Raw genomic sequence first — 57,671 nt, 5'->3', positions numbered from 1 at the left:
AGGACAGACAACCGGCAACACTTCACGCTACGGTTCACCGGCAACGCCGCTGCGTATACCGCCTGCCACGTCTATCCGACGACACCAAACATTCCTGGTAGCAAAGGTCTGGATGGTGCTAACTGCTACAACGGGGGCAACGCCACCTACTTCAAACTCAACTGATGCAGGCGGCGGTCGCTCGACGCTTGCGACATTCGCGCCGCCATCGCAATGCGGCCGGTTACCTGACACAACACGGGGCGGGCTTTCGCCCACCCCGTGTTACGGTTCCTGTTTGCCATCCGCCCTGCCCTACGGCGGCGCGCGCAGCAGATCTGCCTGCGTTACTGCGCAGGCGTGCCCAACTGCACTTGCGCCTTGCCCACCGGGTTACGCGGGTCGCTGCCGCCGCTGAGCATGTTACTGCGCTTGTCCCATTCCACCGTTTGCAGGTTGCCCCACACATGGCTGGAGCCGCGGCCGCCTTCGGCGGTGTCGCCGGGCAGTTTGAGTGCATGCCCCATCGCTTGCAGGCCCTTGGCGGTCTGCGCCGAAAACGCGTCGGTCTCGGCCTCGATGACGTCCGGCAGCCACTGGTGGTGATAGCGCGGCAATGCGCTGACCGCTTGCGCATCCAGGCCGGCGTCGTACCCCAGGATACCGAGCAGCACCATGGTGATGATGCGGCTACCGCCCGGGGTGCCGAGCACGATCGCCTTGTCGGCCGACTCCATGAAGGTCGGCGTCATCGAGCTGAGCATGCGCTTGCCCGGCTTCGGCGCGTTGGCAGCGTAGCCCATCACGCCGAACGCATTGGGGGTGCCAGGCTTGAGCGCGAAGTCGTCCATCTCGTTGTTGAGCAGCACACCGGTGCCCTTGGGAATCAGGCCCGAGCCATACAGCAGGTTCACCGTCTGCGTGGCGCCGACGCGGTTGCCTTCGCCGTCGATGATGGAAAAGTGCGTGGTCTCGTCGTCTTCCAGCGGCGTGGGGTTGCCCGACAGCAGATCGCTGGGCGTGGCCTTGTCCGGATTGATGGTGGCACGCAGGCCTTGCGCATAGTCCTTGCTGGTCAGCACCCGCTGCGGTACGTCCACAAAGTCGGGGTCGCCCAGGAAGAAGGTGCGGTCGCGGTAAGCGCGGCGCATCGACTCCACCACCAGATGGGTGCGATGCACGTCATCGAGTTTGTTCAAATCCCAGCCTTCCAGAATCTGCAGCATCGCCGCCAGCGCGATGCCACCGGACGACGGCGGCGGCGCCGTGGTGATGGTCCAGCCACGGTAATCGAACTGAATCGGCGTGCGCTCCTTGACCCGATACCCTGCCAGCTCGGCCGCGGTCCACTGGCCACCGGCCTGCTTCACGCCAGCCAGCAGCTTCTTGGCCGTTTCGCCCTTGTAGAACCCGTCGAACCCCTTGTCGCCGAGCAGCTGCAGCGTATGCGCCAGCTCCGGCTGCCTGAAGATTTCGCCTTCGGCAATGGGTTTGCCACCACGCAGATACACCTCGCGCGTCCCGGGGTAGCGCTCCATCACCGCGCGCCGCGAGACATACCCCTTGGCCATGCGCGCGTAGACGGGGAAACCCTCCGTCGCGATACGGATCGATGGCGCCAGCGACTGCTTCAGCGGCAACCGGCCGTGTTTGGCAGCCAGTTCCACCAGTGCCGCGGGCAGGCCCGGGATGCCGGCCGACCATGGGCCGTTGATCGAGCGGTCGCGGTCCAACTCGCCTTTCTTGTCGAGAAATTGCGCTTCGGTGGCCGACTCGGGCGCGGTTTCGCGCGCGTCCAGCATTACGTCCTTGCCGGTCTTGGCGTCGTGCAGCAGGAAGAAACCACCACCACCCAGCCCCGAGCTGATCGGCTCGACCACCGCCAGCGTGGACGACACTGCCACCGCGGCATCGAAGGCATTGCCCCCTTCGCGCAGGATCTGCAGACCGGCGTCGGTGGCCAGGGCATGGCCGCTGGCAATCGCCGCACCGGGCGGATGCGTGGCAACCGGTGCCGTCGTGGAAGCCGCCGGCCTGGCGGCATCGGCGCACCAGGCGGCAGGCGCCAGCACCAAGGCCAGCAACAGCAGGCCAGGCGCGGAGAAAGGTCGGGACAAAATGCTCACGGGGCGGGAGGCTCCTGTTCGTACAGTTCGGGATGATCGCGCTGCAACTGCATCAGCTTGGCCAGCAATTGATCATGGGTTTCCGGAATGTCTGGATCCGGATCGATGCATTCGACCGGGCACACCACCACGCATTGCGCTTCGTCGAAATGGCCCACGCACTCGGTGCACCGTGCCGGGTCGATGACGTAGATGGTTTCGCCCATCGAGATGGCCTGATTCGGGCACGCCGGCTCGCAGACGTCGCAGTTGACGCAGAGCTCGTTGATTTTCAGAGACATATCGGCACTACGATGGGGCGCGGCACAGCGCGCTGCAATCGCAAGCGCTGGAACGCAATGTACCGCTGCGGCCTGGCGCACATGGCGTGCAGCGGCAGATGGACAACGCCGTGGGCGCTGTCGGATGCCGGCCTGACACGGCCGGCTCCGGTGGAGTGCGAACTCAGCAGCATGGCGCGTTTCCACGCCGCGGCCGGATGCGCCCTCCCGCGCATCCGGCCTGGTACGGCATTACTTGGCTTCAACGAAGATGTATTCCGCGCCCTTGGGCTGGACGATGGTCTGCACGCGCGCGTTGTCGGCCGCGTTGCCGATGAACAGCACGCGCACACCCTTCATCGAGTCCGGGGCCACGTCCTTGAACGCTGCATCGATCAGGTCGGCCATCTTGCTGGACGCCGACGAACCGAAGGCCAGCATGTTGCCCGGCTGCACGCCACGGGCGAGCGCGGTCTTGACGCTTTCCAGCTGACGCTCGTAGCTGCCGGCAAACTCGGCATCGGACTCCGGCGGCAAGTAGTACAGGAACGGGCTGTTGGTGGTGGTGCCCAGATTCTGGCCGACCACTTCCTGCAGGTACTTCTTCCAACCGGCGTTGTCGTCCTTGGCCGGTGCGGTCAACGCAGCCGGAGCGGCGGCAGCGGTCGGTGCCGGCGCTTCCTTCTTGCAGGCGGTGACCGCCAGAGCGGCGATCGAAGCGAGCGCCAGAGCGCGCATGGTGTGTTTCATGAAATTCCTCCCTTTGAAATGCGTGTGGTGATGTGACTGCAACTGATCAGGCCTGCGCGCGGGATTGCCGCACCTGCCGCAAGGCTTCGACAACCGATGCCGGCACGAAGCCGGAGACGTCCCCGCCCAGCCGCGCGATTTCGCGCACCAGCGAGGACGAGATGAAGCTGTACTGCTCGGCCGGTGTGAGAAACAGCGTTTCCACCTCCGGGATCAGATGGCGGTTCATGCTGGCCATCTGGAATTCGTATTCGAAGTCGGACACCGCGCGCAGTCCGCGCAGCAGCACGCCGGCGCCCATCTCGCGCACAAAGTGCGCCAGCAAGGTATCGAAGCCGCGCACTTCCACATTGGTATGCGCCGCCAGCGCTTCCTGGGCCAGTGTCACGCGGCGCTCCAGCGACAGCGCCGGGCCCTTGGAAGGGCTGTACGCCACGCCCACCACCACGCGCTCGAACAACGGCGCGGCGCGGTTCACCAGGTCGATATGACCGTTGGTGATCGGGTCGAAGGTACCGGGATAGACCGCAGTGCGGCTATTGGCAACGCTCATACGGAGACTACCGTGGTCGGATCGCTCTTCAGTGTAGCAGCGGCCCGGCGGTACAGCGCATAGCGCACTTCACGGGTGGCACCCTCGCGGTGCAGATGCCAGCCGGCCGGCAGCAGCGGCGCAGCGGCGGGCGCTTCCAGATACAGCCAGGCATCGGCGGCCACATGCGCCGGCAGGCGCTCCAGCACTGCGGGCCATAGGCCGGCAGCAAATGGCGGGTCGACAAAGACGATGTCGGCCAGCGCTGCGGGCGCACGCTCCAGCCAGCGCATTGCGTCTTCCTGCAGCACCTCGACCTGCGTGGAGGCGTCCAGACGGCTCACGTGCTCGCGCAGCCGCTGCACCAGGCCGGAGTCGCGCTCGATCAGGGTGGCATGCGCTGCCCCACGCGACACCGCCTCCAGCCCCAGCGCGCCGGAGCCCGCGAACAGATCCAGCACGCGCGCGCCGGACAGGCGCGGCATCAACCAGTTGAACACCGTTTCGCGCACGCGGTCGCTGCTGGGGCGCAGGCCGGGCAAGGTGGGCACCGCCAGCCGCGTATTGCGCCAGCGCCCGCCAACGATGCGCACCTGCCCTTCCGCGGCCCGCGGGGCCGGCCGTTGCGGGCGGCTCATCGCCAGGCCCCTGATGGCAAGCGGGGGCAACATCGCAGTAGCGCAGTTGGCAACATGGCTTCAAGCAAGACGAATGGCCGGTCATGATACCGCCGCCATTGTCGTCGTCGCCCTGCCCCGCGCCGACAGCGGCACGCGAGATATTCGCTCGGGCCCGCCTTGAAAAATCGGCAGACGGCCGCATTCCCCAGGCCATCGGCCGCGTTGCGGCCTGGACCACCACGGAGCACGACCCCAATGACCGTTGAAACCGACAAGCAGACGCTGGGCTTCCAGACCGAGGTCAAGCAGCTGCTGCAGCTGATGATCCATTCGTTGTACTCGAACAAGGAAATCTTCCTGCGCGAGCTGGTGTCCAATGCTGCCGACGCCGCCGACAAGCTGCGCTTCGAAGCCTTGGTCAAGCCCGAGCTGCTGGAAGGCGGCAGCGAGCTGCGCATCCGCGTCGACTACGACAAGGACGCGCGCACCGTCACCATCGACGACAACGGCATCGGCATGAGCCGCGAGGATGCGGTCTCGCATCTGGGCACCATCGCCAAGTCCGGCACCGCCGACTTCCTCAAGCATTTGAGCGGCGACCAGAAGAAGGACGCCAACCTGATCGGTCAGTTCGGCGTGGGCTTCTACAGCGCCTTCATCGTCGCCGACCAGGTCGATGTGTACTCGCGTCGCGCCGGCCTCCCGGCCAGTGAAGGCGTGCATTGGTCATCGCGCGGCGAAGGCGAATTCGAAATCGCCAGCATCGACAAGCCCGAGCGCGGTACGCGCATCGTGCTGCAGCTGAAGGAAGGCGAAGACAACTTCGCCGATGGCTGGACGCTGCGCGGCATCCTCAAGAAATACTCCGACCACATCGGCCTGCCGATCGAAATGCGCAAGGAGCATTACGGCGAAGACGCCGACAAGCCCGCCGAGCCGGAGTGGGAATCGGTCAACCGCGCCAGCGCACTGTGGACGCGCCCCAAGTCCGAGATCAAGGACGAGGAGTACCAGGAGTTCTACAAGCACGTCGCGCACGACGCGGGCAACCCGCTGGCGTGGAGCCATAACAAGGTCGAGGGCAAGCTGGAATACACCTCGCTGCTGTTCGTGCCCGGACGCGCCCCGTTCGACCTGTATCACCGCGATTCGGCCAAGGGCCTGAAGCTGTACGTGCAGCGCGTCTTCATCATGGACCAGGCCGAGCAGTTCCTGCCGCTGTACCTGCGTTTCATCAAGGGCGTGGTGGATTCGTCGGACCTGTCGCTCAACGTCTCGCGCGAGATCCTGCAATCCGGCCCGGTGGTCGATTCGATGAAGTCGGCGCTGACCAAGCGCTCGCTGGACATGCTGGAGAAACTCGCCAAGGACAAGCCGGACGACTACGCCACGTTCTGGCGCAACTTCGGCCAGGCATTGAAGGAAGGTCCGGCCGAGGATTATGCCAACCGCGAGAAGATCGCCGGCCTGCTGCGCTTCTCCTCCACGCATGACACCACCGGCGCGCAGAGCGTGGGACTGGCCGATTACGTGAGTCGTCTGGCCGAGGGCCAGGACAAGCTCTACTACCTCACCGGCGAAAGCTACGCGCAGATCAAGGACAGCCCGCATCTGGAGGTGTTCCGCAAGAAGGGCATCGAAGTGCTGCTGCTCACCGACCGCATCGACGAATGGCTGATGAGCTACCTCACCGAATTCGACGGCAAGTCGTTCGTGGATGTGGCACGCGGCGACCTGGACCTGGGCAAGCTGGATTCGGAAGAAGACAAGAAGGCGCAGGAAGAAGTCGCCAAATCCAAGGAAGGCCTGGCTTCGCGCATCAAGGCTGCGCTGGGCGACGATGTGGCCGAAGTGCGCGTCTCGCACCGTTTGACCGACTCCCCCGCGATTTTGGCGATCGGCCAAGGCGACCTGGGTTTGCAGATGCGTCAACTGCTGGAAGCCAGCGGCCAGGCGGTGCCGGAAAGCAAGCCGGTATTCGAATTCAACCCGGCCCATCCGCTGATCGAAAAGCTCGATGCGGAACAGGACATGGACCGGTTCGGCGATTTGAGCCGGGTGTTGTTCGACCAGGCTGCATTGGCGGCGGGCGATAGTCTCAAGGATCCGGCTGGGTATGTGCGGCGGTTGAATAAGTTGTTGTTGGAGTTGTCGGCTTAAGGCTTACGAAGCATTTGCGATACACCAAGACCGGCGCATGCGCCGGTCTTTTTTTATGTCTATGCTGGATGATGGAAGATGCCTCACCTGCGTCGCAGATCACTTACCGAGTCGAACGTCATCATCGGAGAGTTGAACGCGTATTAGCCGCCACCGTGGGGCAGCAGGCAGCCACCTGCACTCGCGACGTGGCCAGTCACAAAACAATTGAAATGACCTGACTCCTGCAATGCAACAAGGCAGAACTGCAATGATGAACCATCGCTTCCTATTTGCACTGCTCGCCGCTTCGGCGGCCTCATCTCCGGCATGGAGTTCGGATATCGGCGAACCAGCAACTTGGCAATCACCGCGATCCGCTGAACTCAATCGAACCGGCGACTTGCCGAAATTGACCGAAGCATTGATCGCCAAGTTCGATCCCGATGGCAACATCGTCCCACCAACCGTCAGCGAAGCGCAATTCATCGATCTTGATGACGATGGCACGTTGGAGCTTGTTGCGCTGGTCGACTATTCGGGACGACAGTTTTTCAGCACGATGATTATCATCACGACCGTCAATGCAAAGCCGGTCGTGGTGACATACCGCAGCAACGGCGCCAACATGGAGCACCTGGGCGAGCGCATCATTACAGAACCTGAAAACCCGAATAAATTGATTGTCGCAGACCGTTTCATCGAGGAATACAAAGGGTCGACCGCAAGCGCCAAAGAACAGCGACTTCTGGAACTCAGATCAGCCACGCTGCAGGATGTCAGCATGCACTATCCCAGCTACTACCTCACCAAGCATCTGCCCGCACTGGAAAAACAGGCCCGCATGTCTGCTCCAGTCCATCATGCAGACGACGCCGGGCTTGGCTCGATGACTGCCGACGAGAATAAGCGCGTGCTCAGACAGGAGAGAGAACGGGCTCGGGAACAGTCGCTAGGCACGTGATGCCTTGGTTCCACCCGTACCTGGATTTGTGGCGCTCCCATTGGAGTACCCCTAGCTGCCGCAGCGTAGTTGTATCGATTGGCTCGTCCACATCCCGCACCACGCAGATCGGCTGTCGATGGGATGGCTCGCTCTCATCGTGGATCGTAAGCTCGGGTCGGCGCACTACTCACGCCGACTCCAACACCCAGCACCCGAACGCCGGGCCGGCCGAATAGCCGGTCTCCGGCTCGATGCGGATCTGCAGGGTGGTACGGCCGGCGAGTACTGCAGGCAAGGCGTAATCCACATCGACGAAGTCCAGCCCACGATTGCCGTCCAGGCGTTCGTTGGCGATGAGTTCGCCGTCGGCGAGGATGCGGAAGCGGCGGCGGGTTTCGTCGCCCCAGTAACGCAGGCGCAGGATGCGGGCCTGGGCCGTGTTACGCAGCGTAAAGGCGATGAAACCGCCGGTGCGGGCGTCGCGGCCGGCGCGGCGGCGGTAGCTCAGTGCGTAGGAGCTGTCGCTGGTGAGGGCGTGCGCCTTTTCCGATGCTTCCTCGCCCAGGGCGATGCGATCCAGTGCACGCGCGTCGAGTGCGCGTTGCGCCGCGTCCGCTGCCGCCTGCTCGGCCTGGCGTTGTTGCCAGGCGGAGGCGTCGCGGTGCTCCAGGTAGACGGCGCTGCGGCGATCGAACTGGGCGTAGAACGGGGAAAACTGCCATTGCTGGGCGCCATCGGCATAGGCGTAGTGGCCGTGGGCCGGCAGCGGCCGCAGGCGTTGCAGGACGTCATCGCCACCGATCAGCACCGGGGTCTTGTTGCTCCACGGCGTTGCGGCGTCGCCGAGGTCGGCTGCCAACACCAGCGGGCCGCGCATGATCGCGACCCATGCCGGATCGTCGGGTGTGGGTTCCAGGCGCAGCGGCATCTCCAGCTGCAGCGACACGGTGTCGCCAGCTTTCCACAGCCGTTCGATGCGCAGGTAGCCCTCTACCGGCTGTGTTGTTTGCAGCTGCCCGTTGACCTGCAGCGTGTGCGCGCCGGCCCAGCCGGGCACGCGCAAGGCGAGCGTGCGCGTTTCCGCAGGCGCGGCGTCGATGCGTAGCGTCACCTGACCTTGTTCGGGAAGCGCGCTGCGCAAGCTCAGCGCAAAACCCGCTGCATCGCGCACGCTGGAGGGCACATACAGATTGACGTAAACGCCCTGCCCGTCTTCCCAGTAGATCGAGTCGCCGAACTGCGCGTGCGCCTCCATGCCGCTGCCGACGCAGCACCAGAAATCGTCGAACGGTGTGGACCAGCCGCGTGCTTCGCCGGCCAACAGCGGTGTCATGTAGGTGAACATGCCGGTGCGCGGATGTTGCTGCGCCATCACGTGGTTGAGCAGCGTGCGTTCGTAATAGTCGAAATACGCAGCCTGCGGCCCCCATTGGTACAGATGCCGGGTGAGCTTGAGCATGTTGTAGCTGGCGCAGTGCTCGCAGGTCTGCTCGGTGAGGAACTTCGAGATGCTGTCTGGCTGCTGGAAGTACTCGCGGTCGCCGTTGCCACCGATCACATAGGTGTGATGGTTGGTGACCGTGTGCCAGAAGAAGCGCGCTGCCGCGCCGGATGCTGCATCGCCGGTGACCTCGTATTCGCGCGCCAGGCCGATCAGTTTGGGGATATTGGTGTTGGAATGCTGGTGCACCAATTCGTCGCGTTGGGCGACCAGTGGGTCGACCACGGCGTGATGATGCAGGCGCTGCGCCAGCGCCAACCACTGCGCATCGCCGGTTTGCACATGCAACTCGACGAACGATTCGTTGAGGCCGCCGAATTCGCAGGACAGCACCTTCTGCAGCTGCGCATCGTCCAGCGCCGCGAAGATGCCCTGCAGATAACCGGCCAGCCCCACCGCGACCTGCAACGCCTGTGCATTGTCGCAGTGCGCATGCACGTCCAGCAGGCCGGCAAACAGCTTGTGCCATGTATACAGCGGCGCCCAACTGCCGTTGAGATAGAACGGCGCCGGGTCGATCTTGCCGCGCTTGAGTTCATCGAAGACCGCACGCCCGCTTTCGATCTTGCCTGCCGCGTTCTTGCGGGTGAAGCCGGCCACATAACCATCGCCTGCATGCGCCTGGCAACGCGCCAGTTCGCTCACCAGATACGCGGCACGCGTGGCGCATTGCGCATCACCGGTTTGCGCATGCATCAATGCCAACGCACTGAGATAGTGGCCCAGCGTGTGCCCGGCGATGGTGTCCGCTTCCCAGCCGCCATAGGCAGACGCCTTGGGGTCGAGGCCGGCGTACAGCACGAAGTTGTGCAATAGCCGGTCCGGCTGCAGCCGCATCAGGTAGCGGCGATTGGTGTGCAGCGCATCCAGGAACAACGAGGGCGTCAGGCGGACCTGGGCGAGCGGCACCGCGCGCATGCGGCCAGGCTGGGCGGCACTGGCATCGGCGGGGAAGCGCAGCAAGCCCGCGGCCACCGCCAGGCTGCTCCAGGCCAGAAAACGCCGCCGCGACAGGGTCAAGGCGCGGTCGGTGATGCGCTCGGTGCTGGATGGCTCTGTCATGGGGTCAGCTTAGCTCCTGCCGCTGCTTGCGGACTGCGCGCGCCGTTACAGCACAGGCCGACAATCGCGCTGCAGGGCATCTGGACGACATGGTCTGCTGCTGCCCGGCCGGTTCGGGCAGCAGCCGTGTTCCGCGACAGCGGCGTCGACATGGCCGCACTCAAAATTTCACCGTTGCACGCGCCCAATAGAAGCGACCGAGCAGATCGTAGGTGGCCACGTCGGTGTTCGCATTGCCCACGTTGTTGGAGTAATACAGCGGCGGCTGCTTGTTGGCGATGTTGTCCACGCCCACTTCAAAGCGCGTATGCCACGGCTCCACGTTGTAGCCGAGCTGCAGGTTGTTGTAGACGTACGCACCGATGTTGCGCACCACCGTCGGCGTGCTGGAATCGGCCGACAGGCTCTGGTCCGGATCCGAATTGCCGATGGCCGTATGGCCTACATAGCGGATGCGCCAGGTCGCACTCCAGTCATCCAGCGCCCAGCTCACCGTGCCCAATGCGCGCCAGCGCGGAAAATTGCCGTAGGCCTGGGTGTAACGGCCCACGTTGTGGATGGTGACCGAGCTGGGATCGGTGGTGTCGGGCAATACGTCGTAACGGGTGAGATAGGTGCCGTTGAGGCCGGCGGTGACATTCCCCCAGGCCATTGCGGGCAAGCGGTAGGTCAGGTTGAAGTCCATGCCCTTGGCCCACAGTTTGCCCAGGTTGACTGTGGGCTCGGCGATGTAATTGATGGTGCCGTTGCCATTGCGATGGATCAGCGCACAGAACGAACTGGCCGAGTTGGCGAAGCACTGATTGAGCACGGTCTGCGCGGATACCGTGGTGATGGTGTCTTCCAGATCGATGCGCCACCAGTCCGCACTCAGCGACAGCCCGTCGATCCATTGCGGGTCGTACACGAACCCGACGTCGTAGGACTTGCCGGTCTCAGGCTTGAGCTGGTAGCCCGCCACTGCCGCACCCGATGCCTTGCCCGACACCTGCCCGTCCGATTGTTGGTAGCTGCCATCGGTGGGTACGTTGGCGCAGGCCACCGTGTTGCCGCCGGTGTAGCCATTGCACGGGTCGTTGACGGTTGCCGAATCGCCGGTCACACCGGTGTAGAGCTCGTTGATATTCGGTGCGCGAAACACCTGCGAGACGGTACCGCGTAGCAGCAGGTTTTCGATGGGACGGTATTCCAGCGACAGTTTGCTATTGGTCTTGCTGCCCACCGAGCTGTAATCGGAAAAACGCGTGCCCACGGTGATGTTCAGCGCATTGATGCCGGGCAGATCCTTGAGCAGTGGGAACAGCGCTTCGGCATAGGCTTCCTTGACATCGAAACTGCCGCTCAAGGTGGACGAGCAGAATTCGATCACTCCGCACAGGCCGTTCTCATCGCCGGTCCATCGTGGGTCCGAGGTGGTGGTAGAACGTTCCTTGCGATACGAAATACCGGCTGCAAGGCTGGCCGAACCGGCCGGCAGTTCGAACAGCGTACCGTTGGCATTGGCCTCGAATTGCTTGACCGTGTACACGCTGGTGACAATGGGATTGACAACCATGCCCTGCAACGTGGCCAGGTTGGCGCTGTCGTTGAGGTTGAAGAAGTTCAGCGGCGTGCAGCCTGCAATCGCCGCGCCCGCGCTGCCGCACTTGACCGTGCCATCGCTGTCCAGGAACGACGGGCCGATGGCCTGATTGAACGCGGCATAGTCGAGAAAGCCGTTATTGATCGACTTCTGCTTGACCTTGCCGTAGTTGAAGGTGGCATCCCATTGCCAGGAGCTGTCGCCGAAACGGCCGCGCAGGCCCGGGCTGATCTGAAAGTTGTAGGTGTTGTATTGATAACTGCGGTTGCCCAGCACCGTGGCACGCGTATTGAGGTCGTTGTAGGAGGTGCCGGTGGTGCGATCGGTGCCGAAATTGACGCTGAACGGGTTGTAGTAGCTCTGTGCCGACACCAGGATGTTGTCGCCATTGGAGAAGATCGGAATCGGCGCAATGATCGAAGCCGATTCGGTTTTACTGAACCAGGTGTTGACATAGCCCTCGACGCTGTCGCTGAAGCGAAACGTGCCCAGCAGGAAGGCATTGGTGCGCTTTTGCGGCGTCTGCAGCAGGTTGAACGGCTGGTAGTTGTAGGAGTCGGCGCTGGCGTTGTAACAATGGAAATCACCTGGGCCCGCACGGCCGTTGACGCCGCCATTGAGCGTGACGCGCGCGCAGCCGTTGTCCTGCCGAAGCTGATTGGATTGATCCGAGCCATCGTTGAAGTTGACCGTACCCGTAGGGGTGGCAGACGAGCCCTGCTTCACCGGCACGCCATCGGTCAGTGCCAGCGCATCCTTCGAATAGTCGCGCGCACCGGCCGAGACCGGGTCGATGTTGTGATACGACAGCCCACCGATCAGGCTGCCGCGCTCCCAGGTCTTGCCAGCGGTGAGGGCGAAGTTGCGGCGGTTGCCATCGCGCTCGCTGCTGGTACCGAAGTCGCTGCTGAACTGCACGCCGTCGAAGCGAGAGCGCAGGATGAAGTTGACCACGCCACCGATGGCATCGGAGCCGTACACCGCCGAGGCGCCATCGCTGAGCACTTCGATGCGCTCGATCATGCTGGACGGAATGGCGTTGACGTCGTTGTAGGCCAGGCGGATGCCATTGACCAACACCAGCGTGCGTTTGTCGCCCAGGCCACGCAGCGAGATCGCCGAAGCGCCAGTACCGCCGCCGTTGTTGGTATAGGGGTTGGTGGCGTTGCCGGCGATCGATGGCAGTTCCTGCAACAGATCGCCAACGGTCGCTTTGCCGGTGGCAGCGATCTGTTCCTGGCTGACCGTGACCACCGGGTTGGCGGTTTCGGTATCCACGCGACGCAAACGCGAGCCGGTGACGACCACACTGTCCAGGGTCTGCGTTGCATCGCCGCCGGTGGCCTGCTGCGCAGACGCCGGCGCAATCGCACCGGCCGACAGCGCCAGCAACAACGCGGTGGTGAGCATGCTCGGTAACGGCCGCATGGTTGCGCCAGTGGTGCGGGAGAAAGGCAACGGCAACATCGGCATGCAGGGCTCCTGGGTGGTACGACAGACAAACGATGGGCAACGCACGCCCGTGCCGGCATACAGCAGCGCAGGTGGACGTAGATGGCAGACGCATGCTCCAGGGGACCGCTGGCAACGGCCGTGGTGCAGACACACAGACAACCTGCGACACAGGCGAGCGAACGATCGCGCAGCAACGCGGTTGTCAGGCACGATGTGCGTTTCGCACTGGATGCGCCCATGCGCTCCAGTTTCAGCAGTTGGTCACAATGTGCCTGTGCGTAGACGCTACGTCTTGTCGCATTTGGCGACAGCGCATGCGGAAAACAGCATGTTTCGCAACTGAACGATCATGCGTCGATGGCTTGACCGCGCTCGAGCCCGCACGCGTGCGCACTGCTGTGTGGCGATTAGGGATGCAGATGAAGACGGGAAGGATCGGGGCATCGTCCTCGATGCGCCGCGCAGGCGATCAGGTCAAAGCACGTGACCCGCAGCGCACATCACGGCGCCGGTGCGGCTGGCGCCGCTGCGGTGCGATTCCAGTCCGGCGTTGGCGTTTGCTGCATCCAGCGCGCGAAAAAATCCAGCAGACGGCGCCTGCCGTAATCGCCACCGGCACCGTGGTCGCCGCCGGGCACGACCAGCAGATCGAAATCCTTGCCGGCCTTGATCAAGCGGTCGGCGACCTGGAAGGTGCTGGCCGGGTCCACATTCATGTCCATGTCGCCAGTGACCAGCAACAGATGCCCCTGCAGCCGCGCGGCGTTCTCTACGTTCGACGATTCGGCGTACCACGGGCCTACCGGCCAGCCCATCCACTGTTCGTTCCACCAGATCTTGTCCATGCGGTTGTCGTGACAACCGGAATTGGCCACACCCGCCACATAGAACTCTGGATGAAACAGCAGCGCCCCCAAGGCGTTCTGCCCGCCTGCCGAGGTGCCGTACACACCGACACCGCCGTCGATGTCATACCACGGGTAGTGCGCGGCGGCCGCCTTGTGCCAGGCGATACGATCGGGCAACCCGGCGTCCTTGAGATTGCGCCAGGCCACATCGTGGAAGGCGCGCGAGCGGTTGTTGGTGCCCATGCCATCGATGGATGCCACCGCGAACCCCAGCCCGGTGAGTGATGGCGTGACGGTGGTAAAACGCTTGGGGACGAACGCGCCCTGCGGACCGGCATAGATGTCTTCGATGACCCGGTAGTGCTGCTGCGGATCGAGCTGCTGCGGGCGATAGATGACGCCCCAGATCTCGGTCTTGCCATCGCGCCCGGCGGTATGGAACGGCAGCGGTGCTTGCCACCCTGCCGCCAGCAAGCGGCTCAGGTCGGTGCGCTCCACGGTGCGTGCCAGGCTGCCATCTGCGCTGCGCCGCAGCTCCAGTACCGGGCCCAGATCCACACGCGAATACAGGTCCAGCATCCATGTTCCATCCGGCGAGTAGCGCACCTCATGATCGGCAGCCAGCGGCGTCAGTGCGGTGAGCCCGCTGCCATCCAGGCCGATGCGATAGGCGTGGCGGTAGTACGGGTCCTCGCCGGGCTGCATGCCGGAGGCAGTGAAGTACACCTGCCCTGCGGCTTCGTCGATACGATCGAGCTTGCGCACCACCCACTCGCCACGGGTGATCTGACGGATCACCTTACCGCTGCGACCGTCGTACAGATAGAGCTGCTCCCAGCCATCGCGCTCGGACGCCCACACGATCTGCGCGCCATCGTCCAGATCTTGGCGTGCGTGCTTGCCGCCGTTTTCATGCTCGCCGCTGAGCTCGGAGTATTCGATGAAGGTGGGTGATGTTTCGTCGATCAGCGTGCGCGCGGCGGCCGTGCGTGCGTCTACTTCGATCACCCGGTACAGCTGGTGGCCGCGTGCGTTGTATTCAAAGGTGAGCCCGCGGCTGTCCTTCCACCAGACCATCTGGCTCAAGGTAAAGGCATTGGGCAGCAAGGTCATCGCTACCGGATGCGCAGCGTGCGTGGCGACGTCGAACAACACCGGTTGCATCACCGGCAATACATCGCCCGGCTTGGGGTAGACCTGCTGATGCAACTTCGGCTGCACCTGATCGGCTGGCGCCGATTCGATGTAATACACCCTGCGCGGCGGTGGCGCCTTGACCCGATACGCCGCCAGATGCTGCGAATCCGGCGACCACACCACGCTGTCGAGTGCGTAGTAATCCTCGGCGCTGCCATCGTGGCTGAGCACGCTGTGCTCGTGACTGCCGACCGGCGCGATGACCAGATTGGCCTGCTCCACCCAGGCCCGCCAACGGCCATCCGGCGATAGTTTGGCCTGGCGTTCGCCCTGCTCGAGCGGCAGGCGCATGTCCATCGATTCGGCCGGCACGTCGCGTTCGGGCACATGCGTGCAGCGATAGCGCAGCAGATCGCATTGCCAGCCCAGCCTCGCCAACTGGAAGCTCAGGCGCTGCTGTTCCAGGGTGGGCACCTCAAGTTGCAGTCGCGCTGCGTCGACCGCCTTGGCACCGGCCTGCGTCAATGCTGCGGCCAACCGCGCGTGATCGAAGGCCAATGTGTTGCGGCCGCTGGCCGCCTCCACCAGGCGGTATTCGATGGCCGGCGCCTGGTGACTGCGCGCCACCCCACGCCGATACAGAAAATGTCCTGCATCCACCCACACTGGTGCCGCGGGCTGCCGGTCCACCAGCGAGGCGTAATGATCGGACAAGCCCAGTGCCTGCGTGTATTGCGCAGGCGTGGGCGCGGCCACAGGCGCTGCAGTCACTGACAGGATCGGCATGAGCGCGAGAGACACGCACCACGCTGCGATGGTGCGCAAGCGCATGGCGGGGATGTGCGGCACCTGCGACCTCATGGAATGAGTGGAACGACAGCTTGGCATTGATGGACGATGGCCGAGCCCGTGACTGCAATCGCTGCGACAGACACAAGCGATGTACGTTGCGGCAGCTCGCTAGGGAGTCACGGTGCGCTGGCTACCTGCATCCGAACCTTTGCTGGCTATGTGGTGTGGAGTGCGTCAGGGCGGTTGAAAAAACGGGTGCGCGTTCGCGACGCACGTGCGTACGTGCGTGCGTGCGGTCTATGAAATCCGAATCGTCATACACCGCCAGTGCACTCCGCTGCCTGCGTACCGTCAGCATCCGTGCCACTGCCGCACGCTGCGCTGTGTCAGCGGCTTCACGGCGCATCGCAACGCTTGCTGTCGGCGGCAGTGGCAGCTGGCAGGCGTTGTGGCTGTGGTGCCAGCACTTCCCATTCCTGTACCGCCAGCGCAGCGTAGCTGGCCGCGTTGCCGGAGGCATCCATCACCACGCGCACGCAGCGCGTTGTCACCGGCGCGAACGACACCGCTTCATCGTGATCGGTGCGCGTGCCATACCCATCGCTGGGCTGCACCGGCTGCCATCGCCCAGCGTGCCGGTATTCCAGATGCCAGCGCGCTGGCGGCGCCACGCCGACGTCGGCACCCGCAGGGTGATCGGCCCAGAACACGATGCGCGTGCGATCCACGGTGATCGGTTGCGCCCAGCTGTATTGCAGCCATTGCTGCGGTGGATTGTTGTCCGTCCAGCTGGCCCACATCTCCGGCGGCAATGGATTGGCTTTGACGATGCCGTCGTTGAGCGCGGCGATCCAGTACTGCACCGGGATATCCGGACCATTGGACGCGGTTGCGTAGGCCGATGGCGCTTGATTGCGCATGGGCGGCACCGGCGGCATGGGGCGCCGCGTCGGCACGACGGTGCGGATGCTGGCCGGTTGGGTGCTGTCGTCCCATTCCAGCCGGTCGATGGCCACACTGCGGCGGAAATGTCCGCCGCCCTGCGCGTCTGCAGTGTGGTACACCAGATACCACTGCCGTTGAAATTCAACGATGCCCGGATGCGAGGTGGTGGAGGACACCGGCGGCAACACGATGCCGCGGTACGTCCACGGGCCCAGCGGGGTTGGCGCGCTCGCATAGGCAATGCATGCGTGATACAGCGTGGGCGTGCATGGCGAAAGACGACCGGCGTTGTTGGCCGCGTACGCCAGGTAGTAGGTGCCGTTGCGCTTGAACAGCCAGGGCGCTTCGAAATAGCCGTCCAGCGTGTCCACCAGGACCGGCGTCCCCTTGAAGGTGACCATGTCGCGCTGCAGCTCCACGCCGTACAACGCGCCGAAGGTGCCCCAGTACAGATACACCCGTCCGTCATCGTCGACCATCACGGTCGGGTCGATGTTCTGGATGTCGTTGCGCCCCGGCACCGACTGCGAGACCACCGGACCTTGCGGATGTGCATCGGTCCACGGGCCGAGTGGACTATCGGCCACCGCCACGCCGATCGCGAAAGGATCGTCGTTGGGCGAATCGCGCTGCTGCACCGGCGCATACAGGTAATAGCGCCCATCCGGGCCCTGCACGATCTGGGACGCGTAGGCATACCGCTTGTCTGCCCAGGCAAAGACATGCTGGGGCCGAAGAAAATCGGGGTAGTGGGTCCACTCACCGCTGCCCGGATCGCTGCTGACGAACAGTTGCCAGCCAGGCATGACGAAGGCATTGAGATTGGGAGCAGCGGTATCGCGACCGGCAATGATGTACAGCTTGCCGTCGGCCACCAGTGGCGCAGGGTCGGCGGAATATGCGCTGCCGTCGGCGAGGATGGGATTACCGGATGAGTGCAGCTGCGTTCCCTGCGGCGGCTGCATGGCACAGGCCGGAGCGCTGGCCAGCAACACCCCGCAGGCCAGCACCAGCAAGCGTGAGAACGTTCGCATCATGGTGTCACCTCCTTGATCTGCAACACCAGGGGCACCGACACTTTCTGGGTGGGTGCACGCCCTTGCGCGGTGCCGGTGAGCTGGATCTGCCCAGGCTGTGCGTAACGCGCGGCTGGCAAGGTGGGCCATTGCACCGGCACGCGTTCACGCGAGCCGTCGTTGTATTGCACCGTGACAAAGCCCGGTAGCGTCGGTGCATGCCCGACCACCGCAGTCACCGTCGGCAATGGCTGCACGGTGTTGATCTGCCCGGGCGGGGTTGCGCGTACCCAGACGGTGGCCTTGACGGGAATCGCGCCTTCGACCAGGCCTTGCAGTTCCACCGCACCTTCGCGGCCCAGGCGGCTGGCGGCCAGCTCGGACCACTGCACCGCCACCGGCAGCACGCTGCCATCGGCAAAGAACGCGGTGATCTCCTGCGGCAGCGTCGGCATCTGCCCGGGGGCCGCGCGTAGATCGATCGTCTCCATCTGTTTGGGCAACTCAGATAGCGCCTGCCATTCGTCCACGCCAATGGCGGCGTGCCCGTCGGCCGTGGTCTGGGTCGTCAACACCACGCGCAGCCCGGTGGTCACCACCGGCGCAAAGCTGGCGGTGCTCGCCGCGCCGGTGGCCGCCGCCGCAATCGGATACCCGCTCTTGCTGACGATGTCCTGCCAACGTCCGTCCTGCAGCATCTGCAACTTCCAGCCGGCAGGCGCGGCCACCCCGCCGTTGGGCTGGTCGTTCCACAGGTAGAGCGCACTGGACGATAGACGCACCGGACGCGGCCACTGATATTGCAACCACACCGTTGCGGGCTGGTCGAGCCCATAGCTGCCCCAGCGCAGGCTGCCACTGGGAAAACTGCCCGGCTGTGGAATGAAACCATCGTTCAAGGCCTGCACGCGGTACTGCATGCCGGTGAGTTGCGCACTGACGCTGGCCATGGCCTGCAACGCAATGCTCTGCAGTGGGCGAGAGGCCGGTGCGTTGACCTGCACATCGGCATGCCCCATCAGTGCCCCATCGTTGGCAACCAGACGCAAGGTGTACTGCCCGGCACGGGTGAAACGCACCGACGTCTGCAGCGCAGCCGCATCGGCAAACACCGCATCGCCGCCTTCCGGTGCCTGCTGCACGCGCCAGCGGGCCTGCAGCGTGCCATTGGGCAAGCCGTCATCGCCGACGCGCGCCTGCACCACCATCGCGCCATCGGCACCCGGCGTGTCCAACTGCCATGCCTGCACCTGCGGCGGCGCATTGCCCGCAAACGCCGGCGCCGGCAAGCCGCTGTCGAACAGCTGGATTTCCTTGATGCCGGTGCGCGCCGTGCCAGCATGGGTCACCACCACGCGCAGCGCTGCGGTATGGATCGCCGGAAAGCGCACCCGATTGCGATTGCCTTCTGCCATCGTGGCATCGCGCACCTGCCCGGGAACGTTCTTCCACGCCCCGCTGATGTCCTGATATTGCACGGCGTAGATCCACGGTGCTGCGTAGCCAGGCTGCGTTCCGGACGGAAAGCCGTTCTGATCACCGCCCGGCGACGAGCTGCGATAGAAGTACAGCACCACTTGATCCAACGTCCGCATGCCGCCCAGGTCCAGTGCGATCCAGTCGCTGGCCGACGGCGAGCCTGCGGTCCCCCAGAACGGCGTACTGGCAGTACTGCCATCTACTGCCGCCGTTGCCGGCAACCCCGCTGCAGCAAAACTGGCGCTGACACGTGCACCCTGTGCCAGGTTGCGGCTATGCGCGGGCGGCAGTGCCACATCCACACCAGCGTTGGCCAGGATCTGCGCGATCCGCGTGCCGGCAGCGAACGACACCTGCGTGATCGAGGCCACTGTTGCAGGATGGGCTTGGAGCACTTGCGCGGCGCCATTGCCATTGACCGCATCCGGCGCGGCGCTGACCTGTCCGCTGGTCGGGTCGTAGATCACGTGTGCCAGCCGATCCACGCGGAATGCCAGGCGGCCATCCAGATAGACGCTATAGCCCTTCGGGATGCGCCCGCCGTAGTGGCTGCCATCACGATCCCAGACGATGCTCAGATTGCGGTCGCGATAGCGTAGATTGTCGGCGGCAAAATGATCCCAGCCGATATCGATCGGATACAACTCGATCTTACCGTCGCTGCGCGGGCGAAAGCCCATCGCATCCTCGATCATGGTGAAGTTGGTCGCGCCCAGCTGGGTGTGGTGGATCCACGAGCGGTAACCGATCTTGCCGCCACGGCTGGCACTGCCCTTGGCCCAGAATTCGTTCTGATCCGGATAGCGGTTGTCGCCATTGATATAGGGCGCCCAGGCGTTCCAGTACAGCAATTTGCGATAGCTCTGCGCGTTCAAATACGGACTGGGGTAATCGCGCAGTGCCGAGCCGAACAAACGGAATGCCACGGTCGCATTGATGGTGGAAAAATTATTACTGCCCACATCCGAGCCGCTGCCGCGCGCCTGCATGTCCACCTGGTTGGCGGTGTAGAACGGAAACAGCGGGTACTGCGCTGCATCGGCGAACAGCCGCAATGCACGCACATACTTGGGGTCGTAGTCGGCATCGCCCTGCTTGGGCATCAAACCGACGCTGAAGGGATAGTAGTTGTTGGTTTCCTTCCAATCGACCGCCAGCCGAGGGCCGCTGGCTTGGCGATGCTTGAGCAGGTCGCCATACAGGCCGACCGAATCGGGGGTGCCACTGTGATCCTGCCACAACACCTCCAGCGTGGCCTTGCGGATGCGGCGCGCAGTGGCCTGCATGCGCTGCGCAGTGGCGGTATCGCCGGCGAGCGTTGCGGCCTGCGCTGCCGCCTGCGCGTTGGCGTAGACGTAGGCACTCTCGGTGCGGTCCATGCGGATCTGGCCATGCTGGTCGGCCCAATCGAACGACACCGCATCGGCATCGTTACCCGTCATCGCCGCCCAGTCGTATTCGATCAAGCCGTTGTGATTGAGATCGTAGGCGGCCAGCACGCCGTCCACGTCACCACTGCCATAGCGTGCCAGCTTGCCCGCCAGCGCCACCGGCCCGCCGTGGATCTGCATCGACCGCCATGCGGCGGCAGTGATGTATTGCGCGTAGGAATTGGACCAGTTCTCCGGCGAGCCGGGGTTGTCGGTGTACTTGCCGCCGCCGGCGGTTTCGCCCGCGCTGAGCCAGGTGCCATAGGCGTACAGCGGATTACGCAGGTATTTCAGATCGTCCAGGAACATCCCGGCGGTCAACACGATGGCATTGTCGTAGCCAAGCACGCCCTCGATGGCCACCGGAAACTGGTAGTCGTTGCCGGGGACGTTGGCATCGAGAAAGTTGAAGCGCAGCACCCACCAGCGATAGAACAGGCTCTTGCTGATGTTCTCGTTGGGCGTATCCAGGTACGGCAGGTTGTCCACCCACCAGTGGTTGTAGCTGGCCACGTGCTGCTGGTAGGCCTGCTGCGGTGTCTGCGCGGCAATGCGCGTGTACTCGGCGCGCGCTTCGGGCAACTCGCGGGTGAGCATGCCGAGCTGCAGCTTGATTGCCACGGTTTCGCCGCTCGCGGGGATGTCGATCTCGCGAACCAGGCGTTGCCCCTCGACATGGAATCCATCGCCGGAAAGACGCGGGAAGACCGTCGTGATGTGGTTATAGGCGTCGAATGCGCCGGTCAGCTCATTGCCATCGGCGTGCTGGGCAATCGGGGACACGGCTTGCAGCGATACCGTGTGCGCCGCCCCATCCAGACTGGACAGCACGACGCTGGCCACCGCCACGTTCTGCTCGGTGATGTACTTGACCAGCCGCATGCGCACGCCCACGCCGGCATCTTCGAACACCGTTGTGAAATAACTCGGTGTCTGCCGCCGCTGCTGCGAACGCTCCTTCCATTGGACATGTCGCTTGCCCAGCGTGGCGTAGATGCGGAACATCGCGTCGTAGTCGGTGGCATGCCAATACGCCACCTGCCCCACGAATCCCGGCGCATCAGGCTCGTGATACGTCAGATATGCGGCGCGACCACGGGTAAACAGCCAGTCGTTCCGATCCTCGAAGCCGCCGCCGGTCCCCTCGCGCACCAGCATGCGGTCGATCCAGAAATCATTGCCCGGCGCCTGCCCTGCCCCATGCGCAACATCGGCAGCGTAGATCCTCGCCAGCTGCCCGCCCGGTGCAAACGGCACGGCGCTGTCGGGCATCGGATGGTCCAGGCCGCGAAACAGCGGCTCGCCGATCATTGCGTTGGGCTGAGCGATCGGCGCTTCCTGTGCGGCTGCAAGTGGCCAACCAAGCATGATGCATGTCCACAACAGCGCTGCAGCGCCGGTGCGCCGGGTCACGCGCAACCAGCGCCGGTGCCGAGCCAGGAACGACTTCCAGCGTAAATCCCTCATGCATCCATCCCTTTAGCGTGCAAAACAGTGCGATCGATGCGGCGGCTGGCGCGCATCGGACAATAGACGGCTGCACTACTCCCCACTGCATCGCAACCGTTGTACTGCAGCCCGCCTCACCATAGTTGTTTGCGCTGGCAACACCTGCGTCAACACGAAGTGCAGCGATGCAAAGCGAACATCTCCGCGTCCCCCTCACATCCGCCCGACGACTGCTCGCTCTGTTTTGCTAGCCGCGTCTAAAACTCCACTCGTAGCCGGCCCCAGAAATACCGCCCCAGCGTGTCGTACGTGCTCGCTTCGGTATTGGCCGCATTGGAGTAGCTGTAGAAGCGCGGCGGCTTACGGTCGCCCAGATTGTCGACACCCACCGCCACCGTGCTGTGCAGCGATGCAATCTTCCGGCTCAACGAGGCGTCGTGATACACCACCGAGCCGATCCGGAAATAGGCGCAACTGCCATCGGCATTGGTGTCGGCGCAGAAATTTTCGTACTGGCTACCGTTGACGGTGCGCCCCAGGTAGCGGGTGCTCCAACTCGCATGCCACGGGCCTTTGTCCCAGGCCAGATTAGCGACCGCGCGCCAGCGCGGCATGTTGCCCCAACTGGAATTTTCGCCAACGTAGTTATGCGCATCGCCCGCAAAGCGATAGCTGGAAAAGAACGTGGCATCCAGCCCCGCCGCAAACGCGCCCCAGGCGGTCTCGGCCAGCGTGTAATGAACGCCGGCGTCGTAGCCGCGAATATCGACCTTGCCGCTGTTGTACGCGAACGGCACCGACACGCGCGTCAACTGGCCCGCGGCGTCGCGTTGAATCAGCGGGCAGAACGCAGCTTCACTGCCATCAAAGCAATCGCTGACGACCTGCTGATAGCCGACACCGCTCAGCATGTCGTCCAGCACGACTCGCCAACTGTCCACGTTGAGCGATAACCCACGTACCTGATCCGGGTCGTAGACCAAGCCAACGTTGTAGGAACGGCCACGCTCGGGCTTGAGCTTGAAGCCCACGTTATTGGCGCCGGAAGTCACCACGTTGAACTGCGCGGTGTTGGTGAAGCTGCCATCGTTGGGCACATTCGCGCAGGCCGGGTTTGGCGCACCGGTGAAGCCCGTGCACGGGTCCTGAAAATCGCCGGTATTGTCGATCACAGCGTTGTAGGGCGAGCCATACAAATCGCCCAAGGCCGGCGCCCGGAAGACCTGCGAGCCGGTCGCGCGCACCAATAGATTCGCAATTGGCCGCCATTCGATCGCGACCTTGCTGTTGGTGGTGTTGCCCCAGGCGTCGTACTTGGAATAGCGCGATCCGAGATTCAGGTTCAACACGTTGGCCAAGGGCGCGTCCTTCAGCAGCGGCACCAGCAGTTCTGCATAGGCTTCTCTCACCGACTCGTCGCGCCCCTGTTTGAGGATGCAGCCATCGTTGTAGTCGCAATTGCCATCGGCATCGGCGGCAGCCACCGCGCTGCTGGTGCCCTGGGCGAACTTGTTGGTGCGATAGACCAGGCCGACTGCCGCCTGCACCGCGCCGGCTGGCAGTTTGAACAGGTCGCCATTGGCGCTGATATCGACAAAGCGCATCTGGCTCTTGTCGATCAGATCCACCGCCAACTGGGTGCCTCGCAATGCGGCGATGGTGGCCGGATCGTTGGGATTGAAGACGTTGATCGGCGTGCAGCCGGCAATCACCGCACCGGGCGCGCCGCACTTGACCACTCCATCGCTGTCCAGGAACGACGCGCCAACCGCGTTATTCAATTTGGATGTCACCGAGAACCCGTTACGTACCAAGGTATCCTTGTAGTTCGCATAGCCTGCCGCCGCATCCCACTGCCAGCTGCTATCGGCGACGCGCCCACGCAGGCCGGCAACGATGTTGGTCTGGAACATGGTGGAGGTGTAGACGCGCGTATTGGCCTGCGGGGAGCGCACATAGTAGGCGTCCAGTTGATCGCCGAACGGGTTGTAGTCGTTGTCCACGGCGTCCGGCATTTCCAGGCCGTAGGCATCCAGGCGCGAGACCGTTTTGCTGCGCGTCCAGAAGACATCCACATAGGCCTGTACCGCCGGGGTCACGTCGAAACTGCCGTGCAGCGAAGCGTTGGTGCGTACGATTGGGGTGATCAGGTACTGCGTGTCGTAGACGTTGTAGCTGTCGGTGGCGCGATTGTAGGGGCGGAAAGCATCTTCGCCGACCGGACCAGGCGCCACGCCGCTCACCGGCGTCAGCACGCGCCCATCGGTCAGGAAGGCCCGGGTATTGGCGCCGCGGATCTCGCTGACATGCCCATCAAGATATTCCACCGCCTTGGCGGCATAACCGCGGTCGCGATTGAACACCGGGTTCATCGAGTTACGACCAAGCCCCAGGATCAGCCCACCACGGTCCCAGGTCTTGCCCCATTCCAGCCCGAGCGTGCGCCGGTTGGCATCGCCATGCGTGCTCTGCGCGTAGTCCACGGTGGCGGCAACGCCATCGTATTTGTCCTTGAGAATGACATTGACCACGCCACCGATCGCATCGGAGCCGTACACCGACGACGCACCGTCGGTGAGCACTTCCACCCGCTCCACCATCGCCGCGGGGATTGCATTGACGTCCACGCCCGGTGCCGATGCCACACTACTGGCAGGTCCAGCCATGCGATGGCCGTTGACCAGCACCAGCGTACGCTCGGGCCCAAGATTGCGTAGCGACACCAGCGCACGGCCGTGACTGAAGCCGGAATTGAGCGACGGCCCGGCCTGGAAGCCGGCCATCATCGGCAAGCGCTGCAGCAGTTGCCCCAGTGTGCTCTGCCCGCTGTCTTCGATGCGCTGGCGGTCGATCACCACCACCGGGCTGGCGGTTTCGGCATCGACGCGGCGCAGATGGGTGCCGGTGACATTGATTTGATCCAACGTCTGGGTGGCATCGTCTGCGCCATCGCTAGGCTGCTGCGCCGCGGCCGGCAACGAGGTGACGGCTAGCGCGAACATCAGCGCGTTAGCGAGCACGGTGATCTGCAAGGCAAGGCGCTTAGAAGCAACAGCAGTGCGGCTGGGCGACATCGGAAATCCTTGTGCTGACACAGGCAATGGCCCACCTGCATGCACGGCCGACCGGGGCTGGCACAGCGCACAGATGGGAGATCGATCACGACAGAGACTGCAGCGGCGGCCTGCCGTCTCAACGGCAGGTGTCTACGAATGCAAGGACGGCAACTGAAACGACACTGCTCTCCCCTGAGAGCGCGTGCCTTGGCATATACGCGTTGCGTTAGAAAAATCTTGCGGCAACACCGCCGCGCCGTCTTGACGAATTTAGTCGAACCACATGCGGAAAATCGCGTGCTTGCGCCTGTTTCCAGGTATGCCTGCATTGCCTGAGCACCGACACGTCGACACAGCCATCCGATGTGCCCTGGTCTCTTGTGAACAACCACAGCGCGTGCACGCACACGGCGCTGTGGCGCGCGATAGCTGCAGCTCCATCGCAGCAGCTCGCCGGGTGATCATCGCACCGCTGGGCTCACACGTACCAAGCCTGCACCTTCACCAATGCAGCAGCGCCGGGCAAGGCCACGCGATCTGCATGCGGGCCTTGCGGTCGCACCGGCGTGCCATCCACCAGCACGCGTTGCAGGCGCGTGCCTGCGGGTACACGCAGGGTGAGCCAGGTGCGTTTGGGTGCGCGCTCCGGCAACTGCACATCGGCACTGATGCAACGCGCCGCAGCATCGTTGCGCAAGGTTAGCGTGACCGTCCCCCAGCGCGTTGGCGCAGCGGTGATGCCCACGGGCGCACCGCTGCCCAGCCATGCGCGCGGTACCGCACGGGCAAGAAACAACTGCTCACCTGCGCTGTCGTCGCTGACCAACATCCAGCGCAGCAGCAGCGGGATGGTCATCTGCGCGGGCATGCAAAACAACGGCATGCCACCGGTGATGCCGCTGACCTCGCCGGCCGTCCAGCTGCCGCGCGTGTGCACCTGATAGCGGTGCGCGTAGACGAACAGCAGATATTCTTCGATGCGATCCAGCCGTAGCAGTTGTTGCGCATAGCCATAGGAAATGAAACCGAGCAGATCGCGGCTGCCCGGCTCCGGCGGCGCGATATTGGCAACCACGCCAATGCTGGTGCCGCCATGGCCGCGCACGCAATCGATCACCAGGTTGGCCAGATCGTCCGGCAACACATCGGCCTGCAGCAGCTCGGCATACGCACGGTGCGGCCATTGCTGTTCGCTGGGCTTTTCCTGCAGCAGCGATTGGCGGAAGGTCAGTTTGGTGCCGGGCAACGGCCCCACATACGCCGGCGAGAGATCGCGACGCACATTGGCCCGCAGGCTGGCCTGCAGTCTTGCACGCAGTTGCGTCGCGCGGCGCTGCCACAGGGTCGCCTGGCCCGTGTCGCCACCGAGCGTGCTCCACACCTGTGCGATGTCTTCCCAGCCGCGGATGGCCAACGCGCTATTGGCGTAATACGGCTTCCACCACAGCGATGGATCGGGAAATAGGCAGGCATCGGATTCGTTCCAACCGTGCAGCAGGCCATGGCCCTGTGCGGTGCGCGGCAATGCCAATGCCTGGTCGTGCAAGACGCATAACACCTGCGCGGTGGCGGCGATCTTGGGCAGCAAGCGACGCAGCCGTGGCGCATCGCCGGTGTAACGCAGATAACGCGCCAGCAACGACAAGGTCAGCCCGAATTGCCCCACTTCCGGCCCGCGCATATTCGGCAAGCCATCGTCCTGCACGAACGCATCGAAGTAATTGTCCAGCACCGCCGCAGCTTGTGCGAAACGCCCCCACTCCAGATTGGCGTAAAACGCGCTGGTAAACGTGTCCTGGAAACCATCGTATTCGTTGCCGTAGTAGTCGCGCTCCACCGCGCCGTACTTCGGGTAGTCGCCACCGGGGCGCACTACCAGCTCGCGCACGAACGCGAACTGGGCCATGTCATTCCAGCTCGCATCGGGCAATTGCGCCTGCACCGTGCCGTCCAATGCCTGCTGCCAATACGCAGCGAAATCGATCAACGCCGCATAGAACTGCTCGGCAGTGGCCGCCGTACGCACGTCGCCGAATGCGGGATAGCTGTGCGTGTAGTGCACTGCCACGATCTGCCCGCCGCGGACCTGCATCGTGCGGTGCCAGGTCTGCACAACAAAGCGGTCGCTGGCACGCACATCGGCAAACACCAGCACGTCGTACCAGGCATCGGCCTCGCCCTCGCGGCGCATCACCTTGCGCACCGCCGGCATCCAGCCACCCAACATGCCTTCTTCGCGCCGTTTGATCAGCGCCTCCTCGCCAAGTTCGGTGAAGGCATGTTCCGGCCGCGAAGTGCGACTGCGGCCGTTGGGCAGGATCGGCATGGTGTCCAGGCTTTCGCGCGTGCCGACGAAAGTGGTCCACGGCCAGCGGCCACCATTGTCCTTGGGATCGAGCAGCGAGGCTGGCGGTGGCGCCACGTCACGCACCTGCGCCTCGTCCGGGTCGCCATCGCGCAGCAAGCGATCGGCAAGCAGGTCGGCATCGGCCATCGCCACCTGGGCCAGCGGCAGCCCGAAGTATGGCTTGCCCTCGGCTGGATAGGCCGGCTCGGTGCGCTTGTCCAGCCGCAGCATGCCGCTGTCGCTCCACAACGTGAGCTGGCCCTGCGCGTCGTCCAGATGCTCGTAGACCGTCCAGTGCTGCTGCAGGTGAGTGAAGCTGCACAGCGTACTGCCGACATGCGCTGCCGAAGGCAGCGGCTCTAGGCGGGGAAGTGCGTGCGCGGGCAGCGCCGTTGCAGCGGCGGCAGTGGCCGGCATTACCAGTGCGGCACCGGCACCAACAGCCGCACTGGCCGCCATACCCTGACGCAGAAAGGTTCTACGGTCCATCGGTGCGCCCTCGAATGATCGTTGCCCATCGTGCACGCCTTCACGCGGCACGTCTTGTGACAGCGGTCAGACACCCGTGCGGAAATCTGCACATCGCCACGGCGCGTGGACGGCTTGCCGTTGTGCTCGCAGCAGCCCTGGATGCGCAAGACCGCCAGCACTCCACACCACGCGGCGCGCTGTCGCAGGATCTGAGGCGCACGCGCGCGATGCTGGCCTTGTTGCATCACTGCCGTGACGTGCCACCGACCAATGGCGCACCACTCAATGCGTCAGCGCTTCGCATTTTAGTCCATCGCACGTGGCACCGGCCGCATCCATCACCAGCGCTTGGCATTGAATGCAAAATGGCGTGCGGCTGGCAGCGATACGTGCTGCAGTGTTCGTGCAGCATGCGACGGCCACCGTTCGATCTGCACCAACCACCTCGGCTCACCCATCTCGATGGAGATCTCCCCGCATGCACACGATCCTCGCTGGCAGTGAGCGCCACACCGCACTCTCGACCATCGAGGCCGGACAACCGCCGCAGGACGAACGACTGCGTGTCCTACTCGCGGTGCGCATGCCGGCGTTGAATGCCGCTGCCGATATGCTGCTGCAACTGCAGCCCAATACGCTGCCGGTTGCATTGACGCGCGCGGAGTTCAGCGAACGCTTCGCCGCCAGCGCGGCAGATCTGCAGGCCGTTGCCGACTTTGCCGCCAGTTATGGCCTAGCGGTCGAACGTTCGCATGCAGACAGCGGCACCGTCATTCTTGAAGGCACCGTGCAGCAGTGCGAAGCCGCGTTCCAGGTCAGCCTGCGCGACTACGTACACGGCACAGTGCGCTATCGCGGCCGCACCGGCCCGGTGTCGATGCCGCAGGCATTAACCGGCATCGTCACCGCCGTGCTGGGGCTGGACGCGCGCCCGCAGGCGCAGACGCTGCCAAGCGCGCCTGACGCAACCGCGACGCGGCAGCCCGCGCCGGCAGCGCCGGAGGGTAGCCCGATCATGCAGTACACGCCGCCGCAGCTGGCGCAACTATATGGTTTTCCCGAGCACGACGGTCACGGGCAGTGCATCGGCATCGTCGTGCTGGGTGGCGGCTATGCACGCGAGCAGATGGCCGCCTATTTCGCGCAGCTGCGCGTCCCCATGCCGACGCTGGTGGATGTGCTGTTGCCCGGTGCCACCAACACCGTCAGTTGTGGCCATGCAAATGCCGATGTCGAAGCGCAGATGGATATCCAGATCGCCGGGACACTCGTTCCGGGCGCCAAACTTGTGGTGTATTTCGCGCCCAACACCGACAACGGCTTTCTGGAAGCGATCAACGCCGCTATCCACGACACCGAGCATTCCCCGGGAATCATCGCCATCAGCTGGGGCTTCACCGAATCGCAATGGACGCCGCAATCGCGCCAGGCCTACGACTGTGCGTTTCAGGCCGCCGCATTGATGGGCATCACCGTGTGCATTGCCGCTGGCGACGATGGCGCCAGCGACGGGCAGCCAGGATTGAACGTCTGCTTTCCCGCATCCAGCCCGTTCGTGCTCGCCTGCGGCGGCACTCGACTACAGCTGACGGCGGACAGCGCAAACGAGCAGGCATGGACGAACGGCGGCGGCGGAGAAAGCAGGTTCTTTGCACGCCCGGCCTGGCAGAAGGATCTGCGTCTCACCGATGCACAGCACCAGTCACGCCAGCTGCGCATGCGCGGCGTCCCCGATGTGGCGGCCAACGCCGATGCACAGACCGGTTACTACCTGTCGATCAACGGGCAGCCTGCCGTGATGGGCGGCACCAGCGCCGCTGCACCGTTATGGGCGGCCTTGCTGGCGCGCATCTACGGCGCAAACCGCTGCAACCCCACTTCGTGTTACCGCGCCTGTACGGCCAACCTGAGGCGTTCCGGGACATCGTCGCCGGTGACAACGCCGGTTTCCGCGCATCCACCGGCTGGGATGCCAACACTGGGTTGGGCGTGCCCGACGGCACACGCTTGACCGATGCGCTGCGCCCGGACTGAGAACGACGCAGGGGTGCGTGCAGACAGCCGTCGCGGCAATCTGTATTGAGAGCGAGAACACCGATTCGCTGCTTGCTCTGCAACCTCTGCGCACCAATCAATTCGACGGATCCTTGCAGCCAGGCAGCAGACAGACGTCGCCTGGTGCAGATATCAAACCGATGGCCGCACAACGGGTACAACCGATCGACAACGGCCGTCGTCCACTCCGAACGTCTTAGCTCAACACATCCAACAAGCGACCCAACATCTCGTCGGAGCGCCGTAGCGCAGTGGCGTTGGCCTGGAAATCGTTGCGTGCCGATAGACCTTCGACCAGATCGGTGACGGGCACAGATGGATCGGCGCTGGCATCGACCACGCTGGCCGACACGCCGCCGTTGGCCTGCGTGCTGGCCGCGACAGACTGACGTGGGCTGCCGTCCACCGGCTGGCGGGCCACATTGCTGGCTGCCACCTGCTGACGCAAGGCGGCGACCTGCATTCCGGAACTGGCGATGCTGCTGATGCTCATGGTGGCTCCGGTGTGGCGGTGAGTGGATGTGAACAAGGCCCAAGCCATTGCAGATAACAGGCGGAAGTCGGCAACACGATCAGCAAGGCTCAGTAAGTCCCTACCCGCACCCGCAGCACCACAGGCACGTTACCGTCCGCATCCACACGCCCGAAGTTGAGCCCGTAGTCGGTCTGGTCGCCGTTGAGCTGCCTTTTTACCTGCCAGCGCCCATCGACATACCGCCCCTGCTCCACCCGCAACAGTTGTCCATGACGGGTATCGGCCGCGTCGCGGAAAAATTCAATGCGTGCAGCCATACCGGTCACCAGAAACTCCTCCGGCCCCAGTTGGGCCACCAGCAGCCGGCCTGCGTGGTCGTCGTTGCCGGGCAGAATGGGCGGCGCATCGCCCCACATGGGCGCGCCGAACGACACCCTGGCTTCCCACTCGCCGAAGCGCAGCGTGCGTTGCGCCACGCCGGGTTGTTCGGCCAGCGCCTGCAAGCGGCCATCGAAGGCGGCCTGCGCAATGATCCGCTGCATGGGCGCGAGCAACGTGAAATTGGCCACATGCGCTGCAATTGCGGCGCGGTTGGCCTCGCTGTCCTGGTTGCCGTCCACGCCGAACACCGAAAACCCGACACCGCCCTGCCCCAGTACGTGGAACAGATACGGCGCGGTGGCCGCTTCGAAGCCGGTTTCCGACACCCAGGCAGGGTTGTCGGGGCGCGCGTACTGGCCGATGACCTTGGTGTATTCGGTGTAATCGTTGGTGTAGATATCGGTGCCGATGAAGTCGATCGAGGGCGTGGCAGCGCGCCACAGCGCGAACATGTTCACCGTCGCACCGCCGGACGGATAGTCCAGCCCCGGGTAGCTCTTGCCCTTGTAGCGCAGCCAGGTGTTGACGTAGAGCGGCAGCGGATAGGCGCGCTTGCCGGCGGCAGCCACCTGTTCGATATACGCCGCCGTTGCGTGCGCATTGAAGGCTTCGGCCGCGTCGGTGCCAAACACCTGCTGCCAGCTCCCCTGCGGTTTGCCAAGCGCGCGTGCGATTTCGACAGGCACCGGTTGCGCGAACGCCGCCTCACCGGCCGGGCCGTGATCGCGCACAGTACCGATCGCACCCGGCTCGTTTTCTACCTGCACCAGAATTACAGTGTGGCGGTCGCCATCCACCTTGCGCAGGTGCTGCATCAATGCAGTGAACGCGCGCGCATCGGCCTGCATGTTGGCGGCCACATGGGGCGACAACACATCCACCGGCTCACCGTTGGCGTCGCGCATGCGCGGGTACGTCGCTTCGTCACGCTTGATCCATTCCGGCACGTAATGCATCTGGCCGTTCTTCCAGCTGCCGAACCACAGCAAGGCCACACGCAGGCCGCGTTTGCGGGCGCCGGCAATCAGCGCGTCTACATTGGTGGTATCGAAGCGACCCTGCACCGGTTCGAACTGCTCCCAATACACCGGTGCTTCCACCGTATTGGCATGCAGCGCCACCACATCGTCCAGCGCGTGCGGCAACACCGCCGGCCACGCGCTGGAGTTGTGCAGCTGCGCAGCCAGGATCGTATATGGCGCACCATCGACGAACAGCGCATGGCGACCGTCTTTGGTGGCCAAGCGCGGCAGTTCTTCTGCCGTGGCGAGCAGCGGCATGCTGACCGCAAGCAACGCCAGCGACCATAGCAGACCAGCCCCCCGGTTGCGCCGCGATGCCCTGAATCGAAGAGAAAAACGCATCATTGCGCCTCCGATGGCAGCCAATTCCAGTGCGGCGTGGGTTCGTTGCGCAGATGGCGCACGAAGAAGTCGTACTGGCGGCGTTGCACGTAATCGATCGGGCCACTGGAGCGGCCTACCGAATGCTCGCCACCTGGCACGTTGAGCAGATCGAACTCTTTGCCGGCTTTGATCAAGGCATCGACGACTTGTGCGGTGGACGCTGGATCCACATTGCTGTCCTGCTCGCCGACGATCATTAGCAGATCGCCCTGCAGCTTGCTCGCATTGACCACACCGGACGCGTCCGCATAGCTCGCATCCACCGGCCAGCCCATCCACTGCTCGTTCCAGCTGATCTTGTCCATGCGGTTGTCGTAGCAGCCAGCGAAGGCCACGCCCACCTTGTAAAACTCTGGATGACGTTCGAGTGCCCCAAGCGTGCTCTGGCCGCCCGCCGACGCGCCGTAGATGCCGACGCGGCTGATGTCATAGGACGGATCTTTGGCCGCCAGTGCACGATGCCAGGCGATGCGATCGTCAAAACCGGAATCGCCAAGATTCTTCCACGCCACATCGTGAAACGCCTTGGAGCGATTGGCGGTGCCCATGCCGTCGATCATCACCACGATGAAGCCCAGATCGGCCTGCGCCTGCATGCCGATCTGCTTGTCGCCGCCGGAGTGATAACCGAACGGCCAGAACGTCTTGGGCACGAAGGAATCATGCGGCCCGGCGTAGATGTTTTCGATCACCGGGTAGCGTTTGCGCGGGTCGTAATCACGCGGTCGTACCACCATGCCCCAGATGTCGGTGGTGCCGTCGCGCCCCTTGGCCACGAAGGTCTCCGGCGCGCGCCAGCCGGCGGCCTGCAGCCTGTCGATAGTGCCGCGCTCCACGGTGTGCAGCAGTTGTCCATCGATGGCGTGCAGCTCCATCACCGGCGGCAGGTCCGGACGCGAGTAAACGTCGACGTAGTGCAGGCCGTCGTCGGCAATCGCGACATCGTGGTCGGCATCGGCATGGGTCAGGCGAGTCAACCGGTGGCCGTCAAAATCCACGTTGTAGAGCTGTCGGTCGTATGGGTCTTTACCGGCATCCATGCCGCTGGCAGTGAACCAGATGCGGCGCTGCGTATCGTCCACGCGCAGCACATCGCGCACCACCCACGGCCCGCGGGTGAGCTGGCGTTGCACCTTGCCGCTGCGCCCATCGAACAGGTACAGGTGCCGCCAGCCGTCACGTTCGGAAATCCACAGCACCTGATCGCCGCGCCCATCGACATCGTGGCGAAAGCTGCGGTCGGCATACACGAAGGTGCGCGCGTCTTCGCCGACCGCCACGTGCGCGCGCGCGGTGCGGACATCCACTGCGATCACACGCATGCGTTGAAAGCCGCGTTGCACATATTCAAACGCCACAGTGCGGCCATCGCTGCGCCATTGCAGCGGCGATAGCGAATACGGGTTGGCGAACAACGCCGTGTCCACATCGCGCCGTGTGCCGTCCAGCGCGAACAGCACCGGCCGCTCTACATCCACCGCATCGCCCGGCTTGGGATAGAGCTGGGTGTGCACGACCGGCTGCCCGCCACCGGCAGGCGCGGCCTCCACCCGAGTGACGCGGCGGGCCAGTCCGGGACGCACGCGGTATACCGCCAACTGCTGCGAATCCGGCGACCAGGCAACACTTTCCAGGTCGAAGTAATCATCTGCACGGCCGTCGCTACTGAGCCGTGTCACCCGACCATCGGCGACACGACGCAGCATCAGGTTCCAGCCATCGGCCAGCACCTCCCAGGTGGCATCTGGCGAACGACGCGGCGTGGTGTCGGCCGGCACTAGCGGGTCGCGCACCACCCCGAAACCGCGTGGACGTGCTTGTGACTGCGGCCGTGCATCGGGCGCGCAGTGATAGGTGATCAGCGTGCAGCGCCAAGCCGCGTCTTCGAGTGCGAAGACAATCGCGCCATCGCTGCGCTCGCCCTCTTTCGAGAACGAAAACCGCTCGAACGGCAGCCGCAGCGGCGCATAGGCTTTTCCGGTTGCCGCACGCAAGCCCTGGGCCACGCGCGCCTGATCGAACGCCGGCTGCTTCTGTCGCGTGGCCACATCGACGCTGACGAATGCGAAGCCGCCCGGCACCGTCTTGCGGTAGTAGAACCTGCCGTCGTCCTGCCATTGCGCCGGCCAGGCGACGCTCTCGGTTAGCGTGATCCACTGCTCGCGTAGACCCAGCGAGCGTTGATAGTCGGCAACGCTGGGCGCAGCCTGCACCGCACCCGACACCACCATCACGCACGCGGCCAACACACGCCACCCACACACACCCACTGCGCTGCGGCGCGCATCACTCACCATCGTCCTCCTCCAACGCCAGCTCCTCGCTACGCAAACCGCTGCGCGCACCCCAGTGATAGATGAAGAACGCAATCACTGCCACGCTCAGCGTATCGAACGGATGCCCGATCCAGCCGTGTCCACCGAACGTGCCGGCCCACGACACCAGCATCACCAGCACGAAGAACACGATCAGCCACAACGATGCACGCACTTGCCGCAACAAGCGCGTGCGCCCCTCGCGCGAGGGCAAGCGATACAGTACGTACAGCGCGAACGCGAGCACCTGCAAGCCAAGCAGCCACGACAAGGTCGGCCAGGTGGACCAGTACACAATCAGCGCCGCCACCATAAATGACAGCGGCCCCAACACCATCAAGCCACGCACGAAAAACGGGCGTGGCAAGTCCGGCGCACTACGGCGCAAGGCCGCCACCGTGACCGGCGCCACGGCATAGCTCAGCACCAAGGCCGCCGACACCACGCCGATCAAGGTTTCCCACGAGGGAAACGGCAGCGTCCAGAAAATCGACAAGCCCAGGCTCAACCACAATGCCGGACGCGGGATGCCCGACACCGGATCTACCCGCGTCAGCACCGGCAAGAACCCGCCGCTGCGCGCCCAGCCGTACACCACACGCGGCGTGGCATTCATGTAGATATTGCCGGTACCGCTGGGCGACACCATCGCATCGCAGATCACCAGCGCCGCCAGCCACGCCATGCCCAACGCCAACGCGATGTCGTGGTACGGCAGCGAGAAGGCCTTGTCGATGCCCGCCCAGCCTTGTGCGAGCTGCGCGGCCGGAATGCTGCCCAGAAACGCCAGCTGCAGCAGCACGTAAATCACCGTGGACAGCGCCACGGACAGGATCAGCGCAATCGGAATATTGCGCTGTGGATCGCGCACTTCGCTGGCCACCGATACGATCGGGGTCAGCCCCAGGTACGCGAAGATGATGCCGCCGGCCGAGATCGCCGCTTCCACGCCCGCCATGCCCGAGGGTGCGAACCCATGCACGCTCAGATTGCCTGCATTGAACTGCTTCATCAGCAGCACGATCACCAGAACCGGCACCAGAAACTTGAAAATGCTGACGATGTTGTTCGCCAGGGCAAACGTCTTGACGCTGAAATAGTTGAGCAGGAAAAACAGCACCAGCAATGCCAGCTGCGCCAGCCAGCCCCAGATGCTGGGATGCGTACTATCTGGTTGACTCAGCCACGGCAACCATGCTGCTGCGTATTGCCGCGCGGCTTCCACTTCGATCGCAATCAAACTGGAAAACGCGATCAGCGTGATGAAGCCGGTCAGCGACCCGAGCAAGGCGCCATGCGAATACTCCGGGTAGCGCACCACCCCGCCCGCCCGCGGCAACGCCGCGCCGAGTTCGCAATACACCAGCCCGAGCAGCAGCACCGCGATGCCCCCCAAAATCCACGACACGATGCCGGCCGGTCCTGCGATCGAGGACACGTGGCTGGCCGAAAACAACCACCCGGAGCCGAAGATCGAACCCAGCCCGATAAAGGTCAGGTCGGTCAGGCTAAGCCGCTTGTGGAACTTGCCTTGCGTGGTCGTAGCGTGTGTGGTCATCCGTCGCCCCGAAGTGTGGAAAGCGCAGTTACTGCAGTAACGCGACGCCGTGCGCGCACGCGTCAGTCGCTGGAAGCCGCTTTCGCCTCTACCGATGTATCTGCAGCATCATCCTTTGGATACGGCGACACGCCACCATCGGCGATGAAGCGGTCGATACGTGCTTCCAGCACCGGCAACGGCACCGAACCGGTCTGCAGCACCGCATCGTGGAAGTTGCGCAGGTCGAACTTCTCGCCGAGTGCAGCTTCTGCCTTGTGGCGGAGCTCCAGCATCTTCAACTCGCCCAGGTAATACGACAGCGCCTGCCCCGGCCAGGCGATATAGCGGTCCACTTCGGTGGTCACTTCGTGCTCGCTCAAGGCGGTGTTGTCGCGCAGGTAGGCCTGCGCCTGCTCGCGCGTCCAGCCCTTGTGGTGGATGCCGGTGTCGATCACCAGGCGGCAGGCACGCCACATCTGGTAGGTCAGAAACCCGAAGCGGTCATAGGGCGTGTCGTACATACCCATTTCCTGGCCCAGATACTCCGAATACAGCGCCCACCCCTCGCCGTAGGCAGAGATGAAGCCGTAACGACGGAACTCCGGCAAGCCCTGCGCCTCTGCCGCCAGCGGCATCTGCAGTGCGTGGCCCGGCGAGGACTCATGCAAGGTCAGCGCGGTCAGGTTGTACAGCGGCCGTGACGGCAGGTTGTAGGTGTTGACCAAATAGATGCCCGGCCCGCCGCGGCCACCGGTGTAGAACGGCGCCAACTCCGGTGGCACCGGTTCGATCGCAAACCGCCGGCGCGGCAGCCGGCCGATGTAATCGCCCACCTTGGCGTCCACGCGCTTGGCGATCCAAGCCGCCTGCTTGAGCAACTCTTCCGGGGTCTTGGCGTAAAACTGCGGGTCGGTACGCAGGAAATGCAGGAATGCCGGAAACACCGCCTGCCCGGCCGGCGGCTTGAAGCCACTGGCAGCGATGGTCTGGTCCATCTGCGCGCGCAGTTTGGCCACTTCCTGCAAGCCGATCTGATGAATCTGATCGGGGCTTAAATCCAGCGTGGTGAACTCGCGGATCTGCGCACGGTAGTACGCCTGCCCGCCCGGCAGGGCTTCGCCGGCGAGCGTGGTGCGCGCGCGCGGCTGATACTCATTGCGGATGAAGTCCAGCAACGTGGCGTACGCCGGCACCACCTGCGTATCGATGGCCTGGACCGCTTGCTGGCGCAGTTGCGCCTGCACATCGGCAGGCAGCGTCGCCGGCATTTTCTTGAACGGCGCGTAGAACGGATTGGCCGCGCCCTTGGCCTGCGCCACCTCGGCGATGGATTGGTCACGCCCGGTCATCGTGACCCGAGGCTGGCTGAAACCGCGCGCCAACCCAGCGCGCATATTGTCGGTGTGCTCGGCGAAATAGCGTGGGATGTCGGCCAGCATCTTCAGATAACGCTGGTAATCCTCGCGCGTGCGCAGCTTGGCTTCGGCGCTGAACCCCAGATCGCTCCAGAACGCCGAGTCGCTGTTGAACGGCATTTCCCAGGCGCGAAAATGCTGCTGGTCCAGCAGCACCTGCAACTGTTGTCGGTACACCTGGTAACTCACCCGATCTTCGGCCGACAACTGCGCCTGCGGGATGGCATCGAGTTCCTTCAACGCGTGTTGCCAATATGCCGTGCGCAGGTTCTGCGTGGCGACATCGACCTTGGGCAGATGATCGGATTGCTGCTCCTGCGTGGCCCGGTTGTCCTCATCCACCGCGCCGGAGGCCTGGGCCTGCCGCCAGCGCCATTCGCGCGTGTACAAGGCCTTGAAGCGTGCCGCTGCGGTGTTCTGCGTCGCCGCACCAGCAGCGTCGGCTGCCTGCGCAGGCAGGGCAAGACCGCTCAGGCTGGCTGCAAGCAAGAAACTCAATGCGCTTATGCGTAACGCGCTGCTGGTACTCATTGCTGTGCCTCCGGTGCCGTCTTGGCCTGCGCGATCCATTGCCGCACGCGTTGCTGCAGCATCGCCAGCGGCATCGCGCCACCACCCAACACCGCATCGTGGAAGGCGCGCACATCGAAGCGCTCGCCGAGTTCTTTTTCCGCTTCCGCGCGCAGTGCCAGGATCTGCAGCTGGCCGAGCTTGTAGCCCAGCGCCTGGCCGGGCCATACGATGTAGCGATCGGTTTCGGACTGGATGCTGGGCTCGTCGTCGGACGGATGCGCGTGGAAGAAATCCACCATTTGCTGGCGGTTCCAGTGCTTGTAGTGCACACCGGTATCGAGCACCAACCGGTTTGCGCGCAGTAATTCGCCGGACAGACGCCCGTAATCGTTGTACGGGTCCTTGAAGAAACCGATCTCTTTGCCGAGACGCTCGGCATACAGCGCCCAACCTTCGATGTAAGCGTTATAGCCGGCCTGCTGGCGGAACGGCGGCAACGGCAGCGTCTGCGCGAGCGAGATCTGCAGGTGATGGCCCGGCACGCCTTCGTGATAGGCGGTGGTTTCGATATTGGTCAGCGTGCGGCTGGCGAAGTCGCTGGTGTTGACCTTCACGATCGCCGGTTTGGTGCCTTCCGGATTGCTCTGCCAATATTCGGCGCCAGGCGCAGTGCGCCGGAACGCCGGCATCGCCTGCACTTCCAGCGGCGTCTTGGGCAGATGGCCGAACAACTTGGGTAGCTCCGGCTCCATCGCCGCGATGTACTGGCGGTACTGCTGCAAAATCTGCTCGCCTGAGGTGGCGAAGTGGCGCTTGTCGGTCTCCACTGACTTGCGGAAGCTCGCCAGATCGGCAAAGCCCTGCGCCTTTGCAATCACCGTCATCTCGCCCTCGATGCGCTCGACCTCTTTCAAACCGATCTGGTGGATTTGTTCCGGCGCCATGTCGGTGGTGGTCTGGGTATGGATGGCATAGCGATAACGACGCTCGCCATCGGGTAGCGACCACACGCCTTCCTGCGCGCGCCCTTGCGCGGCGTATTCGTCGCGCACGAACGCCGCCAGCTTGCCGTACGCCGGACGCACCTGCTGATCGATCGCTGCAAGCAGTTGTTTGCGCAACGCGTCGCGTTGATCAGCCGGTACCGCAGCGTCGAGCTTTTTCAACGGCGAGGCGAACGGGCTCTGCTCCCCGGTCAGCGCGGCAATCTTGTCGATCTGCTCGGGCAGGCGCTCCAGCAGATAACGCGGCTGCACCAACCCCTCCTTGGCGCCCTGCCGCGACACCGCGATCACCTGGTCGATCACCGTCGGAATGGTCTGCAGGCGCTTGATGTAATCCTGATAATCCTTGGCGTTCTCGAACGGAAACGCATCGCCGTAACCGGCCAGCCCCAGCTGGATGCCGCCGATCGGCTCCAGCGGCATCGCATAGGTCTTCAGATCGATGCCTTCCAGCTTGTCGCGCAACTGGCCCAGCATCATCTGCAGGCTGAGCTGGCGTTGCGCGTCCAGCGTCTTGGCATCCACTGCTTCGAACTGCTTGAGCAGATCGGCTGTTGCGGTGCGATCTGCTTGCACGGCCTGCAGCGAATAATCGCTCCAGCGGTCGTTGTAGCGCTTGTCGCCGATGATGCTGGCGAACTCCGGGTTGTGCTGCAGTTGGTACTGCCACTGCTTGTCCAGCAACGCATCGAAGGCCTTGGCAGCCTGCTCGCTGATTGAGGCGGAGGCAGGTGTGGCGGCCTGCCCCGCTGCGGGCGGCACCGGCTTGCAGGCGGTGAACAACGCGGCTGCAAGCAGACCGATGGCGACAGGACGCAGGTGCTTCATGCATTCACTCCAAAGAAACGGTGCGCTGGAAGCGCTCGATGCAAGGACGGCCGTAGGAGCGCGCTTACGCGCGCGTGGTGTCATCGATAGAACCCACCGCGTGCAAGCACGCTCCTACAACATCACGCCTCCGCGCAGGCTCACGCAAACGGTTGATCGATCGCCACCGACGGCGGTGTGAACCACTGCGCGCCACCGTCGGCCACATAAAAATGGTCTTCCAGGCGCACGCCGAACTGCTCCGGCACCACGATCATCGGCTCGTTGCTGGCACACATGCCCGGCTGCAGCGGCAGCGCGTTGCCACGTACCAGATACGGCGCCTCGTGGATCGCCAGGCCGCACCCATGGCCAGTGCGATGCGGCAGGCCGGGCAGCCGGTAGTCGGGACCGAGCCCTGCGGCTTCCAATACCTTGCGTGCAGCCTGGTCCACCGCCTCGCACGCCACGCCGGGGCGAATTGCCGCAAATGCCGCCGCCTGCGCGGCCTGTTCCAGGTCCCAGATGCGCCGCTGCGCATCGTTGGGGGCGCCATAGATCCAGGTGCGGGTGATGTCGGAGTGGTAGCCCTGCACGGTGCAGCCGGTATCGATCAGCACCAGTTCGCCTTCGCGCAGGTGCTGCACACCGGGAATGCCGTGCGGAAACGCGGTGGCATGGCCGTACTGCACGATGCAGAAGGTCGACCCGTTGTCGGCACCCAGCGCGCGATGCGCTTCATCGATGAAGCGCACCAGTTGATCGGTGCCGATGCCCTCGTGCGCGATGCCGGCGGCCAGCCGCTGCACCAGCAAGGTCATGTCGCAGGCCTGCTGCATCAAGGCCAGCTCGGCCGGCGACTTGCACATGCGGCAGCCGTCGATGATGGAGCCGGCATCGCGAATTGCCTTGCCCAGGTGCGCACGCAGGCCGGTGTGTACGGCGAATGCAATGCCCGGGTCCAGCGCCAAGGCATGCGCATGGCGCTCGTCCATGGCCTGAACCACCAGCGCATACGGGTCGTCGTGTTCTTCCCACAGGTATTTGGCTACTGGGATCTTCAGCACCGCATCCAGCGAGCCTTCTTCGAACGCGGGGCAGATCAACACCGGGTCGCCGTCCAGCATCAGCAGCAACGCCACCAGCCGTTCGCTCGCCCCCCACGGCACGCCGGTGAAGTAGCGCAGCGAGGTGCCGGCGCCGATCAACAGGGCATCCACGCCATGCGTACGCATCAAGCGACGTGCGCGCTCGATGCGGCGCTCGTATTCGTCCGCAGCGATCGGCGCGGCGCGTCGTGACCACGGCGCGAGCTGCGCGCGCGCCTGCTCCAGCGACAGCCCGCCGATCTGGCTGTTCATGCGCCCGCTCCAAGATCGGCGGTGCTCCATTGCCCATCAACCAGACGCTGCACACCGCCCGGATTGCGCTGGCGTAATTCGGCAGGCAACAGCGCATCGGGCACCGCGTCGTAACTGTGCAAGGCGGCAAAACGGCGGATGGCACCGGGCATGCCCACGGCGGTGAACCCCGGATGCCCGGTGCTCGGGAACGGACCGCCATGGTTCTGCGCGGCGCTCACTGCCACGCCAGTTGGCATCTTGCTATTGATCAACCGCCCTACCCGCGCGCGCAGCACCGGGGCGATGGCCTGCCAGGCCGCATCGTCGCTACCGTCGGCGGCGCGGTACAGGGTACCGGTAAGGTTGCCTTCGAAAGCGGCAGCCACCTCTGCCATTTGCGCCACATCGGCTGCGCGCACCAGCAGGCTCACCGGGCCGAAGGCTTCGGCCTGCAGCGCGTGCGGGTTGGCGATAAAGGCCTGCGCATCCACGCTCAACAAGGTTGGTGCATAGCGGTAGCCATCCTCGCCGGTGTGACCGCCGGCCAGCATGCTGGCACCGGCAGCACGCAGGTCCGCCACACCACGTTGCACACCATGTACGCCGGACGCGGAGAACAACACCATTGGCATGGCGGCTTCGAACTGTGCCTTGGTGGCTGCCACGAATGCATCGCCAGCCGCACCGTGCGGCACTACCACCACGCCTGGATTGGTGCAGAACTGGCCGCTACCCAGCGTGCAGGATGCGAAGAATTCCTGTGCGAGCGCGTCGCCGCGTTCGGCCAGCGCACCGGGCAACAGGAACACCGGGTTGACGCTGGACAGCTCGGCATAGAACGGTACGCCCGCGGCATCTGCGGCTGCCTTCAGCGCCAGCCCACCGGCACGGCTGCCGGTAAAGCCAATCGCGCCCAGTCGTGCATCGCCAGCCAGTCGCACTCCGATCGTATTGTCGAAGTGGTACAGCAGCTGTACGGCCGCCGCAGGAAGACCGGCCGCGACCAGCGCCCGATGCGCGAGCTGCGCCATGCGCTGGCTGGTGGCCGGATGCAGCGGATGTGCCTTGGCGATGACCGGGTTGCGTGCCGCAATGGCCGAGGCGAAATCGCTGCCGGCAATCGCATTGAACGCGAACGGAAAATTGTTTGGCCCGAACACCAGCACCGGCTTGCCCAGCGGTGCCAGGTGCGAGCGCAAATCTGCCGCGCTGTCGATGATGGGCTGGGTCCAGCTGTAGCTGCGCACCGCCTGGGCAGCCTGACGCAATTGTCCGCTGGTGCGCGGCAGTTCGTTGCCGCGCAAGCGTGTGGGCGCAGGCAACGCCGTCTCGGCATGCGCCAGTGCAACCAGCGTGTCGGCATCGGCATCCAACGCGTCGGCGTAACCCGCCAGAAAGGCAGCGATGCGCTCGACCGGCGCGGCCGCGAGTTCCGCTGCCACTGCCTGCGCCGCAACGACTGCCGCTTCCACATCGTCCGCACCACTGATGGGAAAATGCGGCCCGATCGGTTCGCCGGTGGCCGGGTTTGCCGCGCGGAAGCTGCCGGTGGCGGCACGGCTGGGTTGCCATTGGCCACCTAGCAGGATCTGCGCTGTAGTCGCGGGACTGGAATGGTTCGTGTCGTTCATTGCGGCACCTTCGGTGACAGGAATGCAGGGCCTGCGTACTGTGCGCCAGCGGCCGACCAAAAAGGTGATGAGGATGCAGCACGCGATGCCACATCCGCAGCGGCCGACGCATCGCACCACGCGCAGGTCGGGCGCGTGGTGCGAATTCGCGCAACCCGCACCCTGCACTCATCCGCAGGCACGGCGTGCGATGGCAGCGTCATTGCGTCCTCAAGACAATTTGGGCGCAGTGGCGATCGCATGGTCGATCACCTTCAACGCGGCATCGCGCTCGGCACCGGCCACCACCAGGCGCGGTGCACGCACCTGCTCGCTGCCCATGCCGACCTTTGCCTGCACCAGTTTGATCAGCTGCACGAAGGTGGGCACGGTATCCAGACGCAGCAGCGGCAGGAACCAGTGGTAAAGCTCCTTGGCCGCCGGGTAACCGCCATCGCGCGCCAGTTCGAACAGGCGCACCGACTCTTTCGGATACGCATTGACCAGGCCAGCGATCCAGCCCTTGGCGCCCATGCTCAGGCCCTCGACGATGGCATCGTCCATGCCGACCAGCAGCGCCAGGCGATCACCCAGCAATTCCTGCAGCGCGGCGAAGCGGCGCACATCGCCGGAAGATTCCTTCACTGCCTGCAGGTTCGGGAATTCGCCAGCCAGCTCGGCGATCTGCGCCGGGCCGAAGTCGGTCTTGTACGCAACCGGGTTGTTGTACAGGATCACCGGCAGATCGGTGGCGGCGATCACTGCGCGCACATGCGCGCCCATCTCGCGCCAGTCGGTGGAATACACGTACGGCGGCAGCACCATCAAGCCACCGCAGCCGATCTCCTTGGCCGCCTTGGCCAGCGCCACTGCTTCGCCAGTGGCGAGGCTGGCGATACCCGGCACCACCGGCACGCGGCCGTTCAGGGCGGTGACCAGCGTGCGCAGGATCGCCAGCTTGTCTTCCACGCTCAAGGTGGCGGCTTCGCCCAACGAGCCCAGCGGCACGATCGCGGTGCAGCCGGCATCCACCAACTGATTGGCGTGCTTGCCGAGAAAGTCGTGATCGATCTCACCGGAGGCGGTGAACGGGGTGGTGATGGCTGGCAACACGCCGTGCCAGAACGCAGCAATGCTCATGGATGATTCCCTTGCGAGTCGGAAGTGAACGAGTCGGCCAGCGCCGCGAGGCGGACCGGGAACAACGGCGGCCGGCGGCCGGCGTCGGTGGAAAGATCGGGCGGGCAACGCCCCAGTTCGGCCAGCGCGCTGCCGCAGATGCGACCCTGGCAGGCGCCCATGCCGCAGCGCGACGCGAGCTTGGCATCGCGTGCATCGTTGAAGCTGTCCAGCGCGCCCAGCGGCACGTCTTCGCAGCGGCAGATCAGCGTGTCCGCTTGCGCCAGCGTGCGGATGCGCGGGTCCAGCGCGAATTGCTGCTGCAGCAGATCGGCAAACGCACGCGCAGCATGGCGCCGTGGCTGCAGGCGCAGCGCCGCGTCAGGCGCGTCGGCGGCCATATGCCCGGCCATCGCACCTTCAATCAATGCGCAATCGCGACCGCCGATGCCGCAGGCTTCGCCGGCGGCAAATATCTGGGTGACACTGGTGCGTAGCAGCGCATCCACCTGCACCTGCTGGTGCGCACCGTATGCCTGCAGCTGGCAACCCAGCAATTGCGCAAGCTCGGTGTTGGGCACCAGGCCATAGCCCACCGCCAATTGATCGCAGGCAATCCGCATGCGGCCGGTGGGACCGTCGAGTTCGACTTCGCGCAGCTGCGTGTCGCCATGCGCGGCAACCACAACGCTGCCGGCGCGATACGCCACTGCACGCAGCTGCAGGCGCAGCGCCGCGGCCTGCGCGGCCTTACCAGGCCAGCGCCACAATTGCAGCGCGAACTTGCGCAACGCCGCTGCCGAGGTTTGTTCGTGGATGCCGAGCACCCGTGCGCCATGCCGTTGCAATGTCGCCGCACTGGCCAACAGCAAAGGGCCACTGCCGGCCACCAGCACACGCTTGCCGCTGAGCGGCCACCCCTGCTTCGCAAGCGCCTGCGCCGCGCCGGCACCGGTGACGCCAGGCAAGGTCCATCCTGGAAACGGCAGCAGCAATTCGCGCGCACCGGTGGCCAGCACCAACGCGGCGTAATGCAGTTGCAGCGTGCCGTCCGGACCATCCGCCAGTAGCCAGCCCGGTTGCGCCAGCAGAATTTGCGTGCGCATCAACACCGTGATCGCTGCGTTGCCCGCCACCTGCTGCAACAGCGCGCGCGCATCGGCTGGCGCACCGTGTTGCACGTCGCTGCGCCATACCTGACCGCCGGCACGCGGCTGCATGTCCACGATGCCCACGCGTACACCTTGGCTGGCCGCCGCCTGCGCCGCTGCCAGCCCGGCCGGGCCGGCGCCGATCACCAGGACATCGAAATGCAGCACGCGCTCAACCATCGGTACGCACCTGCATGCCTTCGCGCGCGTCCACCAGGCACGCGCGTTGCTGACCGACACCATCGATGCGCACGCGGCATTCGAAGCACACGCCCATGCCGCATAACGGCGCGCGCGCTTGTCCACTACTCGATTGCCGAAACTGCAGCGTGGTCAGCGCCACGGCCGCCGCCACGCTGGCACCGGCCGGCACTTCGACCAACTGCGCATCCACGTGCAGACGCACCGTCGCGCTCATGCGGGCGCACCTTGCATGGCACGCGCCGGTGCATACGGCGCCGGGTCGATGGCCGGGGTGCGCCCGAGCAGGCCATCCACGATCACCCGCGCGCTCCCCAGCGCGGTGGTGACCCCTAGCCCCTCGTGACCGGCAGCCACCCACACATCCTGCCGTCCGGGCACCGCCCCTAAATACGGGCGCCCGTCTGGCGTGGCGGGGCGCAAACCGGTCCATACGCGAATCGCCTGCAACTCGCGCAGCACCGGCAGGTACGCGAACGCGCGTTGCAACATCTGCTGCAGCACCGGCATCGACAAGGTGCGATCGTGCTCGCCGAACTGGCGCGACGAGCCGATCAGAATCTGCCCGGTGGGCCGTGGCTGCACATTGAAGGCCACGCTGGTGTCGTCGGCACCATGCGCCGAATCCGCATAGCCCAGTTCCAGCAACTGATGCCGGATCAATCCAGGATGTCGGTCGGTGATCACCAGGTGCCCTTTGCGCGGGCGCACGGCCAGCTCAGGCAGCAACTGCGGCAAGGCCACACCGCTGGCAACCAACACCGGCCCCGAGAGCACCTGCCCATCGTCCAGACGCACCGCATGCTCCTGCAGCTGCGCCACGCGACGGCCGGCAAACAGCCGCGCGCCAGACTTGCCGGCCAGGCTCACCAAATGCCGCGCTACCCGCGGTGGGTACACCACCGCTTCATCGGGCACGCGCATGCCACCAGCCAGGCCTGGTACCAGCTGTGGTTCCAGCGCGTACAGTTGCGCCGCATCGATCGCTTCGGCATGCAGGCCGGCGGTTGCCAAGCGCGCGATCTTGGCCGGCACCGCCGCCAGTTCGCGCGCATCGCGGGCCACCCACAGCGTGCCGCAGCGACTGAATTCCGCTTCGCTCAGCGTGGCGAAGCGCTCCCACAGACGCAGCGAATACGCCGACAACGCGAGCTCGGCCGGGTCGTCGTCCATCGCCACCAAGTGCCCCATCGCCGCTGCGGTGGAGCCACCGCCGATCGGCCCCGGCTCGACGATTGCCACGCGCAGGCCCTCGCCCGCCGCGGCTTCGGCGCAGGCTGCGCCCACGATGCCGGCGCCGATCACGATCAGGTCGTAACTGCGTCGCGTGGACGCGGCAGACGTTGCGAAGCCGGATTCGGCGTCGGCACCCAAGCCAGGCACCGATGCCGAATCAGGCAGCGCCGTAGACGTTTTTGCAATTGCAGCCGCCACCGCATCGGCCGACGGCATGGCCGACGCAACCACCGGCGCGGGCCGCACTGCTTCCATCAGGGCACGATGCCCCAGGCGAACGGGTCGGACGGGTCGATCACCAGTTGCGAGCGTGCCGTGATGTACGCCTGCCCGCTGATGCGCGGGGCAATGCCGCGCCCGCTCAGGCGATAACTGCCTTCGAAGGCGCTGCCCAGGATGCCTTGCTGCACCCAGCGCTCGCCTTCGCCCAGCTTGCCGTCGGCCGCCAGACACGCCAGCTTGGCGCTGGTACCGGTGCCGCACGGCGAGCGGTCGTAGGCCAAACCCGGGCACAGCACGAAATTGCGGGCCACGCCACTGCCGTCCGGTGCGCTGCCGTTGATTTCGATATGGTCGATCTCGCCACCGGCCTCGCCAGTGAGACCGGCCGCTTCCAGGGCCAGCCGGATGGCTTCGGTATAGGCGGTCAGCTCGCGCTGATGCGCAAGATCCAGCGCACACGGCGCTTGCTCGGTAATGAAGAACCAATTGCCGCCCCAGGCCACGTCGCCACGCACCTGGCCATGCCCCGGCACCTCGACCTCCACGCCGCTGGCAACGCGATAGCTCTCGACATTGTCCACCGACACCGTGCCGTCCTCGGCCAGCGCCACCCCGACCGTACCCACCGGCGTCTCGATCCGGTGCTGGCCCGGCGTGATGCGCCCCAGCTCGGCCAGGGTGCGTACCACCCCGATGGTGCCGTGCCCGCACATGCCCAGATAGCCCACGTTATTGAAGAAGATCACCCCGGTGCAGGCGCTCGGGTCGCGCGGCGGCAGCAAGAGGGCGCCCACCATGGTGTCCGACCCACGCGGTTCGCAGGCGATGGCGCTGCGCCAATGGTCGAACCCGCTGCGGAAGCGCTCACGGCATTGCGCCAGGTCGCCATCGCCCAGGTCGGGGAAGCCGGAAAGGACCACGCGGGTAGGCTCGCCGGCTGTATGGGAGTCGATGACGTCGATGGTGTGCATGCCCCATGCTCCCACTGCCAGCCTGCGGACGACTAGCGTCCAATGCGAATTGGAAATGCGGAAATCTGCACAATGGCCAACCCGAATCACAGCCGCGCGTTTGCGCTAGGATCATCGCTGGGTTGCACATTCGTGCAGCCGTCTAATCGTGACCGCTACCATGACCCTGATGGACCTCAACCTGCCCGCCCTGGAAATGCAGACGCTGTTCGACGCACTGCCGGATGTGGTGTTCTTCATCAAGGACAGTGAGGGCCGCTACACCCACTGCAACCTGACCCTGGTGCGCCGGCTGGGGCGCAAGCTGCGCAGCGAGATCATCGGCCGTTCGCCGCTGGAAGTGTTCCCCTTGCCGCTGGGCGGAAGCTACATGATGCAGGACCGCCGCGTGCTATGCGGCGAGCTCATCGATAACCAGCTCGAAGTGCACCTGTATCCCAATCGCCTGCCGGGCTGGTGCCTGACCTTCAAACGCCCGCTATGCGAGGCCAATGAGGTGATCGGCGTGGTCGGCATCTCGCGCGATTTGGGCCAGCCCGACAGCCGTCACTCCGCTTACGAACGCTTGAGCCAGGTGATGGAACACATGCAGGCCAACTTCGGCGACAACCTGCGCGTGCAAAGCCTTGCCGACCTGGCCGGACTATCGGTGGCGCAGCTGGAACGCCACTTCCGCCGCGTATTTCAGGTCACCCCGCAGCAACTGTTGACCAAGTTGCGCATCGAATCCGCGATGCGGCTGTTGTACGGCGACGACAGCATCGCCAGTATCGGTCAGCGCTGCGGCTTTGCTGACCAGAGCGCCTTTGCGCGTCAGTTCAAGGCCACGGTCGGCATGACGCCACGCGATTACCGTGCGCTGAAAGGTCAGTTATAGGCGCAGAAGTCCGCATTGACACATCGCTGGAAAAAATGCCGAATTCGGCAGGATTCGCCTGGCGCTGGCGACCGCAGCTGAGTCGCTACGCAAGTGGCGCTGCGGTCCATGCGATGCACTCACACAACGTACTGCGCTGAAGGGCGCGTCAAGGCGTCAGAAGGCCCGGATGATAGAATTTCCGGTTTCCCCTACCGCGTTGCCAATGGCCAGCTTTTTTCGCCGCAACAAGCCAACCACGCCCGACAGCTCGCGTACCTCGCGCTACAGCCTGGAAGAACTGGCAGCCGCATTCCCTACCGCGCCGTCTGCCGCCCCCCCGGCATCGCCGGTCGAGGCGATGCCCAATGCCGAACCAGGCATAGACACAGCCGCAGCGCCGGTTGTCGCTCCAGCCACTCCCGCTGCGGCGCGTACCGACCCTGCAGCACCTGCATCGGGCGCTGCGCCGCCACCTGCCGCAACGCCTGCCGACCAGCTTGCGCAGGAGATCGCTGCACGCACAGGCCAAGCGCAGAGCATTGCTGCCGTTCCGAGCACACCTGCAGCCCCGGCGGCGCCTGCGCCGACCGCATTGCAGGCCCTACCCGACCCGATTGCCGCCAGCGCGCCAAGCGCGCAGGTCACTGTGGTGGTGCCGCCGGTGGTGGGACAGCCACAGACCACACCGACGCCGCCTGACGCGGCGCCTGCCGTGGTTGCACCGCCGGTCACCACGCCCGTGGCCGTCGTTCCGCCGTCCGCAACGCCTGCACCCGCCGCTGCTGTACCTGCTACCGCAGCTCCAATTGCTGCAACTCCGGCAAGTGCCGCACCGACGGTCACCGCGCCGGCGATTGTCAGCGCACCACTGCCGACCACCCAGGACAGCGACAGCATCGTCGGCCAGCGCGACGCGCTGCCTGCCGCACCGGCCGGCAAACCGGGCTGGCGCGAGCGGCTGCGCAACAGCACCTTCGCCCGCAGCTTCGGCGGCCTGTTCTCGCGCAACCCCAAGCTCGACGACGACCTGCTGGATGAAATCGAAACCGCGCTGATCACCGCCGACGTCGGCATCGGCGCCACCACCGCGTTGATCGAAGGCCTGCGCAAACGCATGAAATCGCGCGAATTCGTCGATGCACAGGCGATGTTCAAGGCCCTGCGCAGCGATCTCATCGCGCTGCTGCAGCCGGTCTCCAAGCCGCTGGTCATCGACCGTTCGCTCAAGCCGTTCGTGGTCCTCACCGTCGGCGTCAACGGCGTCGGCAAGACCACCACCATCGGCAAGCTGGCCAAGCGTTTCAAGGATGAGGGCAATAGCCTGATGCTGGCCGCCGGCGACACCTTCCGCGCCGCCGCCGTGGCGCAGTTGCAGGCCTGGGGCGATCGCAATGGCGTGGCGGTGATCGCGCAAGGGCAGAACGCCGATGCCGCCTCGGTGGCGTTCGACGCGTTGCAGGCCGCCAAGGCACGCGGCACCGACGTGTTGATCGCCGACACCGCCGGCCGCCTGCACACCCAGACCGGGCTGATGAACGAGCTGGGCAAGATCCGCCGCGTGCTCGGCAAGATCGACCCCGCCGCACCGCATGAAGTATTGATGGTGATCGATGGCACCACCGGCCAGAACGCCATTTCGCAGCTGCGCCAGTTCCATGCTGCGGTGGGCGTCACCGGCCTGGTCGTGACCAAACTCGATGGCACCGCCAAGGGCGGCGTGGTGTTCGCACTGGCCCGCGAGTTCAATATTCCGATCCGGTTTGCCGGCATCGGCGAACGCCCGGAAGATCTGCGCGTGTTCGACCCGGTCGCCTTCGTCGACGCCTTGCTGCCGGAAGCCTTGGGCAGCTGAGTGGCTGACGCCTGCCCGCACCTGCAGTCCCTGTCCGCAAGCGCGCTGCAGGCCGGCTGCACGGTGCAGCAGGTATCGCACGGCTGGTCGCATGCCAACCGCGTGCTGGAGTTCGCGCGCCCCATGCCCGCCTCGTTACGTGCAACGCAGTGCAGCGATGCGGCGGTGTCTTGGTACCACGCACCTCGGGCACCGCATTGGACTGGCGACGAAGGCTTTTTCTGTCAGCAGTGCCTGGTCGGCATGGCGTTTCCACTGCGCTGAGCTCGCCACCGCAACATCGCGCTTGTGCCCGGCACCGCCCTCCTTTATCGCCAGCAGACCTCATGCCCGCAGATCTCGCCGCTTCATCCGCTGACGCCTTTGTCGCCCCGCTGCTGCACTGGTTCGACGGCCACGGCCGTCACGACCTGCCCTGGCAGCATCCGCGCGCGCCGTATCGCGTCTGGCTGTCGGAAATCATGCTGCAGCAGACCCAGGTTGCAGTGGTCATTCCGTACTTCAACAAGTTCGTGGCGCGCTTCCCTGCGTTGGCCGATCTGGCTGCGGCCGACAACGACACCGTGATGGCGCATTGGGCCGGGCTGGGCTACTACGCCCGCGCACGCAATCTGCATGCCGCTGCCAAACAATGCCTCGCCCTGCATGGTGGCGAATTGCCGCACGACTTCGATGCATTGCTCGCGCTGCCGGGCATCGGCCGCAGCACCGCCGGTGCGATCCTGAGCCAGGCGTGGAACGACCGTTTCCCCATCATGGATGGCAACGTCAAACGCGTCATGACGCGTTTACATGGCATTGCCGGCTATCCCGGCCTGCCGGCCATCGAAAAGCAGCTGTGGCAGCTGGCGACAACCCATGTCGCGCATGTGCCCGACGGCCGCCTGGCCGACTACACCCAGGCGCAGATGGATTTCGGCGCCACCCTGTGCACCCGCGCCAAACCGGCGTGCGTGCTGTGCCCGCTGCAGGATGCCTGCGTCGCCCGCCGCGAGGGCCTGGTGGATGCGCTGCCGACGCCCAAACCGGGCAAGGTCCTGCCCGAGCGCGAAGCGACCGCCCTGCTGCTGGAAAACGCCCAAGGCGAGATCCTGCTGCAGCGCCGCCCACCCACCGGCATCTGGGCCTCGCTGTGGACGCTGCCGCAGGCCGACACCGACAGCGGCATGCGCGCCTGGTTCGACAGATCCATCGATGGCAGCTACGAACGCGCCGATGCGATGCCGCCGATCGTGCACACCTTCAGCCACTATCGCCTGCATCTGCAGCCGTTGCGCCTACGCAAGGTCGCACTGCGTGCGTCGGTGCGCGACAATGACGATCTGCGTTGGGTCGCCCGCGCCGATCTCGGAGCGCTGGGCCTGCCGGCGCCGATCCGCAAGTTGCTCGACACGCTCTAAGCACGCCTCAAAGGAATTCGCATGTCCCGCACCGTGTTCTGCCAGTACCAGCAATGCGATACCGACGGCCTGGATTTCGTGCCGTATCCCGGCGAACTCGGCCAGCGCATCTTCGCGCAGATCGGCAAGAGCGCGTGGCAGGCATGGCTGGCGCACCAGACCATGCTGATCAACGAAAACCGGCTATCGCCGCGCGACCCCAAACATCGCGCCTTTCTCGAGGCCGAACTGCAGAAGTTCCTGTTCGAGCGCAATGCCGACAAACCTGATGGGTATGTGGCACCGCTTGGTGAGGAGTAGGTTGAAAACCAGGATTCGGGATTGAGGCGTTGGGATTCGCACAAACGGTTTCCCACTCCCCGGATACTCCTCTGCGCATATGAACTGATCGACGGACCTGCGACCTGTCGCGCGGATTACCTGCGAAGGTCAGGCCATCGAGAGACGTGTTCGACGTATCGGCGGCGCGCGCTGGCGTCGGCGGCTTTACCAACGGGCTGCGCACCGCATAGTTGATCCAGCGTGGCAGATGGGCAGCAGCCTCCATTGCTATGAGCTTCGATCAAGATTCTTCACTGCCTACCGCTGATCCATGCGCTGATCCGACGGACTAAAGAAGTCTCGAAATCCAGCACCAATCGCCCTGCGATGCCGCCTGCAACAGCGGCATCGCAGGGTGCAAGATGCAAGACGTCCTCAGCCTACGCCGGTCGGCCCGTCCAGCAACATGCGGATGCGCTTGAGCAATTCCTTTTGCGTGTAGGGCTTGTTGACCACGTCGAATTCCGCCCCGCCCACGTCGGTGCGCTGGATGCTGGCGTCGGCATAACCGGTCGTGAGCAACACCTTGATCCTGGGCAGCAGGCGGCGTGCTTCGCGCGCGAGCACCACGCCGTTCATGCCGCCGGGCATGATCAGGTCGGTGAACAGCGCATCCACGTCCGGATGTTGCTCGAGTAACTCGATCGCCTCACGCCCACTGGCTGCGGAGAGGATGCGGTAACCGGCGTTTTCCAGGAACATCCTGGCCACTACCGCCACGTCCTGTTTGTCTTCCACCACCAGGATGGTTTCGCTGCCGCCCTTGTCGATGGCACGGCTCTTGACGGCCTGCAGGTCGTTCTCGAACTCGTTGGATGCGGGGAAATACAGCCGCACCGTGGTGCCTTCGCCCACTTCGCTGTAGATGCGCACGGTGCCGCCGGACTGCTTGACGAAGCCGTACACCATCGACAGACCCAGTCCCGTGCCCTGGCCCTCGTCCTTGGTGGTAAAGAACGGCTCCATGACGCGGCTGGTCACCTCCGGCGGCATGCCCGAGCCAGTGTCGCTGACGGCAATGCTCACGTAGCGGCCCGGCGCCAACTGGTGGTGCATGGCCAGATCATGGCTGGTGATTTCCACGTTCTGGGTCTGCACGGTCACTTCCTTGCGCTCGCACTGCGCCATCGCATCGCGCGCATTGATCAGCACGTTCAACAGCGCCACTTCGGCCTGGGTGGTGTCGATCTGGCAGTTCCACAGCCCCTCTTCCAGCGACTGCCGCAGGCTGATGCCGCCCCCCAGCGTGCGCTCGGCCATGTTGTTCATGCCCGACACCAGGCCATTGAGATTGACCACCCGGCCCCGCAATTTCTGCTTGCGCGAAAACGCCAGCAATTGCTGGGTCAGGGTGGCCGCCTTGGCCGCGGCGGTTGCGGCATGTTCGGCGCTGAAGGCGATGCGTTCGGCATTCCTGGCGGCATCGCCGGAGACCATCATCTGGATCACTTCCAGATGCCCGGACATTACCTGCAGCAGATTGTTGAAATCGTGCGCGATGCCGCCGGTCAACTGCCCCAGCGCTTCCATCTTCTGCGCCTGGCGCAAGGCGTCCTCGGCATCGCGGCGACGGCTCACGTCCAGCTGCGAACCGAAGAAGTAGACCAGGTTGCCTTGCTCGTCGAACACCGGCGAGACGAACAGCGCGTTCCAGAACGACGAGCCATCCTTGCGGTAATTCAGCACCTCGGTGGCAAATTCGCGGCGTTGCTCGATGGACTCGCGCACGTCCTGCACGCTGGCCGGATCGGTCTCCGGACCCTGCAGGAAACGGCAGTTGTTGCCGATGATCTCCTCGGCCGAATACCCGGTCATCTCCAGGAACGCCCGGTTGGCGAACACGATCGGATTGTCGGGCAGGTGCGGGTCGGTGACCGTCATCGGCATCCGCGTGGTCTCCACCGCGGCAAAAAAGATATCCGAGCGATGCTTCTCCACAGGCAGGCTGCGAGATTCGCTGATGTGAGGTGCCCGTAGCTCTCCGTTACCGGGATCGTTCAAGTGATGTGCTCCGCGGGGCCATTCCCGTGGCCACAGTCTAGCTGGGCCAGGTGATGCGATTCGTCACATCCATCAGCCTTTTTCCCTACGGCCGGGCCCCCATTGCAACCCGGCGCGCGGTACGCGGCACGCGCTAATGCGGCGCCACCTTCGAAAACACGTTGATGACCACCGCACCGGCCACGATCAGCCCCATGCCCAGCAGCGCCGGCGCATCCAGCCGTTGTCCGTGCAAGGCCCAGGCCACCAGCGAAATCAACACGATGCCCGCGCCCGACCACATGGCGTAGGCGATTCCGACCGGGATCACGCGCAGCGTCATTGCCAGGAAATAGAACGAAATGCCGTAGCCCAGCACAGTGAGCAGCGATGGCCACATGCGCGTGAAGCCTTCGCTCGATTTGAGCGCCGCCGTGGCGGTGACCTCTGCGCAGATCGCGATTGCCAGAAATATCCAGTTCTTCATCGCCGCACCTTGCCCGTGGAATGCGGCGACCATAGTCACAGGCACCGGCTTGCATGCAAGTGCGTCGTTGTGAGCCGTCGCTTGCTGAAAGCGGGGTAATGAAGGCACGGCGGGCCAGCATTGGCAGGCAGGTGCATCGGTCGTTTTGCCGTAGCATGCACGGGCACCACGCAGCTCTTGCGCTTGACGGTCGGTTCCGGCTGTACCGGCGCGTGTTCTTTTCACGCCAGCGCCGTTGTCTGGCGACCATGCGATGTCGCCATGCCGGGCTATCAGACCCAGATCCACGAGTTGACCTTCGGGCAGCTGACCTACGTCATCCGCGCGCTGGCTGACAAGCAGCAGTACGCCGATCCCGATCAGACCGCTGCCGATGCCGGTATCTCATCGGCGCAATGGAGCTTGTTCGGCCAGGTCTGGCCCGCTGGCCAGTTGCTGGCTGAGGCCATGGCCACGCGCCCCATCGAAGGCAAGCGCATCCTCGAGCTCGGCTGCGGCCTGGGCCTGGCGAGTCTGGTGTTGCGCAGACGCGGCGCCGATGTGGTTGCCAGCGACTATCACCCGCTGGCGGAAGTCTTTCTGGCCTACAACGCTGCGCTCAATGCGCTGGCATCGGTGCCGTATCGCCGTCTCGACTGGGACGCCAGCGGGCCGAACATGGGCCAGTTCGACATGATCATCGCCAGCGACGTGCTCTACGAAACCCGCCACGCCACCATGCTGGCCAAGTTGATCCCAGAGCTGGCCAAGCCGTCTTGCGAGATCGTCGTCAGCGACCCCGGCCGCGGTAATGCCAATGCGCTGTCGCGCATGCTGGCCGACATCGGCTTTTCATTGATCGCCGGCGAACGCCAGGCCTCGGTGCAGGTGGCCAAGGCGCCGCGCCTGTTCGTCTACCGGCGCAACATGGACAACTGGTGGCCGGCAGGCGGCTGATCGCGCAGCTGCGTCATCACGACACGGGCGTGTAGGCCGACAGCAATACCGGCCGACGCGGGTCGGCGGCAATTTCCTTGTGCTCGCTCAGGCGCAGCGCATCAGCATCGGGCGTGTCCTGGGTGTTGATTTCCCACGCCTCGATCACGCGCTTGTGGAACACGAAGGCGCGGCGGCTGCGGTCGTAGCGAAAGGTGATGTAGTCGGTCCAATGCTGGCCGCACGCCACTCCGTTTTGCACGGTGAAATACGCACCCTTCGCGAACAGGCCCTGGTCGCTGTCCAGAAACGGATCGCACTGCCCGCCTTCGTCGGCCTTGAAGATCACCCGTGTGTTGCGTGCGGCTTCGACAAAACGACCGTCCGCGTCCGCAACCAGCACCAGCAACGTGCGCGGCGGCGCTGCTCGGCCATTGGCCCGCAGCGCATCTTCTGCGGAGGCGCGTAACGCGACGACATAATCCTGCCGGCCATCGCCGGTGAGATCTGCGCTGGCGACACGCATCACCGATTGCCCGGCAGGCAGTAATTTGACGGCACCCGCGGGCAACGTGGCGGCGGCAGCTGGCATCGCCATTGCCGTCGCGATGACCATCGCTGCTGCACACCAACCGCACCGTGTCGTCATTGCCATGTCCTGTCTGCATCGAGGCTGCCAGCATAGCGGGCCATGCCGGCGGTGACGCGTGGCATGCAGCGGCAAGAGGCAGAACGGCCTCTTCGACGCACGCCCGCAGCGCGTGCGCAGGAGTGCGCCAACATCCTGTTGGGCGCCTGCTACGGTGCCCAGATGCTTGGCGACCACGAAGAGCGTCTATGCGCTGCCCTTCAGCATCTAGGGCAGGCCCTTCGCCGTTTCCTGGTGCCGGGGTGCTGAAGATACAAAGCGCGCGGCTGCGCCAGTTCATGTGCTGCGCGACCGGCACTCGCTGGGCAGCATCATCTCGTTGACTGCTGCGCGCGAACGGAAGGCCGCGCCTGGCGACTTTGATCATGACTGCTACCGGATTCTGTGCAGAGGCCTGAACCGCATCCGCACAACGAGTGATTGCGATAGGCCATGCCCAAGATTGAAGGCGGCATTTCACTCACTGCGGCGCATGCAACGCGTCGCACGTCGCCACAGCAATTGCACGCTGCCTCCGCCCGCGCGGTCGTTGTGTTCCGCCGCCACACAACAAACGCAGTTCAGTCGCAAAACGCTCGCGAGTCCTCAACTGCGTTTCAGCGCGCAGCTGCGGTATTCCTTGGGGTCGAGAAACTCAGCCAGACAGGAGCCCACGCGCAGCGCCTGCTCGCGCGCGTCGCCACGGTACTCCCCCTGCCCTGCGCCCTCGATCGTGGCTACGGGCGCGGCGCGGTCGCGGTGGTAGACAAACGCGGTCGAGAGCCACTGCGTCGCGCCAGGCGCCTGGCTTTCCAGGGTCTCCACGCGAAATTCACCGCAGTAGCCGTGGATCAAGGTGCGTCGAAGTGTCTTGTGCGTCATGCGCACAGTATCGCCACGCGCATTTGAAGACGGCGTGGAAATCGATTGCATCGCGCGCATCACCGAACTATGCAGATGCCTAGCCATGCCAAACGGACACCCAAGTCTGCGTCCACGCGCGACTAGCCCAGCGTTGCCACCGCGCACATAACACGGGCAAATACACACCGTGGGTGCAATCGAGCGAGTCACAGGGAGCAACGGATCCGGTGATACCCGGGAAGCCTTGCGAACGAAGGCTTGGAAATGGTGGCCGAGGACGGAATCGAACCGCCGACACGGGGATTTTCAATCCCCTGCTCTACCAACTGAGCTACTCGGCCACTTAACCTGCAACACAATGCCTGCGTTGCGAGGACGCGCACTATAGCGAGCAGGCGCAGTTTGGGCAAGCGTTGCGGCCAACTTTGTTGCTGCCCGCTGTCGGCGCCGCGTTTCTTGCACCGGTTCACGCCGCGCGGCGGGGTGCATGACCTAGCCTGCATGCGTCCACCGGAGACTGTCATGCGCCTGCCCCGCCTGCTGTTGTCCTTCATCGCCCTAATGCCGCTGACAGCGTTTGCACAACAGCCGGTGCGTGCGGTGCCGCAGCTGGATATCTCGCGCTACGCCGGCCAGTGGCACGAGATTGCGCACCTGCCGGTGTCGTTCCAGAAGAAGT

General features: G+C 64.6%; 39 protein-coding genes, 1 tRNA gene and 1 pseudogene (2 of these 41 cut by a window edge). 11 read left to right on the top strand and 30 right to left on the bottom strand.

The annotated features are described in order from the left end of the window. Window positions 1-165: the 3' end of a hypothetical protein gene (locus XpruCFBP8353_RS13945; protein WP_101363762.1), read on the top strand. It extends 405 nt beyond the left edge of the window; the window shows 165 of its 570 coding nt (coding positions 406-570); the start codon falls outside the window, past its left edge; its stop codon occupies window positions 163-165. A gap of 161 nt (window positions 166-326) precedes the next feature. Here XpruCFBP8353_RS13945 and ggt read toward each other — a convergent pair whose 3' ends face one another. The 5 genes from ggt to rsmD all read right to left on the bottom strand — a co-directional run bounded on the left by ggt (window position 327) and on the right by rsmD (window position 4,285). Next, complete coding sequence (ggt, locus tag XpruCFBP8353_RS13940) at window positions 327-2,105, bottom strand: gamma-glutamyltransferase (protein ID WP_101363761.1); 1,779 nt, start codon at window positions 2,103-2,105, stop codon at window positions 327-329. Continuing rightward, window positions 2,102-2,386, bottom strand: coding sequence for a YfhL family 4Fe-4S dicluster ferredoxin (locus tag XpruCFBP8353_RS13935; protein WP_029220241.1), 285 nt, complete (start codon window positions 2,384-2,386; stop codon window positions 2,102-2,104). Before XpruCFBP8353_RS13935 ends, ggt begins: the two co-directional genes overlap by 4 nt. A gap of 231 nt (window positions 2,387-2,617) precedes the next feature. Then, entirely contained in the window at window positions 2,618-3,115 is a 498-nt protein-coding gene (locus XpruCFBP8353_RS13925) for a hypothetical protein (protein ID WP_010372366.1), read from the bottom strand. A gap of 46 nt (window positions 3,116-3,161) precedes the next feature. Beyond that, window positions 3,162-3,668, bottom strand: coding sequence for a pantetheine-phosphate adenylyltransferase (gene coaD / locus XpruCFBP8353_RS13920; RefSeq protein WP_101363760.1), 507 nt, complete (start codon window positions 3,666-3,668; stop codon window positions 3,162-3,164). Next, complete coding sequence (gene rsmD / locus XpruCFBP8353_RS13915) at window positions 3,665-4,285, bottom strand: 16S rRNA (guanine(966)-N(2))-methyltransferase RsmD (RefSeq protein WP_101363759.1); 621 nt, start codon at window positions 4,283-4,285, stop codon at window positions 3,665-3,667. The genes coaD and rsmD overlap by 4 nt, the downstream gene beginning before the upstream one ends. Before the next feature lie 237 nt (window positions 4,286-4,522). Here rsmD and htpG point away from each other — a divergent pair, with 237 nt between their 5' ends. Further along, complete coding sequence (gene htpG / locus XpruCFBP8353_RS13910) at window positions 4,523-6,427, top strand: molecular chaperone HtpG (RefSeq protein ID WP_101363758.1); 1,905 nt, start codon at window positions 4,523-4,525, stop codon at window positions 6,425-6,427. A gap of 250 nt (window positions 6,428-6,677) precedes the next feature. Next, on the top strand, window positions 6,678-7,370 hold the full coding sequence (locus tag XpruCFBP8353_RS13905; protein WP_101363757.1) for a hypothetical protein: 693 nt from the start codon (window positions 6,678-6,680) through the stop codon (window positions 7,368-7,370). A 169-nt stretch (window positions 7,371-7,539) separates the two neighbouring features. Here XpruCFBP8353_RS13905 and XpruCFBP8353_RS13900 read toward each other — a convergent pair whose 3' ends face one another. From XpruCFBP8353_RS13900 to XpruCFBP8353_RS13865, 7 genes are all read right to left on the bottom strand, one after another. Beyond that, window positions 7,540-9,915 (bottom strand): glycoside hydrolase family 127 protein, encoded by a 2,376-nt coding sequence (locus XpruCFBP8353_RS13900; protein WP_101363756.1) that lies wholly within the window; start codon window positions 9,913-9,915, stop codon window positions 7,540-7,542. Between the two features lie 160 nt (window positions 9,916-10,075). Next, entirely contained in the window at window positions 10,076-12,970 is a 2,895-nt protein-coding gene (locus tag XpruCFBP8353_RS13895; RefSeq protein WP_101363755.1) for a TonB-dependent receptor domain-containing protein, read from the bottom strand. A 482-nt stretch (window positions 12,971-13,452) separates the two neighbouring features. Further along, window positions 13,453-15,798 carry a S9 family peptidase gene (locus XpruCFBP8353_RS13890; protein ID WP_101363754.1) on the bottom strand — a complete coding sequence of 782 codons (2,346 nt, stop codon included), beginning with the start codon at window positions 15,796-15,798 and terminating at the stop codon, window positions 13,453-13,455. A 326-nt stretch (window positions 15,799-16,124) separates the two neighbouring features. Beyond that, complete coding sequence (locus XpruCFBP8353_RS13885; protein WP_101363753.1) at window positions 16,125-17,711, bottom strand: family 43 glycosylhydrolase; 1,587 nt, start codon at window positions 17,709-17,711, stop codon at window positions 16,125-16,127. Continuing rightward, window positions 17,708-22,066 (bottom strand): Ig-like domain-containing protein, encoded by a 4,359-nt coding sequence (locus tag XpruCFBP8353_RS13880; RefSeq protein ID WP_101363752.1) that lies wholly within the window; start codon window positions 22,064-22,066, stop codon window positions 17,708-17,710. The genes XpruCFBP8353_RS13885 and XpruCFBP8353_RS13880 overlap by 4 nt, the downstream gene beginning before the upstream one ends. A gap of 239 nt (window positions 22,067-22,305) precedes the next feature. Further along, window positions 22,306-25,122 (bottom strand): TonB-dependent receptor domain-containing protein, encoded by a 2,817-nt coding sequence (locus XpruCFBP8353_RS13870; protein WP_162301050.1) that lies wholly within the window; start codon window positions 25,120-25,122, stop codon window positions 22,306-22,308. A 460-nt stretch (window positions 25,123-25,582) separates the two neighbouring features. Then, window positions 25,583-27,940 carry a glucosidase family protein gene (locus tag XpruCFBP8353_RS13865; RefSeq protein ID WP_101363750.1) on the bottom strand — a complete coding sequence of 786 codons (2,358 nt, stop codon included), beginning with the start codon at window positions 27,938-27,940 and terminating at the stop codon, window positions 25,583-25,585. Between the two features lie 460 nt (window positions 27,941-28,400). Between XpruCFBP8353_RS13865 and XpruCFBP8353_RS13855 the strand changes: the two are divergent. Continuing rightward, window positions 28,401-29,956: pseudogene (locus tag XpruCFBP8353_RS13855) on the top strand (S53 family peptidase). 217 nt (window positions 29,957-30,173) lie between these two features. On the opposite strand, the gene XpruCFBP8353_RS13850 reads toward XpruCFBP8353_RS13855, so the two are convergent. The 13 genes from XpruCFBP8353_RS13850 to XpruCFBP8353_RS13790 form a co-directional block, all read right to left on the bottom strand. Beyond that, window positions 30,174-30,470, bottom strand: a complete 297-nt coding sequence (locus tag XpruCFBP8353_RS13850; RefSeq protein ID WP_101363748.1) for a flagellar basal body rod protein FlgC — start codon at window positions 30,468-30,470, stop codon at window positions 30,174-30,176. An 89-nt stretch (window positions 30,471-30,559) separates the two neighbouring features. Continuing rightward, a complete protein-coding gene (locus tag XpruCFBP8353_RS13845; protein ID WP_101363747.1) occupies window positions 30,560-32,200 on the bottom strand; it encodes a DUF5597 domain-containing protein in 1,641 nt (546 codons plus the stop codon). Further along, on the bottom strand, window positions 32,197-34,536 hold the full coding sequence (locus tag XpruCFBP8353_RS13840; RefSeq protein WP_101363746.1) for a S9 family peptidase: 2,340 nt from the start codon (window positions 34,534-34,536) through the stop codon (window positions 32,197-32,199). The genes XpruCFBP8353_RS13845 and XpruCFBP8353_RS13840 overlap by 4 nt, the downstream gene beginning before the upstream one ends. Continuing rightward, window positions 34,526-36,112 (bottom strand): APC family permease, encoded by a 1,587-nt coding sequence (locus tag XpruCFBP8353_RS13835; RefSeq protein WP_101363745.1) that lies wholly within the window; start codon window positions 36,110-36,112, stop codon window positions 34,526-34,528. Before XpruCFBP8353_RS13835 ends, XpruCFBP8353_RS13840 begins: the two co-directional genes overlap by 11 nt. Window positions 36,113-36,174: 62 nt before the next feature. Continuing rightward, window positions 36,175-38,040: a DUF885 domain-containing protein gene (locus tag XpruCFBP8353_RS13830; RefSeq protein WP_101364000.1), complete on the bottom strand. Its 1,866-nt coding sequence runs from the start codon at window positions 38,038-38,040 to the stop codon at window positions 36,175-36,177. Further along, window positions 38,037-39,854, bottom strand: a complete 1,818-nt coding sequence (locus tag XpruCFBP8353_RS13825) for a DUF885 domain-containing protein (RefSeq protein WP_101363744.1) — start codon at window positions 39,852-39,854, stop codon at window positions 38,037-38,039. Before XpruCFBP8353_RS13825 ends, XpruCFBP8353_RS13830 begins: the two co-directional genes overlap by 4 nt. A gap of 140 nt (window positions 39,855-39,994) precedes the next feature. Beyond that, window positions 39,995-41,194, bottom strand: coding sequence for a M24 family metallopeptidase (locus XpruCFBP8353_RS13820; RefSeq protein ID WP_101363743.1), 1,200 nt, complete (start codon window positions 41,192-41,194; stop codon window positions 39,995-39,997). Further along, window positions 41,191-42,807, bottom strand: coding sequence for an aldehyde dehydrogenase family protein (locus tag XpruCFBP8353_RS13815; RefSeq protein WP_101363742.1), 1,617 nt, complete (start codon window positions 42,805-42,807; stop codon window positions 41,191-41,193). Before XpruCFBP8353_RS13815 ends, XpruCFBP8353_RS13820 begins: the two co-directional genes overlap by 4 nt. 210 nt (window positions 42,808-43,017) lie before the next feature. Further along, the gene (locus tag XpruCFBP8353_RS13810) at window positions 43,018-43,926 is read right to left on the bottom strand and encodes a dihydrodipicolinate synthase family protein (protein WP_101363741.1); all 909 of its coding nucleotides are present in this window, start codon (window positions 43,924-43,926) and stop codon (window positions 43,018-43,020) included. Further along, on the bottom strand, window positions 43,923-45,236 hold the full coding sequence (locus XpruCFBP8353_RS13805) for an NAD(P)/FAD-dependent oxidoreductase (protein ID WP_101363740.1): 1,314 nt from the start codon (window positions 45,234-45,236) through the stop codon (window positions 43,923-43,925). The genes XpruCFBP8353_RS13810 and XpruCFBP8353_RS13805 overlap by 4 nt, the downstream gene beginning before the upstream one ends. Beyond that, entirely contained in the window at window positions 45,229-45,474 is a 246-nt protein-coding gene (locus XpruCFBP8353_RS13800; RefSeq protein ID WP_101363739.1) for a 2Fe-2S iron-sulfur cluster-binding protein, read from the bottom strand. Before XpruCFBP8353_RS13800 ends, XpruCFBP8353_RS13805 begins: the two co-directional genes overlap by 8 nt. Next, a complete protein-coding gene (locus tag XpruCFBP8353_RS13795) occupies window positions 45,471-46,631 on the bottom strand; it encodes an NAD(P)/FAD-dependent oxidoreductase (protein ID WP_207759650.1) in 1,161 nt (386 codons plus the stop codon). Before XpruCFBP8353_RS13795 ends, XpruCFBP8353_RS13800 begins: the two co-directional genes overlap by 4 nt. A gap of 116 nt (window positions 46,632-46,747) precedes the next feature. After that, window positions 46,748-47,686, bottom strand: coding sequence for a proline racemase family protein (locus XpruCFBP8353_RS13790; protein WP_101363738.1), 939 nt, complete (start codon window positions 47,684-47,686; stop codon window positions 46,748-46,750). A gap of 160 nt (window positions 47,687-47,846) precedes the next feature. Here XpruCFBP8353_RS13790 and XpruCFBP8353_RS13785 point away from each other — a divergent pair, with 160 nt between their 5' ends. The 5 genes from XpruCFBP8353_RS13785 to XpruCFBP8353_RS13765 all read left to right on the top strand — a co-directional run bounded on the left by XpruCFBP8353_RS13785 (window position 47,847) and on the right by XpruCFBP8353_RS13765 (window position 52,097). Continuing rightward, entirely contained in the window at window positions 47,847-48,563 is a 717-nt protein-coding gene (locus XpruCFBP8353_RS13785; RefSeq protein ID WP_007965956.1) for an AraC family transcriptional regulator, read from the top strand. 205 nt (window positions 48,564-48,768) lie between these two features. Beyond that, a complete protein-coding gene (gene ftsY / locus XpruCFBP8353_RS13780) occupies window positions 48,769-50,397 on the top strand; it encodes a signal recognition particle-docking protein FtsY (RefSeq protein WP_101363737.1) in 1,629 nt (542 codons plus the stop codon). Further along, the gene (locus tag XpruCFBP8353_RS23840) at window positions 50,398-50,661 is read left to right on the top strand and encodes a hypothetical protein (RefSeq protein ID WP_101363736.1); all 264 of its coding nucleotides are present in this window, start codon (window positions 50,398-50,400) and stop codon (window positions 50,659-50,661) included. Window positions 50,662-50,723: 62 nt separating this feature from the next. Then, on the top strand, window positions 50,724-51,797 hold the full coding sequence (mutY, locus tag XpruCFBP8353_RS13770) for an A/G-specific adenine glycosylase (RefSeq protein ID WP_101363735.1): 1,074 nt from the start codon (window positions 50,724-50,726) through the stop codon (window positions 51,795-51,797). 21 nt (window positions 51,798-51,818) lie between these two features. After that, window positions 51,819-52,097 carry an oxidative damage protection protein gene (locus XpruCFBP8353_RS13765; RefSeq protein ID WP_101363734.1) on the top strand — a complete coding sequence of 93 codons (279 nt, stop codon included), beginning with the start codon at window positions 51,819-51,821 and terminating at the stop codon, window positions 52,095-52,097. 396 nt (window positions 52,098-52,493) lie between these two features. On the opposite strand, the gene XpruCFBP8353_RS13760 is transcribed toward XpruCFBP8353_RS13765, so the two are convergent. Then, window positions 52,494-54,119: a hybrid sensor histidine kinase/response regulator gene (locus tag XpruCFBP8353_RS13760; protein ID WP_101363733.1), complete on the bottom strand. Its 1,626-nt coding sequence runs from the start codon at window positions 54,117-54,119 to the stop codon at window positions 52,494-52,496. Window positions 54,120-54,252: 133 nt separating this feature from the next. Next, on the bottom strand, window positions 54,253-54,585 hold the full coding sequence (locus XpruCFBP8353_RS13755; protein WP_101363732.1) for an SMR family transporter: 333 nt from the start codon (window positions 54,583-54,585) through the stop codon (window positions 54,253-54,255). A 261-nt stretch (window positions 54,586-54,846) separates the two neighbouring features. On the opposite strand from XpruCFBP8353_RS13755, the gene XpruCFBP8353_RS13750 reads away from it, so the two are divergent. Beyond that, window positions 54,847-55,521 carry a class I SAM-dependent methyltransferase gene (locus tag XpruCFBP8353_RS13750; RefSeq protein WP_101363731.1) on the top strand — a complete coding sequence of 225 codons (675 nt, stop codon included), beginning with the start codon at window positions 54,847-54,849 and terminating at the stop codon, window positions 55,519-55,521. Window positions 55,522-55,537: 16 nt separating this feature from the next. Here XpruCFBP8353_RS13750 and XpruCFBP8353_RS13745 read toward each other — a convergent pair whose 3' ends face one another. From XpruCFBP8353_RS13745 to XpruCFBP8353_RS13730, 3 genes are all read right to left on the bottom strand, one after another. After that, on the bottom strand, window positions 55,538-56,098 hold the full coding sequence (locus XpruCFBP8353_RS13745) for a hypothetical protein (protein ID WP_101363998.1): 561 nt from the start codon (window positions 56,096-56,098) through the stop codon (window positions 55,538-55,540). Window positions 56,099-56,734: 636 nt separating this feature from the next. After that, window positions 56,735-57,010 (bottom strand): hypothetical protein, encoded by a 276-nt coding sequence (locus tag XpruCFBP8353_RS13735; RefSeq protein ID WP_101363997.1) that lies wholly within the window; start codon window positions 57,008-57,010, stop codon window positions 56,735-56,737. 247 nt (window positions 57,011-57,257) lie between these two features. Next, window positions 57,258-57,333: transfer RNA gene (locus tag XpruCFBP8353_RS13730), tRNA-Phe, on the bottom strand. Between the two features lie 181 nt (window positions 57,334-57,514). Between XpruCFBP8353_RS13730 and XpruCFBP8353_RS13725 the strand changes: the two genes are divergently transcribed. Beyond that, a protein-coding gene (locus tag XpruCFBP8353_RS13725; RefSeq protein ID WP_101363729.1) for a lipocalin family protein crosses the window boundary here: on the top strand, window positions 57,515-57,671 show its 5' portion. It continues 380 nt past the right edge of the window; only the first 157 of its 537 coding nucleotides appear in the window; its start codon is at window positions 57,515-57,517; its stop codon lies off the right edge, out of view.

The organism is Xanthomonas prunicola (genome assembly GCF_002846205.1).
Lineage (GTDB): Bacteria > Pseudomonadota > Gammaproteobacteria > Xanthomonadales > Xanthomonadaceae > Xanthomonas > Xanthomonas prunicola.
This window is presented reverse-complemented; position numbering and strand designations above follow the sequence as displayed.

Excerpts from the sequence above, each read along its gene's own strand:
- XpruCFBP8353_RS13895 (WP_101363755.1), bottom strand. The coding sequence starts at position 12,970 with ATGCCGATGTTGCCGTTGCCTTTCTCCCGCACCACTGGCGCAACCATG.
- XpruCFBP8353_RS13815 (WP_101363742.1), bottom strand. The coding sequence starts at position 42,807 with ATGAACGACACGAACCATTCCAGTCCCGCGACTACAGCGCAGATCCTG.
- XpruCFBP8353_RS13745 (WP_101363998.1), bottom strand. The coding sequence starts at position 56,098 with ATGGCGATGCCAGCTGCCGCCGCCACGTTGCCCGCGGGTGCCGTCAAA.
- XpruCFBP8353_RS13790 (WP_101363738.1), bottom strand. The coding sequence starts at position 47,686 with ATGCACACCATCGACGTCATCGACTCCCATACAGCCGGCGAGCCTACC.
- XpruCFBP8353_RS13905 (WP_101363757.1), top strand. The coding sequence starts at position 6,678 with ATGATGAACCATCGCTTCCTATTTGCACTGCTCGCCGCTTCGGCGGCC.
- XpruCFBP8353_RS13805 (WP_101363740.1), bottom strand. The coding sequence starts at position 45,236 with ATGGTTGAGCGCGTGCTGCATTTCGATGTCCTGGTGATCGGCGCCGGC.
- XpruCFBP8353_RS13935 (WP_029220241.1), bottom strand. The coding sequence starts at position 2,386 with ATGTCTCTGAAAATCAACGAGCTCTGCGTCAACTGCGACGTCTGCGAG.
- XpruCFBP8353_RS13750 (WP_101363731.1), top strand. The coding sequence starts at position 54,847 with ATGCCGGGCTATCAGACCCAGATCCACGAGTTGACCTTCGGGCAGCTG.
- htpG (WP_101363758.1), top strand. The coding sequence starts at position 4,523 with ATGACCGTTGAAACCGACAAGCAGACGCTGGGCTTCCAGACCGAGGTC.
- rsmD (WP_101363759.1), bottom strand. The coding sequence starts at position 4,285 with ATGAGCCGCCCGCAACGGCCGGCCCCGCGGGCCGCGGAAGGGCAGGTG.
- XpruCFBP8353_RS13870 (WP_162301050.1), bottom strand. The coding sequence starts at position 25,122 with ATGTCGCCCAGCCGCACTGCTGTTGCTTCTAAGCGCCTTGCCTTGCAG.
- XpruCFBP8353_RS13735 (WP_101363997.1), bottom strand. The coding sequence starts at position 57,010 with ATGACGCACAAGACACTTCGACGCACCTTGATCCACGGCTACTGCGGT.
- XpruCFBP8353_RS13835 (WP_101363745.1), bottom strand. The coding sequence starts at position 36,112 with ATGACCACACACGCTACGACCACGCAAGGCAAGTTCCACAAGCGGCTT.
- XpruCFBP8353_RS13865 (WP_101363750.1), bottom strand. The coding sequence starts at position 27,940 with ATGGACCGTAGAACCTTTCTGCGTCAGGGTATGGCGGCCAGTGCGGCT.
- XpruCFBP8353_RS13800 (WP_101363739.1), bottom strand. The coding sequence starts at position 45,474 with ATGAGCGCGACGGTGCGTCTGCACGTGGATGCGCAGTTGGTCGAAGTG.
- mutY (WP_101363735.1), top strand. The coding sequence starts at position 50,724 with ATGCCCGCAGATCTCGCCGCTTCATCCGCTGACGCCTTTGTCGCCCCG.
- ftsY (WP_101363737.1), top strand. The coding sequence starts at position 48,769 with ATGGCCAGCTTTTTTCGCCGCAACAAGCCAACCACGCCCGACAGCTCG.
- XpruCFBP8353_RS13880 (WP_101363752.1), bottom strand. The coding sequence starts at position 22,066 with ATGAGGGATTTACGCTGGAAGTCGTTCCTGGCTCGGCACCGGCGCTGG.
- XpruCFBP8353_RS13830 (WP_101364000.1), bottom strand. The coding sequence starts at position 38,040 with ATGAGTACCAGCAGCGCGTTACGCATAAGCGCATTGAGTTTCTTGCTT.
- XpruCFBP8353_RS13810 (WP_101363741.1), bottom strand. The coding sequence starts at position 43,926 with ATGAGCATTGCTGCGTTCTGGCACGGCGTGTTGCCAGCCATCACCACC.
- XpruCFBP8353_RS13820 (WP_101363743.1), bottom strand. The coding sequence starts at position 41,194 with ATGAACAGCCAGATCGGCGGGCTGTCGCTGGAGCAGGCGCGCGCGCAG.
- XpruCFBP8353_RS13925 (WP_010372366.1), bottom strand. The coding sequence starts at position 3,115 with ATGAAACACACCATGCGCGCTCTGGCGCTCGCTTCGATCGCCGCTCTG.
- XpruCFBP8353_RS13840 (WP_101363746.1), bottom strand. The coding sequence starts at position 34,536 with ATGGTGAGTGATGCGCGCCGCAGCGCAGTGGGTGTGTGTGGGTGGCGT.
- XpruCFBP8353_RS13850 (WP_101363748.1), bottom strand. The coding sequence starts at position 30,470 with ATGAGCATCAGCAGCATCGCCAGTTCCGGAATGCAGGTCGCCGCCTTG.
- XpruCFBP8353_RS13890 (WP_101363754.1), bottom strand. The coding sequence starts at position 15,798 with ATGAGGTCGCAGGTGCCGCACATCCCCGCCATGCGCTTGCGCACCATC.
- XpruCFBP8353_RS13845 (WP_101363747.1), bottom strand. The coding sequence starts at position 32,200 with ATGATGCGTTTTTCTCTTCGATTCAGGGCATCGCGGCGCAACCGGGGG.
- coaD (WP_101363760.1), bottom strand. The coding sequence starts at position 3,668 with ATGAGCGTTGCCAATAGCCGCACTGCGGTCTATCCCGGTACCTTCGAC.
- XpruCFBP8353_RS13885 (WP_101363753.1), bottom strand. The coding sequence starts at position 17,711 with ATGATGCGAACGTTCTCACGCTTGCTGGTGCTGGCCTGCGGGGTGTTG.
- XpruCFBP8353_RS13755 (WP_101363732.1), bottom strand. The coding sequence starts at position 54,585 with ATGAAGAACTGGATATTTCTGGCAATCGCGATCTGCGCAGAGGTCACC.
- XpruCFBP8353_RS13900 (WP_101363756.1), bottom strand. The coding sequence starts at position 9,915 with ATGACAGAGCCATCCAGCACCGAGCGCATCACCGACCGCGCCTTGACC.
- XpruCFBP8353_RS13785 (WP_007965956.1), top strand. The coding sequence starts at position 47,847 with ATGACCCTGATGGACCTCAACCTGCCCGCCCTGGAAATGCAGACGCTG.
- XpruCFBP8353_RS13825 (WP_101363744.1), bottom strand. The coding sequence starts at position 39,854 with ATGAAGCACCTGCGTCCTGTCGCCATCGGTCTGCTTGCAGCCGCGTTG.
- XpruCFBP8353_RS13765 (WP_101363734.1), top strand. The coding sequence starts at position 51,819 with ATGTCCCGCACCGTGTTCTGCCAGTACCAGCAATGCGATACCGACGGC.